Source organism: Bradyrhizobium australafricanum, from assembly GCF_020329495.1.
GTDB lineage: Bacteria > Pseudomonadota > Alphaproteobacteria > Rhizobiales > Xanthobacteraceae > Bradyrhizobium > Bradyrhizobium australafricanum.
This window is the reverse complement of the sequence record NZ_JAGKJL010000048.1, coordinates 1-56,182: the sequence shown is the minus strand read 5'-3', so window position 1 is coordinate 56,182 and position 56,182 is coordinate 1. Positions and strand designations below refer to the sequence as shown.

Annotated in this window: 52 protein-coding genes and 1 pseudogene (1 of these 53 cut by a window edge); 35 read left to right on the top strand and 18 right to left on the bottom strand. The window is 65.0% G+C overall.

Annotated elements, in window-relative coordinates; translation table 11 throughout:
• Both J6525_RS32945 and J6525_RS32940 read right to left on the bottom strand, forming a co-directional pair.
• Positions 1-651: the 5' portion of an SDR family NAD(P)-dependent oxidoreductase gene (locus J6525_RS32945; protein WP_057019459.1), read on the bottom strand. Its footprint begins 150 nt before the window's first position; only the first 651 of its 801 coding nucleotides appear in the window; its start codon is at positions 649-651; its stop codon lies off the left edge, out of view.
• A 170-nt stretch (positions 652-821) separates the two neighbouring features.
• The gene (locus tag J6525_RS32940) at positions 822-1,880 is read right to left on the bottom strand and encodes a polysaccharide deacetylase family protein (protein ID WP_225647814.1); all 1,059 of its coding nucleotides are present in this window, start codon (positions 1,878-1,880) and stop codon (positions 822-824) included.
• Between the two features lie 169 nt (positions 1,881-2,049).
• Between J6525_RS32940 and J6525_RS32935 the strand changes: the two genes are divergently transcribed.
• The 13 genes from J6525_RS32935 (at position 2,050) to phoB (ending at position 14,090) form a co-directional block, all read left to right on the top strand.
• The gene (locus J6525_RS32935; RefSeq protein WP_225647813.1) at positions 2,050-3,444 is read left to right on the top strand and encodes an OmpA family protein; all 1,395 of its coding nucleotides are present in this window, start codon (positions 2,050-2,052) and stop codon (positions 3,442-3,444) included.
• Between the two features lie 2 nt (positions 3,445-3,446).
• Complete coding sequence (locus tag J6525_RS32930) at positions 3,447-3,743, top strand: hypothetical protein (protein WP_225647812.1); 297 nt, start codon at positions 3,447-3,449, stop codon at positions 3,741-3,743.
• A gap of 109 nt (positions 3,744-3,852) precedes the next feature.
• Positions 3,853-4,443: a TetR/AcrR family transcriptional regulator gene (locus J6525_RS32925; RefSeq protein ID WP_092078500.1), complete on the top strand. Its 591-nt coding sequence runs from the start codon at positions 3,853-3,855 to the stop codon at positions 4,441-4,443.
• Positions 4,440-5,348, top strand: coding sequence for a haloalkane dehalogenase (locus tag J6525_RS32920; RefSeq protein WP_225647811.1), 909 nt, complete (start codon positions 4,440-4,442; stop codon positions 5,346-5,348). The genes J6525_RS32925 and J6525_RS32920 overlap by 4 nt, the downstream gene beginning before the upstream one ends.
• Before the next feature lie 18 nt (positions 5,349-5,366).
• Positions 5,367-5,594: an Rdx family protein gene (locus tag J6525_RS32915; protein ID WP_028340520.1), complete on the top strand. Its 228-nt coding sequence runs from the start codon at positions 5,367-5,369 to the stop codon at positions 5,592-5,594.
• A gap of 333 nt (positions 5,595-5,927) precedes the next feature.
• Positions 5,928-6,983, top strand: coding sequence for a putative bifunctional lysylphosphatidylglycerol flippase/synthetase (locus J6525_RS32910; protein ID WP_026192163.1), 1,056 nt, complete (start codon positions 5,928-5,930; stop codon positions 6,981-6,983).
• An 84-nt stretch (positions 6,984-7,067) separates the two neighbouring features.
• Positions 7,068-8,381 (top strand): ATP-binding protein, encoded by a 1,314-nt coding sequence (locus J6525_RS32905; protein ID WP_092079263.1) that lies wholly within the window; start codon positions 7,068-7,070, stop codon positions 8,379-8,381.
• 135 nt (positions 8,382-8,516) lie between these two features.
• Entirely contained in the window at positions 8,517-9,527 is a 1,011-nt protein-coding gene (pstS, locus tag J6525_RS32900) for a phosphate ABC transporter substrate-binding protein PstS (protein WP_092078490.1), read from the top strand.
• Positions 9,528-9,756: 229 nt separating this feature from the next.
• Positions 9,757-10,746, top strand: a complete 990-nt coding sequence (gene pstC / locus J6525_RS32895) for a phosphate ABC transporter permease subunit PstC (RefSeq protein WP_016844063.1) — start codon at positions 9,757-9,759, stop codon at positions 10,744-10,746.
• A 4-nt stretch (positions 10,747-10,750) separates the two neighbouring features.
• Entirely contained in the window at positions 10,751-11,596 is an 846-nt protein-coding gene (gene pstA / locus J6525_RS32890; protein ID WP_050386784.1) for a phosphate ABC transporter permease PstA, read from the top strand.
• On the top strand, positions 11,593-12,411 hold the full coding sequence (gene pstB / locus J6525_RS32885) for a phosphate ABC transporter ATP-binding protein PstB (RefSeq protein ID WP_074131128.1): 819 nt from the start codon (positions 11,593-11,595) through the stop codon (positions 12,409-12,411). Before pstA ends, pstB begins: the two co-directional genes overlap by 4 nt.
• 106 nt (positions 12,412-12,517) lie before the next feature.
• Complete coding sequence (gene phoU, locus J6525_RS32880) at positions 12,518-13,234, top strand: phosphate signaling complex protein PhoU (RefSeq protein WP_016844066.1); 717 nt, start codon at positions 12,518-12,520, stop codon at positions 13,232-13,234.
• 145 nt (positions 13,235-13,379) lie between these two features.
• On the top strand, positions 13,380-14,090 hold the full coding sequence (gene phoB, locus J6525_RS32875) for a phosphate regulon transcriptional regulator PhoB (RefSeq protein ID WP_016844067.1): 711 nt from the start codon (positions 13,380-13,382) through the stop codon (positions 14,088-14,090).
• A gap of 243 nt (positions 14,091-14,333) precedes the next feature.
• Here phoB and J6525_RS32870 read toward each other — a convergent pair whose 3' ends face one another.
• On the bottom strand, positions 14,334-14,846 hold the full coding sequence (locus J6525_RS32870; protein ID WP_018269585.1) for a GcrA family cell cycle regulator: 513 nt from the start codon (positions 14,844-14,846) through the stop codon (positions 14,334-14,336).
• Between the two features lie 488 nt (positions 14,847-15,334).
• Between J6525_RS32870 and J6525_RS32865 the strand changes: the two genes are divergently transcribed.
• From J6525_RS32865 to J6525_RS32855, 3 genes are all read left to right on the top strand, one after another.
• A complete protein-coding gene (locus J6525_RS32865) occupies positions 15,335-16,543 on the top strand; it encodes an aspartate aminotransferase family protein (protein ID WP_225647810.1) in 1,209 nt (402 codons plus the stop codon).
• Complete coding sequence (gene argF, locus J6525_RS32860; protein ID WP_028342316.1) at positions 16,543-17,469, top strand: ornithine carbamoyltransferase; 927 nt, start codon at positions 16,543-16,545, stop codon at positions 17,467-17,469. Before J6525_RS32865 ends, argF begins: the two co-directional genes overlap by 1 nt.
• A gap of 401 nt (positions 17,470-17,870) precedes the next feature.
• Positions 17,871-18,872 (top strand): Hsp33 family molecular chaperone, encoded by a 1,002-nt coding sequence (locus tag J6525_RS32855; RefSeq protein WP_092078484.1) that lies wholly within the window; start codon positions 17,871-17,873, stop codon positions 18,870-18,872.
• Between the two features lie 111 nt (positions 18,873-18,983).
• Here J6525_RS32855 and apaG read toward each other — a convergent pair whose 3' ends face one another.
• A complete protein-coding gene (apaG, locus tag J6525_RS32850) occupies positions 18,984-19,382 on the bottom strand; it encodes a Co2+/Mg2+ efflux facilitator ApaG/CorD (RefSeq protein ID WP_225647809.1) in 399 nt (132 codons plus the stop codon).
• Between the two features lie 273 nt (positions 19,383-19,655).
• Between apaG and J6525_RS32845 the strand changes: the two genes are divergently transcribed.
• The 12 genes from J6525_RS32845 to J6525_RS32790 all read left to right on the top strand — a co-directional run bounded on the left by J6525_RS32845 (position 19,656) and on the right by J6525_RS32790 (position 34,518).
• Entirely contained in the window at positions 19,656-20,915 is a 1,260-nt protein-coding gene (locus J6525_RS32845) for an OpgC domain-containing protein (RefSeq protein ID WP_225647808.1), read from the top strand.
• Positions 20,912-21,694: an SGNH/GDSL hydrolase family protein gene (locus tag J6525_RS32840; RefSeq protein WP_225647807.1), complete on the top strand. Its 783-nt coding sequence runs from the start codon at positions 20,912-20,914 to the stop codon at positions 21,692-21,694. Before J6525_RS32845 ends, J6525_RS32840 begins: the two co-directional genes overlap by 4 nt.
• Positions 21,695-21,707: 13 nt before the next feature.
• On the top strand, positions 21,708-22,706 hold the full coding sequence (locus J6525_RS32835) for an SGNH/GDSL hydrolase family protein (RefSeq protein ID WP_225647806.1): 999 nt from the start codon (positions 21,708-21,710) through the stop codon (positions 22,704-22,706).
• Between the two features lie 379 nt (positions 22,707-23,085).
• Positions 23,086-24,588 carry a glycerol kinase GlpK gene (gene glpK, locus J6525_RS32830; RefSeq protein WP_076830963.1) on the top strand — a complete coding sequence of 501 codons (1,503 nt, stop codon included), beginning with the start codon at positions 23,086-23,088 and terminating at the stop codon, positions 24,586-24,588.
• 185 nt (positions 24,589-24,773) lie between these two features.
• On the top strand, positions 24,774-27,218 hold the full coding sequence (locus J6525_RS32825) for a penicillin acylase family protein (RefSeq protein ID WP_225647805.1): 2,445 nt from the start codon (positions 24,774-24,776) through the stop codon (positions 27,216-27,218).
• Positions 27,219-27,828: 610 nt separating this feature from the next.
• Positions 27,829-28,086 carry a hypothetical protein gene (locus J6525_RS32820; RefSeq protein ID WP_168858992.1) on the top strand — a complete coding sequence of 86 codons (258 nt, stop codon included), beginning with the start codon at positions 27,829-27,831 and terminating at the stop codon, positions 28,084-28,086.
• Positions 28,087-28,287: 201 nt separating this feature from the next.
• Positions 28,288-28,881: a GNAT family N-acetyltransferase gene (locus tag J6525_RS32815; protein WP_225647804.1), complete on the top strand. Its 594-nt coding sequence runs from the start codon at positions 28,288-28,290 to the stop codon at positions 28,879-28,881.
• A gap of 154 nt (positions 28,882-29,035) precedes the next feature.
• Positions 29,036-29,662 carry a glutathione S-transferase family protein gene (locus tag J6525_RS32810; protein WP_225647803.1) on the top strand — a complete coding sequence of 209 codons (627 nt, stop codon included), beginning with the start codon at positions 29,036-29,038 and terminating at the stop codon, positions 29,660-29,662.
• A gap of 584 nt (positions 29,663-30,246) precedes the next feature.
• The gene (gene thrC, locus J6525_RS32805; protein WP_225647802.1) at positions 30,247-31,662 is read left to right on the top strand and encodes a threonine synthase; all 1,416 of its coding nucleotides are present in this window, start codon (positions 30,247-30,249) and stop codon (positions 31,660-31,662) included.
• The gene (locus J6525_RS32800) at positions 31,662-32,951 is read left to right on the top strand and encodes a M16 family metallopeptidase (RefSeq protein ID WP_225647801.1); all 1,290 of its coding nucleotides are present in this window, start codon (positions 31,662-31,664) and stop codon (positions 32,949-32,951) included. The genes thrC and J6525_RS32800 overlap by 1 nt, the downstream gene beginning before the upstream one ends.
• Before the next feature lie 213 nt (positions 32,952-33,164).
• Complete coding sequence (locus J6525_RS32795; protein ID WP_026191927.1) at positions 33,165-33,752, top strand: GNAT family N-acetyltransferase; 588 nt, start codon at positions 33,165-33,167, stop codon at positions 33,750-33,752.
• A 115-nt stretch (positions 33,753-33,867) separates the two neighbouring features.
• Positions 33,868-34,518, top strand: coding sequence for a hypothetical protein (locus J6525_RS32790; protein WP_057019442.1), 651 nt, complete (start codon positions 33,868-33,870; stop codon positions 34,516-34,518).
• A 128-nt stretch (positions 34,519-34,646) separates the two neighbouring features.
• Here J6525_RS32790 and J6525_RS32785 read toward each other — a convergent pair whose 3' ends face one another.
• The 5 genes from J6525_RS32785 to J6525_RS32765 all read right to left on the bottom strand — a co-directional run bounded on the left by J6525_RS32785 (position 34,647) and on the right by J6525_RS32765 (position 37,273).
• Positions 34,647-35,132: a F0F1 ATP synthase subunit B family protein gene (locus tag J6525_RS32785; protein ID WP_057019441.1), complete on the bottom strand. Its 486-nt coding sequence runs from the start codon at positions 35,130-35,132 to the stop codon at positions 34,647-34,649.
• A 3-nt stretch (positions 35,133-35,135) separates the two neighbouring features.
• On the bottom strand, positions 35,136-35,702 hold the full coding sequence (locus J6525_RS32780; protein ID WP_076830944.1) for a F0F1 ATP synthase subunit B: 567 nt from the start codon (positions 35,700-35,702) through the stop codon (positions 35,136-35,138).
• A gap of 91 nt (positions 35,703-35,793) precedes the next feature.
• Entirely contained in the window at positions 35,794-36,024 is a 231-nt protein-coding gene (locus tag J6525_RS32775) for a F0F1 ATP synthase subunit C (protein ID WP_016847054.1), read from the bottom strand.
• A 55-nt stretch (positions 36,025-36,079) separates the two neighbouring features.
• Positions 36,080-36,829 (bottom strand): F0F1 ATP synthase subunit A, encoded by a 750-nt coding sequence (locus tag J6525_RS32770; RefSeq protein WP_016847053.1) that lies wholly within the window; start codon positions 36,827-36,829, stop codon positions 36,080-36,082.
• Between the two features lie 72 nt (positions 36,830-36,901).
• Positions 36,902-37,273, bottom strand: coding sequence for an AtpZ/AtpI family protein (locus J6525_RS32765; protein WP_028338953.1), 372 nt, complete (start codon positions 37,271-37,273; stop codon positions 36,902-36,904).
• Between the two features lie 274 nt (positions 37,274-37,547).
• Here J6525_RS32765 and J6525_RS32760 point away from each other — a divergent pair.
• The 3 genes and pseudogenes from J6525_RS32760 to J6525_RS32750 all read left to right on the top strand — a co-directional run bounded on the left by J6525_RS32760 (position 37,548) and on the right by J6525_RS32750 (position 39,379).
• Positions 37,548-38,167: pseudogene (locus J6525_RS32760) on the top strand (2-hydroxychromene-2-carboxylate isomerase).
• 30 nt (positions 38,168-38,197) lie between these two features.
• Positions 38,198-38,722, top strand: a complete 525-nt coding sequence (locus J6525_RS32755; protein WP_092080175.1) for a hypothetical protein — start codon at positions 38,198-38,200, stop codon at positions 38,720-38,722.
• Between the two features lie 183 nt (positions 38,723-38,905).
• A complete protein-coding gene (locus J6525_RS32750; RefSeq protein WP_225647800.1) occupies positions 38,906-39,379 on the top strand; it encodes a secondary thiamine-phosphate synthase enzyme YjbQ in 474 nt (157 codons plus the stop codon).
• Positions 39,380-39,471: 92 nt separating this feature from the next.
• Here the strand turns inward: J6525_RS32750 and J6525_RS32745 are convergent, their stop codons facing one another.
• Positions 39,472-41,136, bottom strand: a complete 1,665-nt coding sequence (locus J6525_RS32745; RefSeq protein ID WP_035631004.1) for an MFS transporter — start codon at positions 41,134-41,136, stop codon at positions 39,472-39,474.
• A gap of 316 nt (positions 41,137-41,452) precedes the next feature.
• Here J6525_RS32745 and J6525_RS32740 point away from each other — a divergent pair, with 316 nt between their 5' ends.
• Positions 41,453-42,127 (top strand): response regulator, encoded by a 675-nt coding sequence (locus J6525_RS32740; RefSeq protein ID WP_028338948.1) that lies wholly within the window; start codon positions 41,453-41,455, stop codon positions 42,125-42,127.
• 193 nt (positions 42,128-42,320) lie between these two features.
• Positions 42,321-43,499 carry a YncE family protein gene (locus J6525_RS32735; RefSeq protein WP_225647799.1) on the top strand — a complete coding sequence of 393 codons (1,179 nt, stop codon included), beginning with the start codon at positions 42,321-42,323 and terminating at the stop codon, positions 43,497-43,499.
• 185 nt (positions 43,500-43,684) lie between these two features.
• On the opposite strand, the gene J6525_RS32730 is transcribed toward J6525_RS32735, so the two are convergent.
• The 6 genes from J6525_RS32730 to J6525_RS32705 form a co-directional block, all read right to left on the bottom strand.
• Positions 43,685-47,194, bottom strand: coding sequence for a PAS domain-containing hybrid sensor histidine kinase/response regulator (locus tag J6525_RS32730; protein ID WP_225647798.1), 3,510 nt, complete (start codon positions 47,192-47,194; stop codon positions 43,685-43,687).
• Positions 47,195-47,310: 116 nt separating this feature from the next.
• Positions 47,311-48,540 carry a 5-aminolevulinate synthase gene (hemA, locus tag J6525_RS32725; protein WP_225647797.1) on the bottom strand — a complete coding sequence of 410 codons (1,230 nt, stop codon included), beginning with the start codon at positions 48,538-48,540 and terminating at the stop codon, positions 47,311-47,313.
• Between the two features lie 184 nt (positions 48,541-48,724).
• Positions 48,725-49,789, bottom strand: a complete 1,065-nt coding sequence (locus tag J6525_RS32720; RefSeq protein WP_225647796.1) for an MBL fold metallo-hydrolase — start codon at positions 49,787-49,789, stop codon at positions 48,725-48,727.
• Between the two features lie 309 nt (positions 49,790-50,098).
• Entirely contained in the window at positions 50,099-52,243 is a 2,145-nt protein-coding gene (locus tag J6525_RS32715; protein WP_225647795.1) for a methyl-accepting chemotaxis protein, read from the bottom strand.
• A gap of 250 nt (positions 52,244-52,493) precedes the next feature.
• Positions 52,494-53,237: an outer membrane protein gene (locus J6525_RS32710; protein ID WP_225647794.1), complete on the bottom strand. Its 744-nt coding sequence runs from the start codon at positions 53,235-53,237 to the stop codon at positions 52,494-52,496.
• A 329-nt stretch (positions 53,238-53,566) separates the two neighbouring features.
• The gene (locus J6525_RS32705; protein WP_225647793.1) at positions 53,567-53,887 is read right to left on the bottom strand and encodes a hypothetical protein; all 321 of its coding nucleotides are present in this window, start codon (positions 53,885-53,887) and stop codon (positions 53,567-53,569) included.
• A gap of 302 nt (positions 53,888-54,189) precedes the next feature.
• Between J6525_RS32705 and J6525_RS47030 the strand changes: the two genes are divergently transcribed.
• Positions 54,190-54,315 (top strand): hypothetical protein, encoded by a 126-nt coding sequence (locus J6525_RS47030; RefSeq protein ID WP_256527829.1) that lies wholly within the window; start codon positions 54,190-54,192, stop codon positions 54,313-54,315.
• A 43-nt stretch (positions 54,316-54,358) separates the two neighbouring features.
• Here the strand turns inward: J6525_RS47030 and J6525_RS32700 are convergent, their stop codons facing one another.
• On the bottom strand, positions 54,359-54,700 hold the full coding sequence (locus J6525_RS32700) for a winged helix-turn-helix transcriptional regulator (protein ID WP_376708587.1): 342 nt from the start codon (positions 54,698-54,700) through the stop codon (positions 54,359-54,361).
• Positions 54,701-54,868: 168 nt separating this feature from the next.
• Here J6525_RS32700 and J6525_RS32695 point away from each other — a divergent pair, with 168 nt between their 5' ends.
• Entirely contained in the window at positions 54,869-55,858 is a 990-nt protein-coding gene (locus J6525_RS32695; protein ID WP_225647791.1) for a zinc-dependent alcohol dehydrogenase family protein, read from the top strand.
• 44 nt (positions 55,859-55,902) lie between these two features.
• Here the strand turns inward: J6525_RS32695 and J6525_RS32690 are convergent.
• On the bottom strand, positions 55,903-56,182 hold a 280-nt coding region (locus J6525_RS32690), incomplete at its 5' end, for a transposase (protein ID WP_225645391.1).

Here is a 56,182-nt window from a genome sequence, read left to right as displayed (position 1 = left end):
GCGCTTGGCGACTTCGTCGGCGTGGTCGCGCGCGGCGCGGTTCATGTCCGACTTGAAGGCGCCCGGTGCGATCGCGGTGACGTTGATGTTGTCCTTGATCAGGCGGGTCGCCATGCGGCGCGTCAGATGGATCACCGCCGCCTTGCTGGCGGCATAGGAATAGGTCTCCATCGGGTTGACGAAAATGCCGTCGATCGAGGCGATGTTGATCACCTTGCCCGGCTTGTCGTGCGTCGCCGCCGCACGCAGCGGCTTGGCCAGCGCCTTGGTCAGGAAGAAGATCGACTTGACGTTGAGGTTCATCACCTTGTCCCAGCCGCTCTCCGGAAATTCGTCGAAATCCGCGCCCCAGGCCGCGCCGGCATTGTTGACGAGGATGTCGAGTTTCGGCTCGCGCTTGATGATCTCGCCCGCGAGCTTCTCGCAGCCCTCGACGGTCGAGATGTCGATCGGCAGCGCGATGCATTCGCCGTCATAGGCGGCGGACAGCTCCTGGGCGGTCGCCTCGCAGGGACCTGCCTTGCGCGCGGTGATATAGACCCTGGCGGCACCCTGCGCGAGGAAGCCGGCCGCGATCATCTTGCCGATGCCGCGCGATCCCCCGGTCACCAATGCGACGCGGCCCTTCAGCGAGAACAGATCCTTGAACATGCGCTCCTCCTTTGCGTTGCCAGTGGTTCTGGGCGCGCCCGGGGAACGAGTCAAGGAGAGGGAAGGGATCGGTAGCCCGGATGCAGCGGAGCGAAATCCGGGGAAAATGCTGTCCGCGGATGTGACTGTCCCGGATTACGCTTCGCTGCATCCGGGCTACGAAGAGTAGGTTACGCCGCGTCGATGCGGCGAAAGCCGTTCCACACCGCTGTAGCGGCGCCTGATGTCAGCACCGGCAGCAGGCGCGCGTCCTGGTAATTGCCGTTCAGCGAGACACGCTGCAAGGCGGTCAGATGGTCGGCGCTTTCGGGAAACAGCATGCCCGGCCGCGTCGTCACCGCGGTCCGAAAGCCGATCGACCGGGCGAGGGCGAATTCACGCTGCCCGGCGGCGATCCGGTCGCCATAGGGATAAGCGAGATGCAATGCCGGCCGCTGCAGCGCATCCTCGATCCGCGCCCGGCTGGTCGCGAGCTCGAACGATGCGATGGTCTCGCTCTGCTTGGCGAGATTGCAATGGGTGATGGTGTGCGCGCCGATCGTCACCAGCGGATCCTCGGCGAAGCCGCGCAACTCGTCCCAGGACATGCAAAGCTCGCGCGCGATGCCGGTCTCGTCGACGCCGTGACGGGCGCACAGCGCTGATATCTCGGCCTGCATTGCCTGCTCGCCGGGCAGCGAACGCAGCCAGTCGTGGATGCGGCCGAAGGCAGTACGCTTGGCCTGCGCGGTCGCGGTGTCGATCCGCGTCATGGTGCCGTCGATCGGCACCTCGATCGCGGACGCCGCCGCGATCACCCGCTCCAGCGCGATCCACCACAATCTGCCGCAGCCCTCGGCGAAATCGCTCGCGACATAGACCGTGAACGGGGCGCCGAACTCGCGCATCACAGGCAGCGCGAAATCGCGGTTGTCGCGATAGCCGTCGTCGAAGGTAAAGCAGGCGAAGCGCCGCGCGAAATTCCGTTCGGCGAGACGGCGATGCGCCTCGTCGATGCTGATCACGTCGACGTCGAGCGCGCGCAGATGCGTCAGCATCGCGCGCACGAAATCCGGCGTGACCTCGAGATGATGGTTCGGCTGGAACGCGTCGCCGCGCCGCGGACGGACGTGGTGCAGCATGAAGATGGCGCCGACACCGGCGAAGATCGGCCGCAGCAGGATATGCGCACCCGAGAAATACAACGCCTCCATGCCGGCACGGATCACGGTGTTGCGGAGTTGTTTCATGTGGGCGCGGGCCGGCCGATTTGCATTCCGCGGCAAACTTAGCGAAAGACCACTGAAGAAACTGTTATCCCGGTCCGACATGGCGCCCCCGCCATGGCGCGTCATTTGGGGTTTGACAGTCAGCCAAGGGTTTGTTTTCTCTCTGGTTCCCGACCCCGCAGGACGCTGAATGCACGGACTTTTCAAGTGGAGTAGCAAGTGGTGGCCGGGGGTGATTCCACTGGTCGTGCTTTGGGGTATTGCGGCCTGGACGAGCACCGCAACGGTCGAAGCGGACCTTGCCGCGCGCTCTAATGCCGCACTGAAGGACACCGTTCTCGACAAGCGCCGCATCAGCGTCGACGGCCGCGACGTGACGTTCGCGGCCAACGCCTTCTCCGAAGACGGCCGCCTCAGCGCGGTGGCGTCGGTCGAAGCCGTGCCCGGCGTGCGGCTGGTCAACGACGAGACCCGCCTTGTTCCCGAAGCCAAGCCCTTTGTCTGGTCCGCCGAACGCGACGTGGTGCGGGTCACGCTCGGCGGCAATGCGCCGCTGCCGTCAAGCAAGGGCAAGTTGACCGAGGCCGCGAAGGCCAGTCTCGGCGGCGTCGAGGTGGTGGATCAGATGGTGCTCGCCCGCGGCGCGCCGCTGCGGTTCGACGCGGCGGCGCTGCTGTTGCTCGACCAGATCGGCAAGCTGAAGGAAGGCAAGATCACGCTCACCGACAGCAAGGTTGCCCTCGCCGGCATGGCGCGCGAGCTCGGCGGACGCGAAGCGGTCGCCGCGGCGCTGAAGAACCTGCCGGAAGGCTATTCGATCGCCGCCAACGACATCAAGGCGCCGCCTTACGTGTTCCAGGCCTACAAGGACCCGGTTGCGGTGACGCTGACGCTGACCGGCTACGTGCCCGACAACAACGTGCATGCCGCGCTGGTCGCCGCCGCCGGCCGCAAGTTCTTCAGCGAGAAGGTGGTCGACAATCTCAAGGCCAGCATCGGCGCGCCGTCGGGTTTCGCGGCCGCGGTGGGGCCCGCGCTCGGCGCGCTGTCGCGGCTGTCGACCGGAACGCTGGTGGTATCGGACCGCGAGGTGAAGCTGTCGGGCGATGCGCTCTACGATGCCGCCGCCGGCCAGATCCGCGACGGGCTCGGCAAGGATTTTCCGCAGGGCTGGCAGTACAAGGCCGAGGTCACGGTCAAGCCGGCGGCGGCCCCCGTCGATCCCACGGTGTGCCAACAGCTGTTTTCCGAAATCCTCTCGAAGGGCAAGATCCGCTTCGAGTCCGGCAAGGCCGACATCGTGCCGGATTCCGCCGGCCTGCTCGACCGCCTGATCGAGACCGCGTTGCGCTGCCCCAATGCGACGATCGAGATCGCCGGCCATACCGACAGCGACGGCGAGGAGGCCGCCAACCAGGCGCTGTCGGAGCGCCGCGCGCAGGCCGTGGTGGATTACCTCGTGCGCGCCGGGCTGCCTGCCAGCCGCTTCACGCCGATCGGCTATGGCAGCACGCAGCCGCTGGCCGGCAACGAGAGTGAAGACGGCAAGGCGCAGAACCGCCGCATCGAATTCGTGGTGAAGTAGCGATGACCGTGCTCGCGACATTCTTCTGGGGTTGGCTGCTCGGCGCGGCGCTGCTCGGCTTTTGCATGGGCTGGATCGCGGTGGTGCATCGGGCGCAGGGCGTCTCGAAGGTCTGGATGCGCTGGCTCGCGCTGCTTGCCGCCGCGCTGGTGGCGACGTCGTTCGCGCGGATCGTGCCCGGCCGGTTCGGCTACTGGCTCGATCTCTTCCTGGTCATGTTCGCGCTCTATCTCATCGGCTGCGCGATCGGCTCCTGGCTGCGCGACTGGGTGGTTTCGCGCAGCAAGCCCGCGAGCTGACCTCAACCTCCTGATCCGACAGGCCTGAGCGGCGTCGCCAAGCGCAAGGGCGAGCCGCATTCATTTTAGCGCTTGACATCAATACGTACGTACGTATTAAATCCTGTCCATGCCAAAACCCTCTCTCCGCGATGCCATCCTCGACGCCGGCCTGAAGGAAATGTTCCGGACCGGCTATCACGGCACCAGCGTGCGCGACGTCACCGCCGCCGCCGGCGCGCCGCAGGGCTCCTTCACCAACCATTTCCGCTCGAAGGAGCTGTTCGCGTCCGAGGTGCTTGACCGCTACTTCCTCTATGTCCGCGGCCTCGTCGCCGAAGCGCTGGGCGACACCACGCTGACGCCGCGCGAAAGGCTGAGAAGCTATCTCGATCTGATCACCGGCAAGCTCGCGCATGACGGTTTCACCCGCGGTTGCCTGATCGGCGATTTCAGCCTCGAGGCGTCGGGCTCGAGCGAGATGCTGCGCGAGCAGCTCGACGACATCTTCCGGGAATGGCGCGCGCCGTTTGCGGCCTGCATCGCCGAGGCTCAGGCCACCGGCGAGATCGCCTCCGACTTCGATCCCGATCAGCTGGCCGATTTCCTGCTCGCATCCTGGCAGGGCGCGATGCTGCGCATGAAGGTCGAACGCAGCGAAGCGGCGCTGACGCGTTTCAAGACGATCGCATTCCAAACCGTGTTCAAGGAGTTGCCATGACCATATCCGCCGATATCAGCCTGCATCATCGCGCCGTGCTCGGGAGCACGATGGCCTATCGCGAGACCGGCCGCAGCGACGCGCCGCACGTGCTGTTCCTGCACGGCAATCCGACGTCATCCTACATCTGGCGTAACATCATGCCGCTGGTCGCCCCCGTCGGGCACTGCATCGCGCCCGACCTGATCGGCTACGGCCAGTCCGGCAAGCCCGACATCGGCTATCGCTTCCTCGACCAGGCGGACTATCTCGACGCGCTGATCGACGAGCTCGGCATCGCCTCGGCCTATCTCGTCGCCCAGGACTGGGGCACGGCGCTCGCCTTCCACCTCGCGGCACGCCGTCCGCAACTGGTGCGCGGGCTCGCCTTCATGGAGTTCATCCGCCCGATGCGCGATTGGTCGGACTTCCACCAGCACGACGCCGCGCGGGAGACGTTCCGGAAATTCCGTACCGCGGGCGTGGGCGAAGCGATGATCCTCGACAACAATGCGTTTGTCGAACGCGTGCTGCCCGGCTCGATCCTGCGCACGCTCGGCGAGGAGGAGATGGCCGCCTACCGCGCGCCGTTTGCGACGCGCGAGAGCCGCAAGCCGACCCTGATACTGCCGCGCGAGCTGCCGATCGCGGGCGAGCCGGCCGATGTCGCTGAGGCGCTCACGGTGGCGCATGCGGCGCTCGTGGCATCGACCTATCCGAAGCTGCTGTTCGCGGGAACGCCCGGGGCGCTGGTGTCACCGGCCTTTGCCGCCGAATTCGCCAAGACGCTCACGCATTGCGCGGTCATTCAACTCGGTGCGGGCGCGCACTATCTGCAGGAGGATCATCCGGAGGCGATCGGCCGTTCTGTGGCCGGCTGGATCGCCGGCGTCGAGGCTGCCTCCGCGCAGCGCGACGCCGCATGAGGGCACGGAGGGCGTGACATGAGGAATGTCTCGATCACCTATTGCCGGCCGTGCGGCTATGAGAAGCGTGCAAAAGAAGCCGCGGCGCTGTTGCGCGAGCGCCTTGGCGTCGATGCGACGCTGATCCCCGGCAAGGGCGGCATCTTCGAGGTCAAGCTTGGCGACGAGGTTGTCGCCAGGCGCGCCAAGGGACATTTTCCCGATGCCGCCGAGATCGTCGCCGCGGTCACGGCCGCGCGGGATTGATGATCAGCCGAGCGCGTGCCGGCCGGGTACGGAAGGATCATTCTCTATTCGGCCGTGCCGGTGCTTCACCGTAGTTTTCCGGATGGCCTTGCGGACCGTTCGGCGGCCTAACTGCCGCACGCGCATGTCAAGTCTTGTCGAAGGCGGCGGGAAACGCGCATATTTGTGCATCCGCTGTCATGAATCATCCGTAATATCTTGAAGATGCGCGTTTTATTGTCTTTTGACGAATTCCACTCCGGTTTAAAACGCGCTACACGGGCCAGGGCACAGCGAAGCGCCGGCGGAGTTCGCCCGGGAGCCGTCGTCGCGGGATCGCAATTCGAGGTCTAGATGCTGGAAGCAATACGCAGGGCGATGGCGTTTCTGCGCCAGAAGCAAATCCTGCATCGGCTGGGTGTTGTCATCAGCATCGCCGTCATCGGCATCGCCTGCTACGTCCTGTATCACATGCTGCGCGGCATCGACACCAACGAGGTGCTCGAGGCCATCAAGAGCACCGAGCCGCGGCAGATTGCCCTGGCGGGACTGTTCGTCGCGGCGGGCTACTTCACGTTGACCTTCTACGATCTGTTCGCGGTGCGCGCGATCGGCCACGCCCATGTGCCCTATCGCATCAACGCGCTCGCGGCCTTCACCTCCTATTCGATCGGCCACAATGTCGGCGCCAGCGTCTTCACCGGCGGCGCGGTGCGCTACCGGATCTATTCGGCGTGGGGGTTGAATGCGATCGACGTCGCCAAGATCTGCTTTCTTGCCGGGCTCACCTTCTGGCTCGGCAATGCCGCGGTGCTCGGGCTCGGCATCGCCTACCATCCGGAGGCGGCCGCCAACATCGACCAGCTGCCGCCCTGGCTCAACCGGGCGCTGGCATTCGCGATCATCACCGCGCTGGTCGCCTATGTGGTCTGGGTCTGGACCCAGCCGCGGGTGGTCGGCCGCGGCCCCTGGACGGTGACCCTGCCGGGCGGCCCGCTGACGCTGCTGCAGATCGCGATCGGTATCCTCGACCTCGGCTTCTGCGCGCTGGCGATGTACGTGCTGGTGCCGGACGAGCCAAATCTCGGCTTCGTCGTGGTCGCGGTCATCTTCGTGTCGGCGACCCTGCTCGGCTTCGCCAGCCACTCCCCCGGCGGCCTCGGGGTGTTCGACGCCGCCATGCTGGTCGGCCTCTGGCAGATGGACCGCGAGGACCTGCTCGGCGGTATGCTGCTGTTCCGGCTGCTCTACTATATTGCGCCGTTCGTCATATCTGTAATCTTGCTGACGTTTCGGGAGGTTATCGTCGGCGCCCGACTCAAACGGCTGCCGCAGGCTGATTCGGGTCCCCGCGCCGAGCCGCACCATGAGGCGGTTCTGGTTCGCAAGCGCGGTGACTCCGGGGTCTGATGGAGCGGCCCGATGCCTCCCGCGGGAAGGTCGCTATGACCGCGCCTGGGCGAGACATGAACCGACGGGATGAAAGCCGCCGCGATGGCAATTGACGATTCGCATTCCTCCATCTTCTCGCCCTGGCCCGACCGGTTGCGCCACTCCGCGCTGATCCTGCTTGCCGCAGCGCTGGCCTTGAGCGTGGTGGTCGCGCTCGGCGAATTGTCGCTGGTGCGCGCCTGCGCCGTGTTCGTCTGCATCGCGGCCGCGGCGCTGGTGCCATGGCGGCTGCATGATGCCGGAACCTCGCGCGAGGATGTCCGCGGCGTCAATCCGGTCGAGGCCGCCGCGGTCAGCGCGGTCGTCGCCGGCATGCCGGATCCGGCCGTGCTGCTCGATCGCGCCGGCCGCGTCATCCATCTCAACGCGGCCGCGGCGCAGCTCGCGCCCGCGCTGCGCAAGAACGAACTGGCGCAATTTGCCCTGCGCTCACCGGAGATCATCACCGCGCTGCGCGAGGCGATCGCGACCACCGAGCCGCGCCGCGCTACCTACACCGACCACGTTCCGGTCGATCGCTGGATGGAACTGGTGATCACGCCGGTGCCGGTGCCGACCCAGTTCGGCGGCACCGAGAAGTGCATGCTGATGACCTTCCACGACCTGACGCCGCTACGCCGGGTGGAGGAGATGCGCGCCGACTTCGTCGCCAATGCCAGCCACGAGCTGCGCACGCCGCTCGCCGCCTTGTCCGGCTTCATCGACACGCTGCAGGGGCCGGCGCGTGAGGACGCGCGGGCGCGCGAGCGCTTCCTCGGCATTATGCACACCCAGGCGACCCGCATGGCGCGGCTGATCGACGATTTGCTGTCGCTGTCGCGGGTCGAGCTGTCGGCCCATGTGCGGCCCGAGGCCTCGATCGATATCGTGCCGATCATCCGCCAGGTCGCCGACGGGCTCGAGGCACTGGCCAGCGAGCGCCAGGTCGAGATCGAGGTCGACCTGCCTCAGGCTCCGGTCATGATCGCCGGCGACCGCGAGGAACTGCTCCGCCTGTTCGAGAACCTGATCGAGAACGCCCTCAAATACGGCGCCTCCGGGGGCCGCGTCATAGTGTCGCTGAATCAGGCCGTTTCGGGCGCATCGGGCGAGGGGACCCCCGAAATCCGTGTCATGGTACGGGATTTCGGCCCCGGCATCGCGCCGGAGCACCTGCCACGGCTGACCGAGCGCTTCTACCGGGTCGACGTCGGCGACAGCCGCAACCAGGGCGGAACGGGCCTCGGATTATCGCTGGTGAAACATATTCTTAACCGTCATCGCGGGCGTCTTTTGATCGAGAGCGTGCCGAAGAACGGCGCCACTTTTACCGCCTGTTTTCCCCGGCCGAAGACCCCGTTGCCAACCCAAAGCTAAGCATTTTCAGCCACTTAGCGTTGTCATCCAACTGTCATCCAACCTTCGTAAAAGCAGCACCGACCGCTCCTAGATGGACCGGCGTGAGCGCGATCGGGCGCATTCGGCGCTTCGCTCACAGGATGGAGACCACCCATGAATTTCATCAAAGCAATCGTCGCAGCCGGCATGATCGCCGCTTCGACGTCGGCCTTCGCAGCCGATATTACCGGCGCGGGCGCGACGTTTCCGTTCCCGATCTATTCGAAGTGGGCTGACGCCTACAAAAAGGAGACCGGCAACGGTCTGAACTACCAGTCGATCGGCTCCGGCGCCGGCATCAAGCAGATCCAGGCCAAGACCGTGACCTTCGGCGCCACCGACGCGCCGCTCAAGCACGAGCAGCTCGAGAAGGACGGCCTCGTCCAGTGGCCGATGGTGATGGGCGCGATCGTCCCGGTCGTGAACCTCGAGGGCATCAAGCCGGGTGACCTGATCCTGTCGGGCGAAGTGCTCGGCGACATCTATCTCGGCAAGATCACCAAGTGGAATGACGCGGCGATCGCCAAGCTCAATCCGAAGCTGACCCTGCCGGGCGATGCCATCACCGTCGTGCGCCGTTCGGACGGTTCGGGCACCACCTTCAACTTCACCGACTATCTCTCCAAGTCGAATGCCGACTGGAAGTCCAAGGTCGGTTCCGGCACCGCGGTCGAGTGGCCGGTCGGCGTCGGCGCCAAGGGCAACGAAGGCGTTGCCGGCAACATCAGCCAGACCAAGAACGCGATCGGCTATGTCGAGTATGCCTACGCCAAGCAGAACAAGCTGACCTACACCGGGCTGGTCAACAAGGCCGGCAAGACCGTGCAGCCGACCATGGCTGCCTTCCAGGCTGCCGCCTCGAATGCCGACTGGGCCAAGGCTCCCGGCTACTACGTGATCCTGACCGACCAGCCGGGCGAAGCCTCCTGGCCGATCACCGCGGCGACCTTCATCCTGATGCACAAGGACTCGACCGACAAGGCGGCCTCGCAGGAAGCGCTCAAGTTCTTCAAATACGCCTTCGAGAAGGGCGACAAGGCGGCCGAAGAGCTCGACTACATCCCGATGCCGGACTCGGTCGTCAAGCTGATCGAGAAGACCTGGTCGTCGGACATCAAGAGCTAAGTCCGACGCTGCGACAGGGCCTGTGCCGACTCGATCGCGGCACAGGTCGAGCGACCAAGACCCGGTCTCCATCACCGCGGCTACAAGCGCGGGATCGAGGCCGGGGTTCGCGCCTCAAGGGGCGTGGCTGGAACGACGACGCCCGGCCAAATGCGTCAGTGAAGATCGCTTCGGGGCGTAGCGGTTTGCGTGGCTTTTGCATACTAAAGAGGGGATTGGCGTGGCAGACATGGCTGTTCAGAGCGATGTGATGGAAGCCGCGGGACCTTACGATCGCGCCAAGGCCCTCAGCGCCTTCAAGCTTGGTGACCTCACCTTCTATTGGATCACCCGTATCTCGGCGATCTCGGTTCTGTTGATCCTCGGCGGCATCATCCTGTCGCTGATCGTCGGCGCCTGGCCGGCGATGAAGGAATACGGCTTCGCCTTCCTGTGGACGCAGCGCTGGGCGCCCTCGGCCGATCCGCCGGTGCTCGGCGCGCTCGGCCCGATCTACGGCACGCTGATCACCTCGGTCATCGCGATGCTGATCGCCATTCCGGTCGGCATCGGCATCGCCGTGTTCCTCACCGAGCTCTGCCCGCAAGTGCTGCGCCGCCCGATCGGCATCGCGATCGAGCTGCTCGCCGGCATCCCGTCGATCATCTACGGCATGTGGGGCTTTTTCGTGCTCGGCCCGTTCCTGGCCAACACCTTTCAGCCTTTCATGATCCGGATCTTCGAGGGCGTCCCGGTGCTGGGCGCGGTGTTCGCAGGCCCGCCGTCCTATCTCAGCCTGTTCAACGCCGCGCTGATCCTTGCGATCATGGTGCTGCCCTTCATCACCGCGATCTCGGTCGACGTGTTCAAGACCGTGCCGCCGGTGCTGAAGGAGGCCGCCTACGGCATGGGCTGCACCACCTGGGAGGTCGTCCGCAGCGTCGTGATCCCCTACACCCGCGTCGGCGTGATCGGCGGCATCATGCTGGCGCTCGGCCGCGCGCTCGGCGAGACCATGGCGGTGACCTTCATCATCGGCAACTCGTTCCGTATCTCGTCGTCGATCTTCGCGCCGGGCACCACGATCTCGGCGGCGATCGCCAGCGAATTCGCCGAGAGCGACGGCCTGCACCAGTCCGGCCTGATCCTGCTCGGCCTGCTGCTGTTCGTGCTGACCTTCTTCGTGCTCGCCGGCGCGCGGCTGATGCTGATGCGGCTTGAAAAGAAGGCGGGGAAGTAACGCCATGAACCCGATCTACAAATCCCGCCGCCGCAGCGACATCGTCATCCGCGCACTCTGTGTCGGCGCCGCGCTGTTCGGCGTCACCTGGCTGGCGCTGATCCTGATCACGCTGCTCTATAACGGCCTTGCCGGCCTCAGCGTGCAGCTGTTCACCCAGAACACGCCGCCGCCCGGCTCGACCGAAGGCGGCCTGCTCAACGCCATCGTCGGCTCGGTCATCATGACCGTGATCGGCGTCGGCATCGGCGCGCCGCTTGGCCTGTTCGCCGGCACCTACCTCGCCGAATACGGCAAGCACGACAAGCTGACCTCGGTGATCCGCTTCATCAACGACATCCTGCTCAGCGCGCCCTCGATCATCATCGGCCTGTTCATCTATGGTGCGGTGGTGGTGCCGATGCGCGGCTTCTCGGCGATCGCAGGCAGTCTCGCGCTCGCGGTGATCGTGATCCCGGTCGTGCTGCGCACCACCGAAGACATGCTGCTCTTGGTGCCCAATCCGCTGCGCGAGGCCGCCTCCGCGCTCGGCCTGCCGCGTTCGCTGGTGATCAAGCGGATCGCTTATCGTGCGGCGCGATCGGGGCTGATCACCGGCGTGCTGCTGGCGACCGCCCGCGTCGCCGGCGAGACCGCGCCGCTGCTGTTCACCGCGCTGTCGAACCAGTTCTTCAGCCTGGATCTGACCAAGACGATGGCCAACCTGCCGGTGACCATCAATAACTTCGTGCAGAGCCCCTACGCCTACTGGAAAGAGCTGGCGTGGAGCGGTGCGCTGCTCATCACATTCACCGTGCTCGCGTTGAATATCGGCGCGCGTATCCTTGGTGCCGAAAGGGCCGCAAAATGACCGAGCTTTCCGTCTCCACGACTGCCGCAGGCCACATTCCGCAGGTTCCGCTGCCGGAAGCGCCGCCGAAAGTCACGGTGCGCAATCTCAACTTCTATTACGGCGAGCACCACGCGCTGAAGAACATCAACCTGACGCTCGGCACCAACCGCGTCACGGCGTTCATCGGCCCGTCCGGCTGCGGCAAGTCGACCCTGCTGCGCATCTTCAACCGGATGTACGACCTCTATCCGGGCCAGCGTGCGGTCGGCCAGCTGATGCTGGACCAGACCAACATTCTCGACCCCAAGCTCGACCTCAACTTGCTGCGCGCGCGGGTCGGCATGGTGTTCCAGAAGCCGACGCCGTTCCCGATGACGATCTACGAGAACATCGCCTTCGGCATCCGCCTCTATGAGAAGATATCGAAGTCCGAGATGGACGACCGGGTCGAGAAGGCGCTGCGCGGCGGCGCGCTGTGGAACGAGGTCAAGGACAAGCTGAACGCCTCCGGCCTGTCGCTCTCCGGCGGCCAGCAGCAGCGCCTGTGCATCGCGCGCACCGTGGCGGTGCGCCCCGAGGTGATCCTGTTCGACGAGCCGTGCTCGGCGCTCGACCCGATCTCGACCGCCAAGGTCGAGGAACTGATCCAGGAGCTCTCCGAGGACTACACGATCGCGATCGTCACCCACAACATGCAGCAGGCGGCGCGCGTCTCCGACAAGACCGCCTTCATGTATCTCGGCGAGCTGATCGAGTTCGACGACACCAACAAGATCTTCACCTCACCGAGCGATCGGCGCACCCAGGACTACATCACCGGCCGGTTCGGTTGACCGGCGCATGATCCGGAAAAGTGGAAACCGGTTTTCCGATCAGGTCATGCTAAAATTCAGGACACGAAGCCATGATCCCCGGGATCATGGTTGAGGGAGACAAGCGATGGCTTCTGAACATACCGCCAAGGCATTCGACAGCGACCTGCAGGAGTTGACCCGCCTGGTCGCCGAGATGGGCGGCCTGGTCGAACGGATGATTACCGAGTCGGTCGACGCGCTGATCCGTCGCGACGTCGCGCTCGGCAAGCGCGTGGTCGCCGCCGACATCGAGATCGACAATCTGCAGCGCAACATCGAAGAGCGGGCGGTGCTGACGATCGCCCGCCGCCAGCCGATGGCGATCGACCTGCGTGAGATCGTCAGCGCGATGCGCGTCGCCACCGACCTCGAGCGGATCGGCGACCTCGCCAAGAACATGGGCAAGCGCGTCGCGGCGCTGGAGAGCGATTTCCAGCCGCTGAAGTTGATCCGCGGCCTCGAGCACATGACCGACCTCGTGCTGTCGCAGGTCAAGTCGGTGCTCGACGCCTACGCCGCGCACGACCTGCCGGCGGCGATGAACGTCTGGAAGGGCGACGAGGAGGTCGATGCGATCTGCACCTCGCTGTTCCGCGAACTGCTCACCTACATGATGGAAGATCCGCGCAACATCTCGTTCTGCATCCATCTGATGTTCTGCGCCAAGAACATCGAGCGGATCGGCGATCACGCCACCAATATCGCCGAGACCGTGTTCTACATGATCGAGGGCCAGCAGATCACCGACAAGCGCCCGAAGGGCGACATGACCACTTTTGCCACCACGGTGCCGGGCAACTGAGGCATGATCGGCAAGCACGGAACCGGCAAGAGCGAAACTGGATGATCCTCGCGAAAAATCGTTTCCGCGGGGACTATGCTCAAGGAAGTAAGCGTTTCGGTTTGCGTCTGGGCAACGGATCACCACAGAGAAAGAACTTAAACCGATGAGCGCACGCATTCTGGTAGTCGAAGACGAGGAAGCGCTGACGACGCTGTTGCGCTACAATCTCGATGCGGAAGGCTACGATGTCGAGACGGTGGGGCGCGGCGACGATGCGGATACAAGGCTGAAGGAGCGCGTTCCCGACCTCGTGGTGCTGGACTGGATGCTGCCGGGCCTGTCCGGCATCGAACTGTGCCGCCGCCTGCGGGCGCGGCCCGAGACCAAGCAGCTTCCGATCATCATGCTGACCGCGCGCGGCGAGGAAAGCGAGCGCGTGCGCGGGCTTGCCACCGGCGCGGACGATTACATCGTCAAGCCGTTCTCGGTGCCGGAGTTGCTGGCGCGGGTGAAGGGCCTGTTGCGCCGCGCCAGCCCGGAGCGGCTTGCGACCGTGCTGACCTACGGCGACATCGAGCTCGACCGCGAGAAGCGCCGCGTGGCGCGCTCGGGCCGTCCGATCGATCTCGGGCCGACCGAGTATCGCCTGCTCGAATTCTTCCTCGAGCATCCCGGCCGCGTGTTCAGCCGCGAGCAACTGCTCGACAGCGTCTGGGGCCGCGACATCTACATCGATGAGCGCACCGTTGACGTGCATATCGGCCGCTTGCGCAAGCTGCTCAATCCGGGCCGCGAGCAGGATCCGATCCGCACCGTGCGCGGCGCCGGCTACGCGCTCGACGACCGCTTTGCCAAGGCCGAGCCGCAGCCGTAACGGCCATGCGGCATTCATAAACCGCAACACTACGTCGTCCCGGCGCAAGCCGGGACCCATACGCCGCGGCCAGCGCAATCGGCACGCGGCCAGACGGCTTTCTAACAACACCCATTCGTGGTTATGGGTCCCGGCCTGCGCCGGGACGACGCTGGTGATATAGCCGGGCTACGGATCACACAAAAAAAATCCCCGCTTTCGCGGGGATTTGTTTTTGAGGTTTTCCGTCGTTTTCCCGAGTGCTCACTTGATCTGCGGTTTCGCCGACGGCCGGCGGCGATCGGCGGCGGGCTGGTAGGCGACGCGCGAGTGATGCGCGCAATAGGGCAGGCCGGCGAGCGCCTTGCCGCCGCAGAAGAAGAATTCCGGGCTCGAGGGATCGCCGACCGGCCAATGACAGGTGGCCTCGTTGAGCTCGAGCAGCGAGAGCCGCTGGCTCATCGGCACCACATTGTCGTAGGAGATCGGATCGGGCTCCATCTCGACCTCGAAGGCGTGCGCCAGCGCGGTGTTGCCGCGCGAGACCGGACGCGCCACCCGCATCATGTGCTGGGCCGGGCGAGCCTTGCGCTGCCGCGGCGCGGCCGTGGAGGGTGCCTTGGCGCGGCCGGAGAGGCCGAGCCGATGCACTTTGCCGATCACGGCGTTTCGCGTCACATTGCCAAGTTCCGCCGCGATCTGGCTGGCCGACAGGCCGGACTCCCAGAGTTTCTTCAGCTGCTCGACGCGATCGTCGGACCAGGTCAATACAGTCATCGCATTCTTCCCTTCGCGCAGCGCCGGCCAATCATTGGAGCGGCGCTGCGAGCCAATCTGGACAAATATCCCTGCGGCCAGAATCCCTTAGCCCTCGCCGGGCACGGTGTTGCGCCCGAACGTTTACGCGAGACACGAAGGCTACTTAGAGGGTCCAGTACCGCCGCACGAGATGTCGTACCCGACAGGCCAAACGCTACAATATGGCGTGACTCTGGCGCAAGAGTCCGCGGCCGTGCGTCCACATGTTCCCACACAGTTAAGCATCGCGATGAGGCTTTTCCACCGCACCGGAATGCTCCGGATTGCGCTCGTTTCGCATTGCAGGAAGGCCACTTCGTGGCGATTGACACTTACCGACCGCAGCATAGAATGCCCGCCACGTGCCGCCCGCAAAGGCGGCCGTTTTGTTTTCCGAAGCTGGCCGTTGCTGCGCTGGCGTCAAGGCGCAGCGGCAATTGTCGGCTTAAAAACCGTCAGTGATCGCCATGACCAACGCTGCCACGTCGCATCTGCTCCCCGTCTTCGCCAGGGTCGATCTCGGCTTCGAGCGCGGTGAGGGCGCCTGGCTGATCGCAACCAACGGCGACCGCTATCTCGATTTCACCTCGGGCGTCGCGGTCAACGCGCTCGGGCACGCGCATCCGCATCTGGTCAAGGCGCTGCAGGAACAGGCGACCAAGCTCTGGCACATGTCGAACCTGTTCAAGAGCCCGGACGGCGAGGTGCTTGCCGCGCGGCTGTGCGAGCAGAGCTTTGCCGACTTCGTGTTCTTCTGCAATTCCGGCGCGGAGGCGATGGAGGGCGTGATCAAGCTGGTCCGCCACTATCACTTCTCCAAGGGCCATGGCGAGCGCTACCGCATCATCACCTTCGAGGGCGCCTTCCACGGCCGCACGCTGGGCACGCTGGCGGCGACCGGCTCGGCGAAATATCTCGAAGGCTTCGGCCCGCCGATGGACGGCTTCGATCAGGTGCCGCATGGCGACATCGAGGCGGTGAAGAAGGCGATCGGTCCGCACACCGCCGGCATCCTGATCGAGCCGGTGCAGGGCGAGGGCGGCGTGCGCTCGGCGCCGCAGGCATTCTTCAAGGCGCTGCGCGCGCTGTGCGACGAGCACGGCCTGCTGCTCGCCTTCGACGAGGTGCAGACCGGCATGGGCCGCACCGGCGAGCTGTTCGCCTACAAGCGCACCGGCGTCACGCCGGACGTGATGTCGCTGGCCAAGGCGCTCGGCGGCGGTTTTCCGATCGGCGCGGTGCTGGCGACCGCACAGGCTGCGGCCGGCATGGCGCCCGGCTCGCACGGCTCGACCTTCGGCGGCAATCCGCTCGCGGTCGCCGCCGCCAATGCCGTGCTCGACGTCATGCTGAAACCCAGCTTCTTCGAGCATGTGCAGAAGATGTCGCTGCTGCTCAAGCAGAAGCTCGCTTCCGTCGTCGACCGCTATCCCGGCGTGCTGTCGGAGGTGCGCGGCGAGGGGCTGTTGATCGGCGTCAAGGCGGTGGTGCCGTCGGGCGACCTGATCGCCGCCCTGCGCAACGAGAAGCTGCTCACCGTCGGCGCCGGCGACAATGTGGTGCGGTTCCTGGCGCCGCTGATCGTGACCGAGCCCGAGATCGACCAGTCGATCACCGCGCTCGAGCGCGCCTGCTCTGTGCTGTCGGCGGCGCAGCCGAAGAAGGTGGCTGGATAATGAGCAAGCCGGTCCGTCACTTCCTCGATATCAACGAGCTGCCGCTCGGCGAGCTGCGCAACATGCTGTCCGCCGGAGCCGCCATGAAGGCGAAGCTGAAGGCGCATGAGAAGGGCAGGAAGCCGCTCGAAGGCAAGACGCTGGCGATGATCTTCGAGCGCCCGTCGACCCGCACAAGGGTGTCGTTCGACGTCGGCATGCGCCAGCTCGGCGGTGAATCCATCATGCTGACCGGCGCCGAGATGCAGCTCGGCCGCGGCGAGACCATCGCTGACACCGCGCGCGTGCTGTCGCGCTATGTCGATGCGATCATGATCCGCATCCTCAACCATGACGCGCTGCTCGAGCTCGCGGCGCACGCCACCGTTCCCGTCATCAACGGCCTGACCCGGCGCTCGCACCCCTGCCAGGTGATGGCCGACCTCATGACCTATGAGGAAAATCGCGGCTCGATCGAGGGCAAGACCGTGGCCTGGACCGGCGACGACAACAACGTGCTGGCCTCCTGGGCACATGCCGCCGAGCGATTCAAGTTCCAGCTCAATGTCGCGACCCCGCCGGAGCTCTCGCCGAAAAAGCCGATGCGCGACTGGATCAAGGCGACCGGCGCGCCGATCATGCTCGGCACCGATCCGGAAGCCGCCGTGCGCGGCGCCGACTGCGTCGTCACCGACACCTGGGTGTCGATGGGCGACAAGGAGGGTGAGCACCGCCACAACGTGCTGCGGCCCTATCAGGTCAATGCCAAGCTGATGTCGCTCGCCAAGCCGGACGCACTGTTCATGCACTGCCTGCCCGCGCATCGCGGCGAGGAGGTCACCGACGAGGTGATCGACGGGCCGCAATCCGTGGTGTTCGACGAGGCGGAAAACCGCCTGCATGCGCAGAAGGGCATTCTGGCCTGGTGTTTCGACGCGGTCGCGTAGTCGTAGATCAGTAAGCGTTGTCGTCCCGGGCAAGCGAAGCGCGACCCGGGACCATAACCACCGCTGTCAATTGTTGCGAAGGCTGGGTCACCAGCTGAATGCAGCAACTCACATCGGTGGTTATGGGTCCCTGCTTTCGCACTAGGGCATTTACACATCTCTTCGAGGCTAGAAAACCGACTCATCATCAAGGGGTTAGCTACTAGGCGAGAGCCGAAATCGGCGGGCGCAACCCTAGTGCAGATGAGTAAGTTCTCTGCGGTTTTCGGCCAACTCTTTGAGAAGACTCCGGAAAGACTGCGGAGGATATGTATATACGCTAGTGCTTTCGCAGGGACGACGGAGATATCCGCGTTAGTGAACCCCTTTATTTCATGGTCCGAGACCCCAGATAGAGCGCCATGGTTTCACAATCCCCCGACATCAAAATCACGCCCGAGGCGCCGGTTCGCGCGCCCTCAGCGGTTCCGGTCGACGATGCCGTGCTGGCCTTCGAGGTCGGCGCGCTGGACCTGCGCGGCCGGCTGACCCGGCTCGGCCCCGCGCTCGACGAGATCCTGCACAAGCACGACTATCCGCCCGCGGTCGGCAAGCTGCTCGGCGAGGCGATCGTGCTCACCACGCTGCTCGGCTCGTCGGTCAAGTTCGAGGGCCGCTTCATTTTGCAGACCCGGACCGACGGTCCGGTCTCGCTCCTGATCGTCGATTTCCAGGCACCCGACCGGCTGCGCGCCTATGCGCGCTACGACGCATCGCGCCTCAAGAACGGCCAGAGCTCGGGCGAGCTGCTCGGCAAGGGCCACCTTGCGATGACCATCGATCAGGGCTCTAACACCAGCCGCTACCAGGGACTGGTCGCGCTCGACGGCGGCGGCCTGGAAGAGGCGGCCCACGAATATTTCCTTCGCTCGGAGCAAATCCCGACGCGGGTGCGGCTTGCGGTCGGCGAGGAGATGCGCGGCGGCGAAGGCGGCAAGCTGCGCTGGCGCGCCGGCGGCATCCTGCTGCAATTCCTGCCCAAGGCGCCCGAGCGCGCCAAGCAGGCCGATTTGCATCCCGGCGATGCGCCGGAAGGCACGGCCACGCATAGCGTGCCGGACGATGACGCCTGGGTCGAGGGCCAGTCGCTGATCTCGACCGTCGAGGACGTCGAGCTGATCGATCCCGATCTGTCCGGCGAGCGGCTGCTCTATCGCCTGTTCCACGAACGCGGCGTGCGCGTCTTCAATCCGCAAACGCTGCGCGCGCAGTGCTCCTGCTCGCGCGATGCGGTGTCGTCGATGCTGAAGAGCTTTGCGCCGAACGACCGCGCCGAGATGGTCAAGGACGGCAAGGTCGTCGTGACCTGCGAGTTCTGCTCGTCGGTGTATGAATTCACGCCGCAGGAAGCCGGCGTGGAGTAACAGGCGACCTTCGTTATGGCCGGGCTTGACCCGGCCATCCATCATGGCAAAAGCGTTCTTGAAGCGATGGATCGCCGGGTCAAGCCCGGCGATGACATGCATTGCTGCGCGTCAGTTCAGCACCCTTTTCCCGCCCGGGCTCGGGCTGTCCAGCGAGAACGTCGGTACGTCGATGTCGAAGCGCTCGCCGGCTTCGGTGACCATCTGATAGCTGCCGGTCATGAAGCCGGAGGCGGTCGGCAACGGCACGCCGCTCGTGTATTCAAAGCGCTCGCCGGGCGCGAGCACCGGCTGCTCGCCGACCACGCCCTCGCCGCGCACCTCCTGGCGGCGGCCGGTGGCGTCGGTGATGATCCAGTGCCGCGTCTGCAGCTGCACCGTTTCCGGGCCCGAATTGACGATCACGATCTTGTACGACCAGAAATATTCGCGCCGGTCGACCGACGAGCGCTCCGGCATGAAGTTCGGCTCGACGGTGACTTCGATCTGGCGGGTAACGGCGCGGTACATGCGGCTCAATCCGATGATCCTGGCGCATGGTCCGTTTTCGACCGGATCATGCTCAAACAGGGCGCTATCATAGCCAATTGAACCGCCGGAACCAATCGCCTGCCAGGCCGCGAAAAGGCGGTCCAAGGGCGGCTCGTTCATCGCGGTTTCAACATAGTTCCGCTCTAAAGCGCGGCCGCATGCCGCCGCACTCCGTGCTTTGTCGGCAACTCGCGGACCGATATTATCTTTTCAGCACGGCGTGCGGGGCGTCCGCGGCCGACACGGTGTTTGATGAGCTCGATTGCCGATCCCATAGCCGGTTCGCCGGTGGCTGACGCCAAGACCGAAGTAAAGGCTGAGGCCGAGGCGAAGGTTGCTGCGCCCGCGATCACGCTGCCGGCGACCGGCGAGCGCGAGCTCCGCCTCGATCTGTTCCGCGGGCTCGCGCTGTGGCTGATCTTCATCGATCATCTGCCGACCAATCTTCTGACCTGGCTGACGATCCGCAATTACGGCTTCTCCGACGCCACCGAGATCTTCATCTTCATCTCCGGCTACACCGCAGCCTTCGTCTACGGCCGCGCCATGCTGGAGGGCGGTTTCGTGATCGCGACGGCGCGCATCCTGCGCCGGGTCTGGCAGATCTACGTCGCGCACGTCTTCCTGTTCACGATCTTCCTCGCCGAGATCTCCTATGTCGCGACCTCGTTCGAGAACCCGCTCTACAGCGAGGAAATGGGGATCATGGACTTCCTCAAGCAGCCCGACGTCACCATCGTCCAGGCGCTGCTGCTGCGCTTCCGTCCCGTCAACATGGACGTGCTGCCGCTCTATATCGTGCTGATGCTGTTCCTGCCGCTGATCCTGTGGCTGATGAAGTGGAAGCCCGACGTCACGCTCGGCCTGTCGGTCGTGCTCTACGCGCTGACCTGGCAGTTCGATCTTTACCTCTCGGCTTATCCGAACGGCTTCTGGGCGTTCAATCCGTTCGCCTGGCAATTGCTGTTCGTGTTCGGCGCCTGGTGCGCGCTCGGCGGGGCGCGGCGGATGTCGCGCATCCTGTCGTCGAACATCACGATGTGGATCTGCATCGTCTATCTGGTCGCGGCGTTCTTCGTGACCCTGACCTGGTACGTGCCGCAGCTCGGCCACATCATGCCGAAGGTGATCGAGCAATGGATGTATCCGATCAACAAGACCGACCTGGACGTGTTGCGGTTCGCGCACTTCCTGGCGCTCGCCGCGCTCACCGTGCGCTTCCTGCCCAAGGACTGGCCGGGGCTGAAATCGCCCTGGCTGCGACCTTTGATCCTGTGTGGCCAGCATTCGCTTGAGATATTCTGCCTCGGGGTCTTCCTCGCCTTCGCCGGTCACTTCGTGCTTGCCGAAGTATCTGGCGGTGCCGCACTGCACGCCTTGATCAGCGTCTGCGGCATCCTCATCATGTGCGGCATGGCGTGGATCATTTCGTGGTACAAACACTCCGCCGACAAAGGCGCCTCGAAAAAAGGCGCCGCCGGCAACGCCGATCTGGCGGGAGGGGGAGCATGAAGTCCGCGCCGACGATGCTGGGCCTGACGCTGCTCGCAGCCTGCCTGACGGCCGGTTTGGCGGCGGCGCCCGCGCGCGCCGGCGACACCGCGGAGCCGCCCCCGCCGCCGCCCTGCGACGTGCCCGCCTATCTGCTTACGAGCGAGAGCTCGCTGCCCAAAGTCACCGACGCCATCAAGTCCAACCGGCCGCTCAACGTGCTGGTGGTCGGCAGCCGCTCCTCGACCATCCAGGGCAACGAGGCGAGCGCCTATCCGGCCACGCTGCAGGCGGCGCTGAAGGAAGCGTTGCCGTCGTCGACGATCGATCTATCCGTAGAATTACAGGGAAAGAGCACCGCCGAGGAGACCGCGGGAACTCTTGTTAAGCTTGTTGAGGCAAAAAAGCCTACTTTGGTTATCTGGCAGACCGGAACCGTCGATGCTATGCGAGCGGTCGATCCCGACGATTTCCGTACCGCCATCAACGAAGGCGTTGTTGCGTTGCGGGACGCCGGGACCGACGTGGTGCTGGTCAATCTGCAATACAGCCCGCGTACGGAGACGATGATCTCTGCGCCGCCCTATCTCGACAACATGAAGGTGGTGGCGCAGCAGCACGACGTTCCGCTGTTCGACCGGTTCGCGATTATGAAGCAGTGGAGCGACGCCGGATATTTTGACCTGTTCAGCACCTCGCATGGTGTCGATCTGGCCAAGAAGGTTCATGCCTGTCTCGGCCGCGCACTGGCGAAATTCGTGATCGATGCGGCCCATCTGGGCCCGGTGCAGCAGAATTAAGGAAGCAGAGTAAATGCGTTTTGCCTTCCCTTTTCGCGCTTCCGCAGGGCGGAGTCTGTGCGCCGTTGCGGCGCTGGCACTGCTCGCGCCGATCGCGGTCGTGCCGTCGCGCGCGCAGACCGACCAGCATGCAGCGCTTTCGTCCGACGGCAAGACCGAGGCTGCAAAGCCTGATGCAACGCAGCCCGCTGCGACGGCCGACGCGACCAATCCGCCGCAACCCGGCGTCGCCGCGAAGGCGTTCGACAGGGTGAAGCAGGCCGCGAAATCCGCCAGCGACATCTTCAACCGCGTGCCCTGTCATCAGCCCAAGGGTGTGCCGAACAGCACCGGCTCGCTGCCGCATGTCGCGGCCAAGCTCGCCGCCGGCAAGCCGGTCGTCATCATCGCGTTCGGCTCGTCCTCGACCCAGGGCTATGGTTCGTCGGCGCCGGAATTCACCTATCCGAACCGGCTCGCCGGACAGTTGCGCCGGCAGTATCCGTCCGCCGACATTACCGTGCTCAATCGCGGCAAGGGCGGCGAGGACGCGCCCGAGATGATGAAGCGGCTGCAGACCGAAGTGATCGACGTCCATCCCGACATGGTGATCTGGCAGGTCGGCACCAACGCGGTGCTGCGCAACCTCGATCCGACCGAGACCGCCAAGCAGGTCGAGGACGGCGTGGCGCGCCTTCAGGCGTCCGGCGCCGACGTCGTGCTGGTCGATCCGCAATATTCGCCGCGCGTCACCGAGCGCCCCGAAAGCGCGCGCGGCATGGTGAAGCTGCTCGGCCGCATCGCCGCCCTGCGTCATGTCGGCATCTTCCCGCGCTTCGAGGTGATGCGCGACTGGCACGAGAAACAGGCGATCCCGATCACCGATTTCGTCATCGCCGACGGCCTGCACATGAACGACTGGGGCTATGCCTGCTTCGCCCAGCTGCTCGGCGACGACATCATCCGCTCGGTCGGCGCGATCAAGATCGGCGTCAACGTCCCCGCCGATGTGCGGACCTACCGGCCGATGTGATCGGGCTGCCCGGCCGCTCCAACCGTCATTGCGAGCGAAGCGAAGCAATCCATTCGTCCGTTTGCGCTGATGGATGGATTGCTTCGTCGCTTCGCTCCTCGCAATGACGGTTGAGGCGGTGCGCTCATTTCCATCACCGTCACCCTGAGGTGGCCGCGGAGCGGCCGTCTCGAAGGGTCGACGGCCCGACTTGGGGGGCCGTGCATCCTTCGAGGCTCGCTCCGCTCGCACCTCAGGATGACGGGACTGATACCCTCGCGGACTCTTGCCTCGACCATCCGGCCACGCCCGCCTCCAATCTTGACCTCGCCGCGGTAATCCGCTCCCTTGACGCCTGCACCGATCCCTCTCGGGATGAAGCTGTTTAAGGGAAACGCTCATGTCTTTCGTGCTGGCCATCGATCAGGGCACCACATCGTCGCGCGCCATGGTGTTTCGCGGCGACATCTCCATCGCCGCCGTCGCGCAGCAGGAGTTTCCGCAGCATTTCCCCGCCTCCGGCTGGGTCGAGCACGAGCCGGAGGACATCTGGACCTCGACCGTGATGGTGTGCCGCGAGGCGCTGGAGAAGGCCGGCCTCAAGGCGAAAGATATCGCCGCGATCGGCATCACCAACCAGCGCGAGACCACCGTGGTGTGGGACCGCGCCACCGGACAGGCCGTGCACCGCGCCATCGTCTGGCAGGACCGCCGCACCGCCGACATCTGCGCAAAACTCAAGGCCGAGGGCCATGAGTCGGTGATTTCGGCCAAGACCGGTCTGATCATCGATCCCTATTTCTCTGGCACCAAAGTCGCCTGGATCCTCGATCACGTGCCGGGCGCGCGCGAGCGCGCCGAGCGCGGCGAACTCTTGTTCGGCACCGTCGACTGCTATCTGCTGTGGCGGCTCACCGGCGGGCGGGTCCACGCCACCGACGCCACCAACGCCTCGCGCACGCTGCTGTTCAACATCCATACCGGCGCCTGGGACGATGACCTCATCAGGCTGCTGCGCGTACCGCGCTCGATGCTTCCCGAGGTGAAGGATTCCTCCGCCCGGTTCGGCGAGAGCACGGCGGACTTGTTCGGCGGCCCGATCGCGATCTCTGGGATTGCCGGCGACCAGCAGGCCGCGACCATCGGCCAGGCCTGCTTCGAGCCCGGCATGATGAAGTCGACCTACGGCACCGGCTGCTTCGCGCTGCTCAACACCGGCACCACGCCGGTGGCCTCGAAGAACAAGCTGCTCACCACCATCGCCTACCAGCTCGGCGGCCAGCGCACCTACGCGCTCGAGGGCTCGATCTTCGTCGCCGGCAGCGCGGTGCAGTGGCTGCGCGACGGGCTCGGCATCATCAAGCACGCCGCGGAGACCGGGCCGCTTGCCGATAAATCGGACAGCATGCAGAGCGTCTATTTGGTGCCCGCCTTCGTCGGCATGGGCGCGCCGTACTGGAATCCGCGCGTGCGCGGCGCGCTGTTCGGGCTGACCCGCAACACCGGTCCGGCCGAGCTCGCGCATGCGACGCTGGAGAGCGTGTGCTACCAGACCTTCGATCTGTGGGCCGCGATGCGCACCGACTGGCCGGAGGCCAACGCCGCCAACACCGTGCTGCGCGTCGACGGCGGCATGACCGCCTCGGACTGGACCATGCAGCGGCTCGCCGATCTGCTCAACGCGCCGGTCGACCGCCCGATGATCCAGGAGACCACGGCGTTAGGGGCCGCCTATCTCGCCGGTCTCGATGCCGGCGTCTATCCGGAGCCCGCGAAATTCGCCGACAATTGGCGGCTCGAGCACCGCTTCAGGCCGGCGATGAGCCAGGCGACGCGCGAGCGCAAGCTCGCCGGCTGGGCCCGCGCGGTGAAGGGCGTGCTGGCGAGCGACGAGGGGGAATGATGAACTGATGCTGCGGCAAGCTCGCTGCACCTCTCCCGCTAGCGGGGGAGGTCGTAGCGCATCATCAGATGCGCTACGGGTGGGGGCTCTCTCCTCACCAAGAGTCTCGCAAGCGGCGCCGCTGCGGCTGCCGCTCAATCTCGCCAAGTGCGCGCAACAATCAATAACAACCATCGGAGAACAACATGAACACGGATCTCAACCGCGTCGCCAAGCTACTCGCCGCCGCACTCTGCGCCGCAATACTTGCCGCTCCCGCCACCGCGCGTGAGAAGCCGACCCCGCTCGTCGCGGCGCGCGAGGTCAAGACCGACGTCGCCGGGCTGAAGGCGCCGGGGCAGATCCTGGTCGATGTCTGGGGCATCCCGCACATCTATGCCGGCAACGAGCACGACCTGTTCTTCCTGCAGGGCTTCAACGCCGCGCGCGATCGGCTCTGGCAGATCGATCTCTGGCGCAAGCGCGGGCTCGGCCTCTTGGCGAAGGATTTTGGCCCTGCCTATGCCGAGCAGGACAAGGCGCTGCGCCTGTTCCTCTATCGCGGCGACATGAATGCGGAATGGGCCGCCTATGGCCCGAAGGCGAAATCCTATGCGGAGGCGTTCGTCGCCGGCGTCAACGCCTATGTCGCCGACGTCCAGGCGGGCAAGCGCGCGCTGCCGATCGAGTTCAGGATCGCAGGCACGATGCCGGATTTGTGGTCGGCAGAGGATGTCGTGCGCGTCCGCAGCCATGGCCTGACCCGCAATGTCGCCTCCGAGGTGAAGCGCTCGCGGGTCGCCTGCGCTGCAGGCCTCGATGCCGATCGCTTCCGCGTCAAGCTGGAGCCCACCTGGACCACCAGGATCCCCGATGGGCTCGATCCCTGCAGCGTGCCGAAGGCGGTACTCGCCGCCTACGATCTTGCCACGCGGCCGGTGAAGTTCGCCGCGCCGAAGGACCAGAAGGCGGCGCTGGCGCATGATCCCGACACCTACCTCGCCGAGGCCGACCAGCAGCGCGACACCATCGGCTCCAACAACTGGGTGATCGCGGCATCGCGCACCGCGACCGGACGTCCGATCCTCGCCAACGATCCGCATCGCGAGCACTCGGTGCCGTCGCTGCGCTACATCGTCGGCCTCAACGCGCCCGGCATCTCCGTGATCGGCGCCGGCGAGCCGGCGCTGCCGGGCATCTCGATCGGCCACAACGACACCATCGCATTCGGGCTGACCATCTTCAACGTCGATCAGGAAGACCTCTACGTCTACGAGCTCAACCCCGACAATCCGAACCAGTACCGCTACGGCAGCGGCTGGGAGGACATGCGGATCGTGCATGAGAAGGAGGCGGTGAAGGGTGAGGCCGACCGCGATCTCGAGCTGAAGTTCACTCGCCACGGCCCGGTGATCTTCGTCGACGCCGACAAGAAGCATGCGTTCGCCGTGCGCTCGATCTGGTTCGAGCCGGGCACCTCGGCCTATTTCGGCTCGTCCGACTACATGACGGCGAAGAATTGGAACGGCTTCCTCGGCGCGATGCGGCGCTGGGGCGCGCCGTCGGAGAACCAGGTCTATGCCGACACGTCAGGCAATATCGGCTGGGTCGCCGCCGGCAAGACGCCGCGCCGCGCCAGTTTCGACGGCCTGATGCCGGTGCCCGGCGACGGCCGCTACGAGTGGCAGGGCTTTCTGTCGCTCGACGAATTGCCGAAGCTGTACCAGCCGAAGCAGGGTTTCATCGCCACCGCCAACCAGATGAACCTGCCGGCGGATTATCCGGTGGGTGAGCGCAGGGTCGGATTCGAATGGGCCGACAGCGCGCGCTGGCAGCGCATCACCGAGGTGCTGCAGGCCAACAGCAAGGTGACGCTGGCGGACGCGATGGCGCTGCAGAACGACGACACCGGCATGCTCGCGCGGCGCCTCGTCGCGCTGCTGAAGCCGCTCACGTCGGATGATGCGAACGTCAGGAAGGGCCTCGATCTGCTCAAGGCGTGGGATGCGCGTGATGCGGCCGATAGCGCGGCCGCCGCGGTCTATGAGGTGTGGATCGCAAACCATCTCGGCCCGGTGCTGCTCAAGACCACCGCGCCGAAGGCGGCCGAACTGATCGCGCCGGAGGCCTCCAGCATCTCCGCCATTGTCGGCTATCTCGAAAAGCCGGACGCCGCCCTCGGCAGCGATCCCTCAGCCGAGCTCGACCGCGTGCTGCGCGACAGTCTTGGCGAGGCGGTCGCCGATGTTGCCGACAAGCTCGGCCCCGATGCGTCGACCTGGCGCTGGGGCCGGCTGCATGTCGCGCAATTCAATCACGCGCTGATGCCGCTCGCCGACAAGGCGACCGCGGCGCAGATGCAGGTCGGCCCGCTCGCCTTCGGTGGCGCCGCCAACGTGCCGCGCGCCGCCACCTATCGCCGCTCCGACTATCATCTGATCTCCGGCGCTTCATTCCGCATGGTGCTCGATGTCGGCAATTGGGATGCGAGCCGCGCCGTCAACACGCCGGGCCAATCCGGCGATCCCTTCAGCGGCCACTACCGCGACCTCGCGCCGCTATGGGCGACGGGCCAGTATGTGCCGCTGCTCTACAGCCGCGGCGCCGTGGAAGCTGCAACCGCTGACGCGATCACGCTGACGCCGAGGTGAGGGGCGAGTACGTCTCACCGGCTGCGCCACAAACTCCAACGTCGTCCCGGCGAAAGCCGGGACCTATAACCACCAATGCCGATTGCTTTGCGGTGCTGGGGCCACAGCGTGCCTTAACAACCCAACTCTGTGGTAATGGGTCCCGGCCTTCGCCGGGACGACACCGAGTGTTCGGCACACTGTAGCCGCAACCGCGGACGCGATCACGCTGACGCCGAGGTGAGGGAGCGAGTACGTCTCATCGGCTGCGCCACAAACTCCAATGTCGTCCCGGGTCATCGACTTGTCTCGCCGAAGTTCGAAGAGTGAAAGCGGAAGCGCGACCCGGGACTCATCGGTGCGAATGCCGACGCGGACTGCGGCGGTCAGCCACTATTCACTTTGTGCCATCAACGCGGCGGCGCATCTGGATCACTACAAGTTGACGTTTGCGATTTGCGCACGGACTTCCCGCAACGCTGTGCGCGGGCGTCCAAGAAGCGTTGGCTTCTGCCTGTTAGTCTGACCGATCGTGATCGCCGCCGGCCTGTGACGGTTCTCACATCCGGCGCGAGCACGCATTTTCTGGAAGCGATTGAAAGCTCAGCTGGTTACTTCACAGGAGCTGACCATGACGAAAACTATTCTTGTTTCGATCGCAGTTGTTTGTCTGTCCACGGCGGCACTCGCCGATGCACGCACGGCACAACACCGGACCCACCAGCGTCTCGTGATGGGTACCGCACTGAGTCCTGCCGTGCTCAATGCCAACGCCAGTCTCAATGGCGATGTCAGCGACCGCGCGATGCGCATGCGGAGTCTTCGCGAGTCCGGCTACAACCCGAAGAACGATTTCGACGCCAACGGCAACGTGTGGGTCGGCAACTAACCGAGTACGGGAGGGCCTGGGGAGCCCTCCCTCAAAGCGCGCTCAAACTGGTTTATCCCGCTCGTTGGACCTGGCCGCTCGAATGAGGAGCGGCGGATTACCTCGTCTGCTTCTCCTGACCAGGCATTGCACGCAGCGTTGCATTGCATCCGCGGCGACGTGCGGTTATGTCCCGCCGACAGCCTGCAAACAGAGGTCGCGATGCTGCTGCCCGACGGTTACTCCGACATCCCCCACGGCAAGATCGCTGCCGTCGTCACCCATCTGGAAATGACCGCGCGGCCGCCGCTGCGCGACGACCCGCCCGGCGCGTGGCGCCTGCGCAAGGTCGATCCGCCAGCGCTCGACTGGTATCGCGATATCTATCGCCGGGTCGGCGAGGAGTGGCTGTGGTTCACTCGCACCGGGCTCGATGATTCCGATCTCGCCTCGAGGATCCACGCCCCCGGCAACGAGCTCTACGGGCTGGCCGTCGACGGCCAGGATGAGGGCCTGCTCGAACTCGATTTCAGCGTGGCCGGCGAATGCCAGCTGCTCTATTTCGGCGTCACCGCAAAATTCATCGGCACCGGCGCCGCACGCTTCCTGATGAACCGCGCGCTCGAGATTGCCTGGTCACGCGACGTCAGCCGCGTCTGGGTGCACACCTGCACCTTCGACCATCCCTTGGCCGTCGCATTCTACCAGCGCTCCGGCTTCCATCCGTTCCTGCGGCAGATCGAGGTGGCCGATGATCCCAGGCTCGACGGCAAATCGCCGCGCGATGCGGCGAGGCACGTGCCGGTGATTGCATAGCTCGCCTAACGGACCGGATCAGGATCCGGTTGCAATGCGGCGCGGCCCATCTACGATGGTGCAAAGTGCAACCTTTGTCCCCGGCGTGGCCGCACACTTCGAAAGCTCTGTTTTCGAGGCGCGGCCTGCTGCGGCATGACCGACGAGATGACAGATGTTTTTGATCGGCCAGTACGACTCGCCCTTTGTCCGCCGCACCGCGATCGCGCTGCGGCTCTATGGATTGCCGTTCGAGCACAAGCCGTGGTCGACCTTCGGCGATGCGGAGAAGGTTGCGGCTTACAATCCGGTGCGGCGGGTGCCGACGCTGGTGCTCGATGACGGCGAGGCACTGATCGAGAGCGGTGCGATCCTGGATTATCTCGACGAGCTGGTCGGGCCGGACAGGGCGATGATCGCGCGCTCGGGGCCGGAGCGGCGCAAGCATCTGCGCATCACGGCACTGGCGACCGGGCTTGCCGACAAGGCGGTGAGCCTTGTCTATGAGCGCGTGCTGCGCAAGGAGCAGTTGAAGCTCTGGGTCGAGCGCTGCGAGGCGCAGATCGCGGGCGTGCTCGCGGTGCTGGAGCAGGAGCGCGCGGCGGTGCAGACGCCGTACTGGCTGGGCGATCGCATTGGTCATGCCGACGTCGCGGTGGCCTGCGCGCTGCGCTTCACCGGCGAGGCGCATCCGCATCTGTTCGACGCGCGCTATCCGGCGCTCAAGGCCCACGCCGCGCGCTGCGAGGCGCTGCCGCCGTTCCAGGAGATCGTGCAGCCGCTGGCGCCGCCGAGCGGTTAGTGGATAGCGCGACCCAGGCTGATTGACGTGCGCCCCTCGCGCGCGGATGTCGCGAGAGCGCGCGATTATGACTCACAAGCGGCACCACACATTTGCTGTCGTCCCTGCGAAAGACGCGGGGACGACACCGGTAGATGCGGGCGATCCAGTACGCCGCGGCCCATCGGCTCAAGCAACGACAGCCCCTGGAATACTGGATCACCCGCATGCGCGCATGATGACACCGCGGTGTTTGACGTCTTGAATCACGAACCATCCTCATCGTCGTCCTGGCGTAAGCCAGGACCCATTACCCCAAATGAGAACTGTTGTGCGATGCTGGGGCCACGATCCCGTTCATCATCAAGTGCGGTGGCTATGGGTCCTGGCTTTCGCCAGGACGACATTGGTGAATGCGGCGCAGCTGGCGGTCGGTCGCGAGCGATACCCCTTGTCACTCACCCCGCGACCCCGAAGCGCGCGCTTCGGGCTACCCATTGCTGGTCCGATCTTCTATGGTGAACCGTTCGGGTCGCATGGAGCGAACTCGATAATTCCATGATATCAAAGGCTTAAGGCTCGGATCGAAGCCTTTGGAGGGCGGTTTGACGCGGTATATTTCGACCAGGGGTGAGGCCCCGGTGCTTGGCTTCTGCGATGTGATGCTGACCGGGCTTGCCCGTGACGGCGGGCTCTACGTGCCCGAGACCTGGCCGCAACTGTCGCCCGAGACCATCGCCACCTTCTTCGGCCGTCCCTATTGGGAGGTCGCGGTCGAGATCATCCGTCCGTTTGTCGCCGGCGAGATTTCCGACGCCGAGCTCGGCCGCATGGCCAACGAGGCCTATGCCACGTTCCGCCATCCCGCGGTGGTGCCGCTCGACCAGGCCGGGCCGAACCAGTTCCTGCTCGAGCTGTTCCACGGGCCGACCCTGGCGTTCAAGGACGTCGCGATGCAGCTGATCTCGCGGCTGATGGATCACGTGCTGGCCAAGCGCGCGCAGCGCACCACCATCGTGGTCGCGACCTCGGGCGATACCGGTGGCGCCGCGGTCGAGGCTTTTGCCAATCTCGACCATGTCGACCTCGTCGTGCTGTTCCCGAACGGGCGCATCTCCGAGGTGCAGCGCCGCATGATGACGACGACCGGCGCCGCCAACGTCCACGCGCTCGCGATCGAAGGCACCTTCGACGATTGCCAGGCGCTGGTGAAGGCGATGTTCAACAACCATCGCTTCCGCGACCAGGTGGCGCTGTCGGGCGTCAACTCGATCAATTGGGCGCGCATCATCGCGCAGGTGGTCTATTACTTCACCTCGGCGGTCGCGCTCGGCTCGCCGCAGCGCACCGTCGACTTCACGGTGCCGACCGGCAATTTCGGCGACATCTTCGCCGGCTATGTCGCCAAGCGGATGGGGCTGCCGATCCGGAACTTGCGCATCGCCGCCAACGTCAACGATATCCTGGCGCGCACGCTGAAGACCGGCATCTACGAGGTCCGCGAGGTGCACGCCACGACGTCGCCGTCGATGGACATCCAGGTGTCCTCGAACTTCGAGCGGCTGCTGTTCGAGGCGAGCGGCCGCGATGCCGATCAGGTCCGCCGCCTGATGGCCTCGCTGAAACAGTCCGGCCGTTTCGTGCTGCCGGATGCGACGCTGGCCGCCGTGCGCCGTGATTTCGACGCCGGCCGCGCCGACGAGACCGAGACGGCGGCCGCGATCCGCGCCGCCTGGCGCGAGGCGAGCGATCTGGTCGATCCCCACACCGCGGTGGCGCTCGCGGTCGCCGACCGCGACACCTCGGATTCCAAGATCCCGAACATCGTGCTGTCGACCGCGCACGCGGCCAAATTCCCCGACGCGGTGGAAGCCGCCTGCGGGGTGCGTCCGCAGCTGCCGGTCTGGCTCGGAGGCCTGATGAGCAAATCCGAACACATCACGGTCATGAAGAATGATTCCGCCGAGGTCGAGCGCTTCGTGCTGTCGGTCAGCCGTGCTGCCAAGCAGGGAGTTGCCTGATGGGCGTTGAAATCACCAAGCTGCCGAGCGGACTGACAATCGTCACCGACACCATGCCGCATCTGGAAACCGCGGCGCTCGGGGTCTGGGCCGGCGTCGGCGGGCGCGACGAGAAGCCGAACGAGCACGGCATCTCGCATCTGCTCGAACACATGGCGTTCAAGGGCACGGCGCGGCGCTCCTCGCGCGAGATCGTCGAGGAGATCGAGGCGGTCGGCGGCGACCTCAATGCCGGGACCTCGACCGAGACCACGGCCTACTATGCGCGGGTGATGAAGGCCGACGTGCCGCTGGCGCTCGACGTGCTGTCCGACATCCTCGCCAACCCGTCCTTCGTGCCGGACGAGCTGGAGCGCGAGAAGAGCGTCATCGTGCAGGAGATCGGCGCGGCGCAGGATACGCCCGACGACGTCGTGTTCGAGCATCTCAACGAGCTCTGCTATCCGGAGCAGCCGATGGGGCGCTCGCTGCTCGGCACCGCCAAGACGCTGAAGGTCTTCGATCGCGACATGCTGCGCGGCTATCTCTCGACGCATTACCGCGCCCCCGACATGGTGGTCGCGGCCGCCGGCGCGGTCGATCACGCGCGGATCGTCGAGGACGTCACGCAGAAGTTTGCGAGCTTCGACGCCACCCCGGCGCCGAAGCCGCAGGTCGCGATGTTCGGCAAGGGCGGCTCGCGGGTGGTGCATCGCGATCTCGAGCAGGCGCATCTGACGCTGGCGCTCGAAGGCGTGCCGCAGACCGACCCGTCGCTGTTCTCGCTGCAGGTCTTCACCAACACGCTCGGCGGCGGGATGTCGTCGCGGCTGTTCCAGGAGGTGCGCGAGAAGCGCGGGCTGTGCTACTCGATCTATACCTTCCACGCGCCCTACACCGACACGGGCTTCTTCGGCCTCTACACCGGGACCGATCCGGCCGATGCGCCGGAAATGATGGAAGTCATCGTCGACGTCATCAACGACGCGGTCGAAACCCTGACCGAGGCCGAGGTCGCCCGCGCCAAGGCGCAGATGAAGGCCGGCCTGTTGATGGCGCTGGAGAGCTGTTCATCGCGGGCCGAACAATTGGCACGCCACGTGCTAGCCTATGGCCGGCCGCAGACGGTGGAAGAACTGGTGGCCCGGATCGACGCGGTCAGCGTTGAATCGAGCCGCAACGCCGCCCGTGCCCTGCTGGCGCGCAGCCGGCCCGCCGTTGTCGCGCTCGGCAGCGGCAGGGGTCTGGACACGGCGGTGGCTTTTGCGGAAGGATTGACGACGTCGAAGGCAAAGACGCTGCTGCATTAAGAATTCTGCTTACCTCGCCCCGCGCTTGCGGGGAGAGCATAGGCCGCCTACCGGCGGCCGTTGACGGACATACGCCGAGGCGGAGCCTCGGCTATGGCCGAAGGCTTCGGGTGAGGGGTAGAGCCGCAAGACCGAATCTGCGGTAAGACCCCTCACCCCGACCCTCTCCCCGCAAGGGCGGGGCGAGGGAGAAGTGGCGGGGAGTGTTGGGCCATGGCCCTGTTTCGTTTGCCGTCCAATGGACCCGCTGCACTGATGCCGCGCGGTCACGGGCTCTTGCTGCGCGCGCCGCAGATGTCGGATTTCCCGCAATGGGCGCAATTGCGCGAATTCAGCCGCGCCTACCTCACACCATGGGAGCCGATCTGGCCCTCCGATGACCTGACCCGCGCCGGCTTCCGCCGGAGGCTGCGCCGCTACACCGAGGATATCGCCGCCGACCGCTCCTATCCGTTCATCATCTTCCGCGAATCGGACGGGGTGATGATCGGCGGCATCACGCTCGCCAATGTGCGGCGCGGCATCGTGCAGGCCGGCACGATCGGCTATTGGGTCGGGCTGCCGCATGCCCATCGCGGCTACATGACGACGGCGCTGCGGGTGCTGCTGCCCTCGCTGTTCGGCGAGCTCAATCTGCACCGCATCGAGGCGGCCTGCATTCCCTCCAATGCCTCGTCGATCCGGGTGCTGGAGAAGTGCGGCTTCACCCGCGAGGGCCTGGCGCGGCGCTATCTCTGCATCAACGGGATCTGGCAGGACCACCTGCTGTTCGGCCTGCTGCACGAGGATTTCCGCGGCTGATCCGTAAGCCTTTTTGTGGATGGCGGTGCCACCCTCGATGCCTTGGGTTCGCCGCCATTGCCTTGCTATAACGGCCGCGAAACAGGGAACCCGGTTGGGAAATTTGAGGATATTGATGGGTGAAAGGGTGATCAGGTTCGCGCTCGCAGCGGCGGTATCGATCGGTCTCGGTGCCACTTTGTTGCCTTCGGCAGCTCCTGCGCAGTCGCTGAGCGACCGCTTCAAGAGCCTGTTCGGCGGCGGCTCGTCCGACCAGGACAAGCCGGCGACGCCCGCAGCGCCGCAGCAGCTCAACGATGCCGACGCCGAACTGACCTGCCCGCCGGTGCAGATCCGCTCCGGGGCCTCGACCTATTCGGTGGCCGCGAACGGCAAGGAAGCGGTCGGCAACGACGTCAAGTTCCTGGCCTCGATCACGCGCACGGCGCGGCAATGCAATCTGAACAGCGGCCAGATCACGGCCAAGATCGGTATTCAGGGGCGGATCATTGTCGGTCCCCAGGGCGCGCCACCGAGCATTCAGGTGCCGCTGCGCGTTGCCGTGGTGCAGGGCGGCGTCGGCGAGAAGACGATCATGACCAAGGCCTACACCACCACGGTGCAGATGGACGAAAGCGGCAGCGTGCCGTTCAGCCTGGTCGCCGAGGACGTCGTCTATCCGGCGCCGTCGCCGGCCGACAACGACAATTACATCTTCTATATTGGCTTCGACCCGCAGGCCCTGAAGCCGGAGCCCAAGGCCCGCGCGCCACACAAGAAGAAATAACAGAGCGTTTTCGAGCGAAGTGGACGCCGGTTCGCGTGAAGAAAACGCGTCAAACGGACGAATTTGGACAAAACAAAAGGCCGGCGCGATGAGCTCGCGCCGGCCCTTTTTTAGGAGTTCAGATCGCGTCAGTTCAGCTTGGAGCGGACTTCGGCGATGCCCTTGCCGACGAGGTCGTCGGCAACCGAGCCCTTGACCGACTGCGACAGGATGGTCGAGGCGGCGGTCACGGCGGCGTTGGCCGCGGCGGCGCGGACATCGGCCACGGCCTGGGCCTCGGCCTGGGCGATCTTGCTCTCGGCGGTCTTGGTCCGCCGCGCGACAAAATCTTCCATCTTGGTCTTGGCTTCGGCCGCGATCCGCTCGGCTTCGGCCTTGGCGTTGGAGATGATCTCCTCGGCCTCGCGCTCCGCGCTGGCGCGGCGCGCCTTGTACTCGCCGAGCAGCTTATTGGCCTCGTCCTTCAGACGGCGGGCGTCTTCCAGCTCGGCCTTGATGCGCTCGGCGCGGTGGTCGAGCGCCGTCAGCAGGGTGCGATGGACGCCGAGATAGCCGAACACGACCAGCAGAAGGACGAAGGCGATCGCAACCCAGGTTTCCGGTTCGTAAAACATCGTCTATCCCTTCAGCGACGCGTCGACGGCGCTGTTGACCGCATTGGCGTCCGGCGTGACGCCGGCAAGTTGCTGGACGATGGCGCCGGCCGCATCCGCCGCAATGCCGCGGACGTTGCTCATGGCGTTGGTCCTCGTCGTTGCAATCTGCTTCTCGGCGTCGGCGAGCTTTGCCGCCAGCTTCTCTTCCAGCGCCTTGCGCTCGGCTTCCGAGGCCGCGTTCAGCTTCTCGCGGGTCTCGTTGCCGATCGCCTGCGCGTTGGCGCGCGCATTCGCCAGCTCGGTCTCGTAGGCCTTCAGCGCCGCGTCGGACTCGTCCTTCAGCTTCTGCGCCTCGGCCAGATCGCCCTCGATCTTGTTCTGACGTGCATCGATCGTCCCGCCGACGCGCGGCAGGGCGATACGCGACACGATCAGGTAGAGCGCGACAAATGCAATCGCCAGCGACACCAGCTGCGAGGCGAAGTTGGACGAATCGAACGGCGGAAAGGCTCCGCCGTGATGTCCGCCGTCGGTCTCGGTGTGGGCGCCGGCTTTCTGGCCTTTTGCCTCGCCATGACTCTCAGCCATGGTGTTCTCCTGTTGCTGTCATGCGCGCCGCCCTTGGGACGACCCTTGGGCGGCGCGAAGGGGTTACCGCAAAGCGGAACCGGGGTGCCGCTCAGAGCGGAACGAACAGCAGGAGCAGCGCGATCAGCAGCGAGAAGATGCCGAGCGCTTCGGTCACGGCGAAGCCGAAGATCAGGTTGCCGAACTGGCCCTGAGCGGCCGACGGGTTACGCACCGCAGCGGCGAGGTAGTTGCCGAAGATGATGCCCACGCCGACGCCCGCGCCGCCCATGCCGATGCACGCGATGCCCGCGCCGATAAGTTTTGCTGCTGCCGGTTCCATATGTAGCTCCTTGAGAAAGATAGACAGATTGGTGGGTGGAGATTCCCCGGACCGCTTAGTGTCCCGGATGAATGGCGTCGTTGAGGTAGATGCAGGTCAGGATCGCGAACACGTAGGCCTGCAGGAACGCGACCAGCAGTTCGAGGGCATACAGCGCAATCGTGAGCGCCAGCGGCAGCACGCCGCCGACCCAGCCGAGCGCGCCCAGCGAGAAGCCGAGCATCGCGACGAAGCCCGCGAACACCTTCAATGCGATGTGGCCGGCCAGCATGTTGGCGAACAGACGAACGCTGTGCGAGACCGGCCGCAGGAAGAACGACAGGATCTCGATGAACATGACCAGCGGCAGGATGTAGATCGGAACGCCGTGGGGGACGAAGATGCTGAAGAATTTCAGGCCGTTCTTGTAGACGCCGTAGATCAGGACGGTGAAGAACACCAAGAGCGCGAGCGCCGCGGTGACGATCAGGTGGCTCGCGATCGTGAAGGTGTAGGGGATGACGCCGACCAGGTTCGAGACGCAGAGGAACATGAAGAGCGAGAAGATCAGCGGGAAGAACTTCATGCCTTCCGCGCCGGCCGTGCTGCGAATCGTGGTGGCGACGAACTCGTAGGAGATCTCGGCGACCGACTGCAGCCGTCCCGGAACCAGTTCCCGGCCGCTCGCCAGCATCAGCAGCGCAATCAGCAGCACCGCGATGAGCATGAAGAGCGAGGAATTGGTGAAGGCGATCGTATGATTGCCGATGTGGCCGAGCGTGAAGAGGGGCTCGATATTGAACTGGTGGATCGGGTCGATTTTCATCCGCGCGGCTCTTGGTCCACCGGCCATCGTGCCGGTAATCGAATTTCAAATGTCGTGACTTCCCGCCAGCGCTCAGCGCTTGCCCGAGGCCACGCCCGCGGACCTCACCACGTTGACCACCCCGGCGACGAAGCCGAGCAGCGTTAACACGATGAAGCCGAATGGCGACGTCGACAGCAAACGGTCGAACCCCCAGCCAATCGCCGCTCCGACGGCAACGCCCGCGATCAGCTCCGAGGAAAGACGAAAACCGAGCGCCATAGCCGAAGCTCTGGCCGCACTGTCCCCGCTTTCATTACCGGATTGATCAGTCTTGCTCCTGCGACTGTCGCGAATTTCTGACAACCGATGATCGAGACTTCCGAGCCTTGCGGAAAGCGCAGCTTCGTCAGGAGGCGATTGATCGCGACTTCCATTTGCGCCGTCGTTGGTGTTCTCAGCCATGCTGGAAACACTAACCGATGCCGCGGATGATGGAAATTGCGCCCGTCCCCGTCAAAAGCCGCGCGGACCATACTTACCGCGTCTAATCAAGTCAAGATTGCGTCGTAACCAGTTATTGCTTTGATTCTGCTGGATTTATTTGGAGATATTCAAGGTCAGAGTGACGCAGTGATCGCAGTGCAACAGCTTGCGTGGCATTGAGCGATATTGCGTGGCTGTTCCCGCTCTGCTGGGATCGCCGAAAGTCCCGTCCTCTCACGCAGTTAGGTTCCGCATGTCGCGCCAGATCGATTACTACTTCTCGCTGCAATCCCCCTGGGCCTATATCGGCCACCCTTCGTTCGACTCGTAAGCACTTACGATCTCAAGGTAAATTACCGACCCGTGCTGCTGGTCGATCTGTTCTCGGAGACCGGCGGACTGCCGCTCGCCAAGCGCCATCCGGTGCGGCAGCGTTATCGGATGATCGAGTTGCAGCGCTGGCGCGACAAGCGCGGGCTGAATTTTCATCTGCAGCCGGCCAACTGGCCGTTCAACGGGCGCCTTGCCGATGGCGTGGTGATCGCGATGCTCGAGGCCGGCCTCGACCCCGAGCCGTTCTTGCAACGGGCCTATCCCGCGGTGTGGGAGCAGCAGCTTAATCTTGCTGATCCTGCGACGCTGGTGAAGCTCGCCGACGATGCCGGTTTGCCCGGCCGGCAGCTGGTCGAGCGCTCGGGCACTGAAGCGATCAGCGCGGCCTATGAGCAGAATCGCCAGAATGCATTGGACGCCGACGTGTTCGGCTCGCCCGGATACGTGCTCGATGGCGAGGTGTTCTGGGGCCAGGACCGGATCGAATTGCTCGAAGACGCGTTGAAGTCGGGCCGCAAGCCCTATAGCTCTGTGGTCTAGGGCAGGAATCAGGTTGAGGCGGAGCAAGCCATGCCCATCGCGATGTCGCCGTCGAAATTGTCCATCGCAATTGCTGCTATCCTGATCGCAAGCGGCGGCGCGGCGATCGCGCAAACCGCGCCGGACACCGAAAACGGCCGCTACGCCTTATCACCCGCCGGCGATGGTTTCCTGCGGCTCGACACGCGCACCGGCGCGGTGTCGACCTGCACCAATTCCAGCGCCGGCTGGGCCTGTTACATGGTGCCGGACGAACGGGCGGCGCTGGACGCCGAGGTCGGGCGCCTGCAAGCCGACAATGACAAGCTCAAGGGTGAGCTCGCCGCGCGCGCACCGTCGGCCAAGACCGACGAGGCGTTGCCGAAATCGGATCAGCTGAAGAAGGCGGAGCCCAAGACCGAGCCGAAGGTCGCCGAGGGCGAGCGCAAGATCGAGATCCCGCTGCCGAGCGACCGCGACATGGATCGCATGATGTCGTTCCTGGAACGGGCCTGGCGGCGGCTGATCGAGATGGCCAACCGCGTGCAGCGCGACGTCAATGGCGGCAAGATTTGATGTTGTGCTGGCGCTGTCTCTCCAGCGTCGTCCCGGCCTAGTGCGCAATTGCGCACGGGAGCCGGGACCCATAACCACCGCTGGGAGTTGGGTGGCTAAGCTGGCAACTCCAAATCTTCGTAACTGAGGGGCCGCGGAGTATGGGTCCCGGCCTTCGCCGGGACGACATAGTGAGAGTTACAGATGAACTCATCGAGGACCATCACGCACTCGGCGCCATCCTCCGTCGCGGCAACCAGCATCGTGTCGTCGCGCCTGGCGGTCGAAACGTCGGGCGCCGGCTTTACCGACATCACGCGCGAGGTCACCAAATTCCTGCGCGAGGTGCGTGCCGGCGAGGGTGTGGTCACGCTGTTCATCCGCCACACCTCGGCCTCGCTGACGATCCAGGAGAATGCCGATCCGACCGTGCTGGTCGACCTGAAGACGGCGCTCGACCGTGCGGCGCCCGAAGACGGCGGCTGGCGTCACGACACCGAAGGCCCTGACGACATGCCGGCGCACATCAAGACCATGCTGACGGCGACCTCGCTGCAGGTCCCCGTGCTCGACGGCGAGATGGCGCTTGGCACCTGGCAGGGCATCTATCTGATCGAGCATCGTGCCCGGCCGCACCGGCGCGAGATCGTGCTGCAATTCATAGGCGCCACGCGCTGACGCGCGCGACCTGTCTTTTAAGACGCCGCCTCCAAATGACATCGGCCGCGGATCGCTCCGCGGCCGATGCATTCTGATCGCGATGTCGACGGTCAGGTCTTGGTGATGTCGACGTCCTTGGTTTCCGGAATGAACAGCGCGCCGACCACGACGGTGATTGCGGCGAAGATGACCGGATACCAGAGACCGGAGTAGATGTCGCCGGTCGAGGCGGTGATCGCGAACGCGGTCGCCGGGAGCAGGCCGCCGAACCAGCCGTTGCCGATATGATAGGGCAGCGACATCGAGGTGTAGCGGATGCGGGTCGGGAACAGTTCGACCAGCATGGCGGCGATCGGGCCGTAGACCATGGTGACGTAGAGCACCAGGATGAACAGCAGGCCGATGACCGCGGCCACCTGCGGACGGAAGACATCGAACGGGTGCGACATCTTCACGATGCCGGCGTCACCCGGCTTCGGATAGCCCGCCGCCTGCACCGCCGCGAGGATTGCGGGGTTCGACGTCTTGGCGTCCGTATACGGCACTTCCTTGTCGTTGATCAGGATCTTCACCGGCGAGCCGGCCGGGCCCGGCACCGTCGAATATTTCACCGACGATTGGGCAAGGAAGGCGCGGGCGGTGTCGCAAGGCGCGCTGAAGACGCGGGTGCCGACCGGGTTGAACAGATCGCCGCAGCCGGCTGGATCCGCAACCACCTGCACCTTGACCGTCTCATAGGCCTTCTCCAGCGCCGGATTGGCGTTGGTCGTGATCATCTTGAAGATCGGGAACAGCGTGAGTGCGCCGATCAGGCAGCCGGCCAGGATGATCGGCTTGCGGCCGATTTTGTCCGACAGCGCGCCGAACACCAGGAAGAACCCGGTGCCGAGCAACAGAGACCAGGCGATCAGCAGGTTGGCGGTGTAGCCGTCGACCTTCAGAATCGATTGCAGGAAGAACAGCGCGTAGAACTGGCCCGTGTACCAGATCACCGCCTGGCCCATGGTCAGGCCGAGCAGCGCGAGGATCACGATCTTGGCGTTGCTCCAGGTCGCGAAGGCCTCGGTCAGCGGCGCCTTGGAGGTCTTGCCCTCCTCCTTCATCCGCTGGAACACCGGCGATTCGTTCAGCCGCAGCCGGATCCAGACCGAGATGCCGAGCAGCAGCACCGACACTAGGAACGGAATGCGCCAGCCCCAGTCGGCGAAGTCCTTTTCGCCGGTGAGGGTTCGCGTGAACAGGATCACCAGCAGCGACAGGAACAGTCCAAGCGTTGCCGTGGTCTGGATGAACGAGGTGTAGTAGCCGCGCTTGCCGGGCGGGGCATGCTCAGCGACATAGGTCGCGGCACCGCCATATTCGCCGCCGAGCGCGAGGCCCTGCAGCAGGCGCAGCGAGATCAGGATGATCGGCGCCGCGATGCCGATGGTCTTGGCGTTGGGCAACAGGCCGACGATGAAGGTCGACAGACCCATGATCAGGATGGTGACGAGGAAGGTGTATTTGCGGCCGACGATGTCGCCGACCCGGCCGAACACGATCGCGCCGAACGGGCGCACCAGGAAGCCCGCGGCGAATGCCAGCAACGCGAAGATGTCGCGGGTCGCCGGCGGATAGTCCGAGAAGAACTGCGCGCCGATGATGCCGGCCAGCGAACCGTAGAGATAGAAGTCGTACCACTCGAACACGGTACCGAGCGACGACGCGAGGATGACGAAACGCTCATCCTTTGTCATGCCGGCGGGCCGCGCCGAAGTTGCAGTCATAGTGGACATCTGGATTGCTCCCCCCGAAATATTGCTGCCATGCTCGCCCCCGGCTGGCGGGTGAGGCCCGAATAGGCCCTCGGCTTGAGATGAAGGTAACATCGCAGTGAAACCCGCCCCAATAAGACTTTTGGCCTTTTCAGGATCGAACCTATCTTCTGAAGGAAGAGCAGGATGGAACGCCTCCGCAGGCGTCTATTGCGGCGCACAAGCTGCGCGGGTTAACCGCGTTGGCATCTGGTATTATCAAGCGCTTGCGTGATACTGCCGCGCGGGCGAAAACCGAGCGACGCGGGTTTGCCTAAAGCCCGCTTGTGGGACTGAGATGACTGCTGCTGCCAATACTCATCTTGTCATCGCCGACGACCATCCGCTGTTCCGCGATGCGTTGCGTCAGGCGGTGTCGAGCGTCGTGAGATCGGCCACGATCAGCGAGGCCGGATCGTTCGAGGACCTGACCGCGCTGTTGGAGCGGGACTCCGAGGTCGACCTGATCCTGCTCGATCTGAGCATGCCGGGGATCAGCGGCTTCTCCGGCCTGATCTATCTGCGGGCGCAGTACCCTGCGATCCCCGTCGTCATCGTCTCCGCCAGTGACGATGCCGGAACCATCCGCCGCTCGCTCGACTTCGGCGCCTCCGGCTTCATCCCCAAGCGCTTCGGCGTCGAGACGTTGCGGGATGCCATCATGAAGGTGATGGAGGGTGACGTCTGGGTGCCGCCGGACACCGATCTGTCGGCGGCCGGCGATCCCGACATGACGCGGCTGCGCGACCGGCTGGTGACGCTGACCCCGCAGCAGGTGCGGGTGCTGATGATGCTGTCCGAGGGGCTGCTCAACAAGCAGATCGCCTATGAGCTCGGCGTCTCCGAAGCGACCATCAAGGCCCATGTCTCGGCGATCCTGCAGAAGCTCGGCGTCGAAAGCCGCACCCAAGCCGTGATCGCCGCCGCCAAGATCGCCGGCGGCCAATGGCGCCAGGGCACGCCGCCGACGTAGTCCCGAGCAACTCCAGCTGTGATTGCCGGGCTCGGGCCACGGCATTGCGAGCCGGCGGGTGGCGCGAAAGCGCGCCCGATGGCACGCTTTCGCGAAGCCATCCAGATCCCATTCAAACTGCGCATCGGTCGAAAACCGAGTATCCTGTCCGGCATCGGCCCGTGAGAGGCCGCGTGCTTTTGGGGAGAACGCCATGAATTCCGTCACTCGCGTCGCCGGACTATCTCTGGCTGCGGCAATCCTTCTCGGTACCAGCTCTTTCAATTGCGCTCAGGCCAAGCCCCTGATGATCGTCGGCCTGGACGAGAAGCTGTTGTGGGACGACGACGGCAAGCCGGTGCTGTCCGCGCCCGGCAAGGATCAAGTGCTGATCATCGATCTCGCCGATCCCGAGAACCCGAAGATTGCGGCTTCTCTCCCATTGAAGAACTCGGTAGTCGGCCCCCCGGTCAACGTCGCTATCGATCCGACCGGAACCGTGGCGCTGGTCGCGGATTCGGTCGACGTGGTGAAGGAAGGCGACGCTCTGAAGCAGGTGCCGGATAACAAGATTTATGTGATCGATCTCAAGGCGACCCCGCCCAAGCTGGCAGCGACCATTGCCGGCGGAAAGCAGCCATCAGGCTTGAGCTTCAGTCCCGATGGCAAGATGGCGTTGGTTGCCAACCGCGGGGACAATTCGATCAGCGTACTTTCGGTCAGCGGCACTGACGTCAAGATCACCGACACGATATCGATGCCTGACAGTGTCGCACATGTCGCGTTCGCGCCAGACGGCAAGCACGCGCTGGTCGCGCGTTTTCCCGGGCACAAGATATCGGTGCTCGATATCGCCGGCGACAAAGTCACCTACACCAAGATAGACCTGCCGGCCGGCCAATGGCCTTACAATGTTGCAGTGACCCCGAACAGCAAGATCGCGTTGACGTCGGACAATGGCAACTCAGGCGCGTCGGACGGCAGCGTCGACACGGCCAGCGTCATCGATCTCGAAGCGAAGCCGCCGCGCATCATCGATCGCGTGGTGGTCGGCGATGGACCGGAGGGGCTTGGCGTCAGTCCGAAGGGGGATCTCGCAGTCTCGGTGATCCTGCGCGGCTCGAACATGAGGAATGCATTCTTCCATGAGAAGAACGGCAGCGTCTCGGTCCTGAAGATCGACGGCAAGAAAGTGACCAAGACCGGAGATATCGAAGTCGGCGGACTGCCTGAGGCCGCGGTCTTCACGCCTGACGGAAAATACATCCTGGTCGGGAACTACCTCAGCCAGGATTTCTCGATCCTCAAGGTCGACGGAACCAACGTCACCGACACAGGCAAGCGCTTTCAGGTGCCGGGGCACCCGGCGTCGGCCGGAATGGGACCGAACTGAACCGACGCTTGGCGATCTTGCTGGAGCATGTGATTTTCGGTTGAGCCGGCCACTGCGCAGGCTCGCTTCACCTCTCGCGCTTGCGGGAGGGAGCGCCGTGTCTTTGCCGTGCCTTCATGATGCGATTCGATCCAGTCGCATCATGATCCAATGCGAGATGCGCGCCCGGATTGCGCCGCCGCGCGCTACTCCGCCGCCACCATCTGCTGGGTGCGCCATTGTCCGAGTAGGGCGCGGAGCGAGGCGGGTTTCACCGGCTTGTTCAGCACCGCGATGTTTTCCTCGCGCGCGGCGGCGCGCACCGCAGGGCTGCGGTCGGCGGTGATCAGGATCGCCGGAATGCCGTCGCCGAAGCGGCGGCGGATCTCGCGGATCGCGGCGACGCCGTTGCCGCGGTCGAGATGGTAGTCGACCAGGACGCCGGTGACGCGGCCACCGGCGGCCTCGATCGCGCTGATCGCGCCGTCGGCGTCGAGCACCGCGATCACCTCGGCGTCCCATGCCGTCAGCAGCGTCTTCATGCCGTCGAGGATGGCGGGATCGTTCTCGATGCAGACAATCAGCGAGCCGCTCATCGGCGTCTTCGACAGGGGCGTGGCGGTGGTGACGGCCGCAGTATGGTTGACCGCGGTCGCGACCGGCACGGTGACCGAGAACGCCGAGCCGCCGCTGACATTGGCCGAGATCGCGATGCGGTGGTTGAGCACCCGCGCCAGCCGCTCGACGATCGACAGGCCGAGGCCGAGGCCGCGGGCGATCCGGGCGCCCTGCTCGAGGCGGTGGAACTCCTTGAAGATCTCGCCGCGCTTCTGCACGGGAATGCCGACGCCGGTGTCGAAGATGCTGATCTGGAGCGTGGTGCCGCGGCGGCGGCAGCCGATCAAGACGCGGCCGCGCGGGGTATATTTGATCGCGTTGGAGATGAAGTTCTGCAGCAGCCGGCGCAGCAGCGAGCGGTCGGATTCGACCGGCAGCGAGCAGGCCACGAAGCGCAGGTCGAGGCCCTTGTCGCGGGCGATCGGCATGAACTCGATCTCCAGCGAGCGCATCAGGTCGGCCATCCGGAAGCTCGTGATCGCCGGCGTCATGGCGCCGGCATCGAGCCTGGAAATGTCGAGCAGCGCGCCCAGGATGTCCTCGATCGCCTCGAGCGAGTCGTCGATGTTCTCGACCAGGCGCGAATCCTCGCCGCCGTTCTGGCGCTCGACCAGGCTCGTGACGTAGAGGCGCGCCGCATTGAGCGGCTGCAGGATGTCGTGGCTGGCGGCCGCAAGGAAGCGTGTCTTCGAGGCGTTGGCGTCTTCCGCGATGCCCTTGGCGAGCGCGAGCTCCGAGTTTAGCCGCGTCAGCTCCTCGGTGCGGTCGCGCACCCGCTTTTCCAGCGTCGCGTTGGCGCGCTCCAGCGCCTCCGCCGCCTCGAAGCTCGGCGTGACGTCGGAGAAGGTGATGACGAGCCCGCCGCCCGGCATGCGGTTGGCACGCACCTCGATCACCAGATGGCGGTCGGTGAAGCGTTCCAGATAGGGCTCGCCCTCAGTGGTGTAGGCGCGCAGGCGGGCCTGCAGCAGGCTGTCGCCGTCGCCGGACGCAGGCGGACTGATCGCACCCATGAATTCGAGGATCTCGGGCAGCGGGATGCCGAGTTGCACCAGATGCGGCGGCAGCCCCAGCAATTCGGAGAACTGGCGGTTGGAACAGATCAGCTGCAGATCGGCGTCGAACACCGCGATGCCCTGGCGCACGTGATTGAGCGCGGTCTGCAGGATCTCGCGGTTGAAGTGCAGGGCGGCGTGGGAGTCGTCGAGCAGTTTCAGCGCGGCCTTGGCCGACACCGTGCGCCGTTGCAGCAGCAGCGACATCACAAGGCGCGAGGACGCGGCCCCGATCGAGGAGGCGATCAACCGCTCGGCATGCTGCAGCAACTCGAAATCGGCCGGAGCCGACGCCAGCAGCACGATGTTGCGGTCGACGGCGAAGGAGGCGAAGGCCTCGCGGGTGCGGTCGGGGCCGAGATATTGCGTCACCGTGCTCTGGATATCCTCCACCGTCACCGTGGTGCGCCAGCGCCGGAAGCTGGGCGCGATCGGGGCCAGCGCGTTGGGCACGAACACGTCGGCCTGCAACAACTCGATCGAGGACGGCGCGCGCGCCAGCGAGAACAGCACATAGGTGAGGATGTTGAGCGCAAGGCTCCACAGCACGCCGTGCAGCAGCGGCGGCAGGTCGGCGCCGAACAGCGCCTGCGGCCGCAACGCCTCGATCCCGAACGGCCCGTGCTGCAGCAGCATCAGGCCGGTGGTCGAGGTTTCCAGGAAGCTCGGGATGAACAGCGTGTAGAGCCACGTCGCGAAGCCGACCAGCATGCCCGCCATGGCGCCGCGTGCGGTGGCTCTGCGCCAGAACAGGCCGCCGAAGAACGCCGGCGCCAGCTGGGTGATCGCGGCAAACGACAGAAGGCCGATCGCGACCAGCTGGGTGTTGCCGAGCGCGCGATAGTAGAAATACGCCAACACCATGATGGCGAAGATCGAGAAGCGGCGCGCCTTCAGCAGGAAATCGCCAAAGTCCTTCTGGCCGGCGCTGGCGTCGTCGCTGCGCGGCAAGACCAGCGGCAGCACGATGTCGTTGGAGACCATGATCGACAGCGCGACGCATTCGACGATCACCATCGCGGTCGCCGCCGACAGCCCGCCGACGAACACGGCGAGGCTGAGCAATTGCGAATTGCCCTCGATCGGCAGCGCCAGCACGAACATGTCGGCATCGACCGCGCCGAACGGGAAGATGACGAGGCCTGCGATCGCGATCGGAATCACGAACAGGTTGATGGCGATGAGGTAGAGCGGGAACAGCCAGCGCGCCCGGGTGACTTCGGCGGGCGTCGAATTCTCCACCACGCTGACATGGAACTGGCGCGGCAGCAGCATGACCGCGCAGAACGACAGCAGCGTCATGATCAGGAAATTGCCGATCGACGGGACATATTCGATCGCGCGCACCGCCTCCGGCGTCTTCAGGGCGCGCTCGTAGAGCTCGACCGGCGAGAACATCCAGAAGGTGACGAAAGCGCCGGCGGCGATGAAGGCGACCAGCTTGACGATGGACTCGGCCGCGATCGCGAGGATCAGGCCGTGCTGGTGCTCGGTCGCGTCGGTGTGGCGGGTGCCGAACAGCACCGCGAACACCGCCATCGCCAGCGTGACCATCAGCGCGATGTCGCCGATCACGGGGATTTTCGAGAACGCCTGGTCCTCGCTCAGGATGGTCTCCAGCGACGCCGCCACCGCCTTGAGCTGCAGCGCGATGTAGGGCACCGATCCGATGATCGCGATCAGTGCCACGGTCGCCGCCACCGCCTGGCTCTTGCCGTAGCGCGCGGCGATGAAGTCGGCGATCGAGGTGATGTTCTGCGACTTGGCGAGCGCGATCACCCGGCGCAGCAGCGGCGTGCACAGTCCGACCATCACGATCGGGCCGACATAGATCGCCAGGAAGTCGATGCTGGTGCGGGTGGCAAAGCCGACCGAGCCGAAGAAGGTCCAGGAGGTGCAGTAGATTGCCATCGACAGCGGGTAGATCCACTGGCTGGCGCGGCCGCGCTCGCCCGGCGAGCTGCGGTCGCCGCGGCTGGCAATGAAGAACAACAATCCGATGTAGGCGAACGCCGTGGCGATTACGCCCCAGTCGTGCAGCATCGCTGCTCATCTCCTGTCCCGGCCGCTGGGGAAGGGCCGGTTGTCAGGATTATAACGCAAAGGACCGGCCGCGCGATGCACGGCCGGCCCAAATTCGGGGTCGGAAACGGATAGGGTTACTCGGCGGCCAGCGACTTCTGGTGCAGGGGCAGGCCGAGCCGGTCCCAGACCTGGAGCAGCGCCTCGGCCAGCGCGTCGATCAGGCCGTCGTCATGGTAGGGCGAGGGCGTGATGCGCAGCCGCTCGGTGCCCTTGGCGACCGTCGGATAGTTGATCGGCTGGATGTAGATGCCGTGGTCCTCGAGCAGCAGGTCGGAGGCCCGCTTGCACTTCTCGGGATCGCCGACGAACAGCGGCACGATATGGGTGTCGCTCGACATGACCGGCAGGCCGGCGGCGGTCAGGATCGCCTTGGTGCGGGCGGCCCGGTCCTGGTGGCGCTCCCGCTCCCAGTTCGAGGTCTTCAGGTGCCGGATCGCAGCCGTCGCGGCCGAGCAGATTGCCGGCGGTAGCGCGGTCGTGAAGATGAAGCCCGGCGCATAGGAGCGCACCGCGTCGATGACCTCGGCGCGGCCTGCAATGTAGCCGCCGAGGCAGCCGAAGGCTTTTGCCAGCGTGCCCTCGACGATATCGATCCGGTGCATCACGCCGTCGCGCTCGGCGATGCCGCCGCCGCGCGGGCCGTACATGCCGACCGCATGTACCTCGTCGAGATAGGTCATGGCGCCGTATTGCTCGGCGAGATCGCAGATCCTGCCGAGCGGCGCGACGTCGCCGTCCATCGAATAAAGGCTCTCGCAGACGATCAGCTTCGGCCGGTCGGGACCGGCGGCGATCAAGAGCTCCTCGAGATGCGCGACGTCGTTATGACGGAAGATCTGGCGTTCGCAGCCCGCCTGGCGCACGCCCTCGATCATCGAATTGTGGTTCAGCGCGTCCGACAGGATCAGGCAGTTCGGGATCAGCTTGGCGAGCGTCGAGATGCCGGTCTGGTTCGAGACATAGCCCGAGGTGAACAGCAGCGAGGCTTCCTTGCCGTGGAGGTCGGCAAGTTCCGCCTCGAGCTGCACCAGCGGGTGATGCGTGCCCGCGATGTTGCGGGTGCCGCCGGCGCCGGTGCCGACCCGGGTCGCGGTCTCGACCATGGCACCGACCACCTTGGGGTGCTGGCCCATGCCGAGATAGTCGTTGGAGCACCAGATCACGACGTTGCGGCTGCCCTTCGGCGAATGCCAGGTGGCGTGCGGGAAGCGTCCCGCGATCCGTTCGAGGTCGGCGAACACCCGGTATCGCCGCTCGTCGTGCAGGCGGTTGAGGGCGGCATTGAAGAACTGGCTGTAATCCATCGGCAAACCCAGAAAGCGGAACCTGACCGGAATGACTGCTTCTTCTTAGAGCTTTTCCAGCTCTAATGTCCATGCATTGACCCACATCTGGGCATGCGCCGCAGTTGGGCAAATTGCCCTAGCCGGGGCCGTTCGGCTCGACTTCGGTCAAATCGCCGGGCGATGCCTTGCCGCCCGGCCGGGTTCAGGTGGTCTTGAAGCGCAGCATGCCGTCGGCGTGCATCTCGGCCGTCAGGCGGCCCTCGACCAGCATGTAGTTGACATGGGCGACCAGCTCGCCGGCGGCAAAGCCCATCTGGTGCTCGTCCAGCACGTGCTTGTGGAACACCACGGGCACCAGCTCCTTGGAGGTCTGCGGCACCTCGCGGCAGGCTTCGGCGATCAGCCGGCAGCGCTCCTCATGGTGATCGGCGAGCTGCTTGATCCGGGTCTTCAGCCCGTAGAACGGCACGCCGTGGCCGGGCAGCACGATCACGTCGTAGGGCAGGGTGGTGGTCAGGCTCGCGAGCGAGGCCAGATATTCGCCGAGCGAGTTCTGCTCGGGCTCGACCGCCCAGACGCTGACATTGGGCGAGATCTTGCTCAGCACCTGATCGGCGGACAGGAACAGCTTGTCGGCGGCGCAATACAGCATCACCTGGTCGAGCGCGTGGCCGCCGCCGGTGATCACCTTGAAGCGCCGCGTGCCGATCACGACCTCGTCGCCATGGGTGAGGCGGTGATAGGACGGCGGCAGCACCGACACGCGCTTCAAATAGTCCTGGCCACGGCCGAGCAGCTTCTCGGTGAGGTCCTCGTCCATGCCGTGGCGGCGGAAGAACAGCCGCTGCGCGTTGCGCCGCTCCTCGGTGCCGCGGTTCTGGTGATAGACCGACTGCAGATATTCCACCTGCGACATGAACAGCGGACAGCCGAAGCGCTCGGTGATCCAGCCGGCGAGACCGACATGGTCGGGATGCGAATGCGTCACGATCAGGCGGGTGACCTTGACGTGCTTCAGCGGCCCCTCGAACAGCGTGGTCCAGGCCGCGATCGATTCCTCGTTGCCGAAGCCGGCATCCACCATGGTCCAGCCGTCGCCGTCGGCGAGCAGATAGATGTTCACATGGTTGAGGCGGAACGGCAGCTTCAGCCGCGCCCACAGCACGCCGGGAGCCACCTCCACGACCTGGTCGTGGCCAGGATGGTTTTCCCAGGGGTATCGCAGTGACTCCGCCGAGGAGTGCACGGGGTCGGTCTTCGTATGCATGCTACCGGCTTAGCGGCACACGGGCCGCCGCGCCAGCCGAAAAATCAGATAGTCGTCCGGAGAATTCGTTGGGAAGTCGCCGGAATTCCGTAGCCCGGATGAAGCGAAGCGCAATCCGGACAAACCTCCCCTTGAAAAGGGGAGGTCGCTTTGCTCGCAGAGCAAAGCGGGTGGGGATCTGCTCTCTCCACATAGAGCATCGCCTGCGGCTGAACCCCCATCCCGACCTTCCCCCTTTCAGGGGGAAGGGGAAGACAAATCGTGGTCCCGGATTTCGCTGCGCTTCATCCGGGCTACGGAATATCTGCCTTACGCCGCGCGGATGTTCGACAGGAAGCCGTCGATCTCCGAGCGCAGCACGTCGGCCTCGCGGCGCAGCGCGTCGGAGGCGCTCAGCACCTCGCCGGCGGCGGTGCCCGCCTCGGCCGACGCGGTGGACACGCCGACGATGTTGCTCGACACCTCGCTGGTGCCGCCCGCCGCATGCTGGATGTTGCGGGCGATCTCGCGGGTCGCCGCGCCCTGCTGCTCGACCGCGGCGGCGATCGCGGTGGTGACGTCGTTGATCTCGCCGATCGTGCTCGAGATGTTGCGGATCGCGGAGACGGCCGTGGTCGTCACCTCCTGCATGCTGACGATCTGCTGGCGGATTTCCTCGGTCGCCTTCGCGGTCTGGCTCGCGAGGTTCTTCACCTCGGAGGCGACCACGGCAAAGCCGCGGCCGGCCTCGCCGGCGCGCGCCGCCTCGATGGTGGCGTTGAGCGCGAGCAGATTGGTTTGCGAGGCGATGGTCTGGATCAGGTCGACCACGACGCTGATGCGTGCGGCATTGTCGGCAAGCCCCTGCATCGTGCTGTCGGTGGCGCTGGCTTCCTCCACCGCCTTGCGGGCGATCTCCGCCGAGGTGACGACCTGGCGGCCGATCTCCTGGATCGAGGACGACAGCTCCTCGGTGCCGGCCGACACCGTCTGCACGTTGACCGAGGTTTCCTCGGCGGCCGACGCGACGGCGTTGACCAACGCGCTCGACTGGTCCGCGGTCGCCGACATGCTCTGCGCGGTCGATTGCATCGAGTTCGCCGCGGTCTGCAGGCTGCCGAGCGCGCTGCGGACGTTGGATTCGAACGTGACGATCTGCGCTTCCATGCGCGAGGCGCGCTCCGCCTTGGCGCTGCGGTCCTTGTTCTGGTTTTCCGTGAGCTCGCGGCTCTCGACCATGCTCTCGCGGAACACCTGCAGCGCGTCGGCCATGACGGCGATCTCGTCGCGCTGGCGGCTCTGCGGGATCTCGGTGTCGAGGTCGCCGTCGGACAACAGCTGCATCGAGCGCTGCAGGCCGCGGATGCGGCGCAGGATGTTGCGTCCGACATAGAGCCAGACGAACAGGAACGAGCCGACCAGCGTCAACGCGCCGAGGCCGATCATCACCATGGTCGCGAGCGAGATCTGCTGCCGCGCCTGGAAGGTCGAACTGTCGGTCTCCTTCTGCACCGCGTCGACCAGCTGCTGGACGCTGATGCCGAGCCCGACATTGAGCTTGCGCGTCTCTTCCAGGATGGTCTGGCCGTAGTCGATCGCGTCGAGCTCCTTCTGGCGGATCTTGAACACGCCGGTCTTGCCTTCGCCGAGCACGAGCAGCCTCGAGGCGGTGTCGCGCACCGCCACGATCGCCGGATTGTTCGGCAGGTCCTCGAGGTTGGACTTGACGCGTTCACGCCCGGCCTTGAACTCGGCCTCGATCGCATCGAGGGTTTCGCTGGAATTGGCCGACAGCGCCGCGGTCATGTCGGCGGCCATCAGATTGCCGGCGGCGAGCACGTTGCTGATCTGGCCGACGGTGCGGGCCGCTTCAGTGGCGTCGTCCGCGGAGACCTCGGCCGCGGCGAGGATGGCGTTGAGGCGGGTCTGCGCGTCGAGCATCGCGGGACTTGCCGCGGAGACGAACGCCGCCTGCGCCTTGCGCAGCGCGTTGTACTGCTTGTCGCGCAGCGCGCCGACCTCGAGCCGCTCGCGCGCCGCCGAGATCAGGCTCTTGGTGGCCTCGTCGGTGTTCTTGACGTTCTCCTGCAACGCGCTGACCACGGATTTGTCGGCGCCGAGCTCGATGATCTCGCCAAGCTTGGCGTTGGTGAGCCGCGCGACGTCCTGCACCTTCTTGGTGCGATCGTTCAGCGCGTCGTCGCTCTGCACGGCGAGCAGGCCGGGGCCTTGCGCCGCCAGCGAAGCGCTTTGCGCGGCAAGTTGCAGGCTCGCGGCAAGCCGCGGAATGTCGCGGCCAGAGAGATCGGTCATGGTGCCGCCGAGCCGATGCAGCACGATGCCGGCGCCTGCGCTGATCACCAGCGCCATGCCTGCGATGACAGCGAATGCCGCGAACAGGCTGCCCCTGACGCCCATCTGCGGCAGATGGATACGCTTGAGATTTGGTTTGCCGAGCTTGAACCGAAACGCCATTGCCCCTGTGCCCCCTGGCCCACTACGCTTGGCCACTATCCTTGGCCACTACTCTTGGATGTTTCCCCGGCGCGGGAGTATCGGTGCGGCCGGTTAACAAAATCGGGAAAATTGCGACGATCTGCGGGATTTTTCAGGGCTGCCGCGCAGTGGCGACGTCCCGGTTCGCTGTGCGGAATCGATGCACGCGATCGGACGCAAAAAGGCCGGCGTGAGCCGGCCTTTTCTACGCCTGGTTGTAAGGGCGATCTCAGTAGCGACCGTAAGCCGGGCCGCCGAGGTTGCCGAGATTGAAGCGGTAGTTGAGGCCCGCCTTCACCGTGTGCTCGTCATTGTGGAAGTTGCCGACCGGCACCAGCGCGCCCGGCGCGGTGAAGCGGCTGTCGCCGAAGTCGTAGTACTGGTACTCGACCTTGGCCGACCAGTTCGGCGCGAACATGTATTCGGCGCCGCCGCCGATGGTCCAGCCGTTGCTGTGGTTGTCGCTGAGCCTGAAGCCGACCGGCGCGCCGCCGAGCGTCACCGTTTCGTTGTTGTCGGAATAAGCATAACCGCCCTTCACATAGATCAGACCCGGACCCCAGGTGTAGCCGACGCGGCCGGTGATCGAGCCGATGCCGCGCTGGTTGTTGTTGTAGACGTAGCCGCCCGGGAAGATCGCGTTGAGCTGATGGCCGCCGACCCAGGAGTACTGACCTTCGAGGCCGATCACCCACATCGGCGACAGCTGCCAATCGTAGCCGGCCTGCACGCCGCCCATGAAGCGGGCGTCGGAGTCGGACAGCGCGAGGCCGTTGAAGTTGTTGTTCTGGGAGAACACGCCGCCGAGATGGCCGCCGAGATAGAAGCCGGTCCAGTTGTAGAGCGGAGCGGCGTAAACAGGCGCGGGCGCCTTCTGATAGTAGCCACGGTTGAAATCGGCGGCGTTGGCGGTCGCGCCAAAGGCAGCGACGGCCGCCGCGACGGCGGCGGTTGCGAGCAGGAACTTCTTCATGGGGGCAGTCTCCGGACAAGTCTTGAGGCGCAGCGTGAATGACGCCATCCACGGCGATGGGTTAGACCGCATTTGAATAAAATGCAGTCACCGGAACGCTGCGCGGAGCGTTAAGTCGCAGCCTTTGCGGCGAAACGTTTTGTTGTGCCTAACGAACGCTTAAGGTGGAATGAAGCAAGGCTTAACGCGGTGCGCGTGACGCGCGTTTCCTGTTAACCAAGCCGTCGGCTAGAGCATGATCCGGAAAAGTGCGAAGCGGTTTTCCGAGAAGATCATGCTCAAACAAGGAGCTAAAGCGCGATGATGATTCAAGCTAATGTCATCGCGCTTTAGGCCAGTCGCTTGCGCACATCGTCGCGCATCTGCTCGCGGAACGCCTGGCGGCGCGCGGCGCGATCCCTGACCGGAACGTCGTGGCGATCGAACACGTCGAACTTCTCCAGGATCGGATAGTGCTCGCTCGCCATCGCCAGCACGCGCAGCACGGCGGCAACCTTCGGGGTCGGGCCGGTGACTTCCCATCTGCGCAGCTTTTCGGCGCCGCCGGCGGTCGATAGCCCGCACAGCTTTGCCATGTCAGCCGCCGTCAACTCGCGGCCCAGCGCCTCGCCGAGATGTTCGCGCAGTTTCTTCAGTTCTGGGCCGGTCACGCTTGGTCCGCTCCGCGATGGCAAAATGTGAAGTGAGTCACATGACGTGCTCGAGGCGCGGGTTATACGCCACGCAGGCGAGTTCTAAAGCATGATCCGGAAAAGTGCGAAGCGGTTTCCGAAAAGATCATGCTCAAACAAAGAGCTAAAGCGCGATGACGATTCAACCTAATCTCATCGCGCTTTAGAGCCTTTTCCGTTCCGATTGAATCGGAACGGGGCTCTGGATTCTTGTTTTGACGTGTTTTCTTCACGCGAAGGGGCCCCCACTTCGCTCGAAAACGCTTCTGAAGGAAACCATCATGCACGGCATCATCGAAAGCCTCAGCCCCGAACACGATCAGATCGATTGGAAATGGGTCGGCAGTGTGTTCGCGTTCTACGTCGTGCTGACGATCGGCGGGATGGGCGTGCTGCTGGCGCGTTGAATCCAGCGCACGGAGATCGCGAGCGGTTGGAATCCATCGTCCGCTAGTGAGACGCGCCGGATTGGTCGTGAACCCGATCGGCGAGCGTCTTGCGGCCGCGCCGGTTCAGCCAGCCCTGGCCCCAATCCCGAGGTTGCAGCAGCAGCGGACCAAGCGAACGGCCCTCGTCGGTCAGGCTGTACTCCACCTTCGGAGGAATCACCGGATACGCGATCCGCTGGATCAGCCCGTCCTCCTCCAGTTCGCGCAACTGCTTGGTCAGGAGACGCGGCGTGCAGCCGGTCAAATGGCGGTGCAGCTCGTTGAACCGCTGAGTCCCGTCGAGCAGGTGATAGAGGATCACCGACTTCCACTTGCCATTGATCAGGTTGACCGCCGCTTCCATCGAGCAGCCGGGAACCAGATCGTATCGTCTCTGCTTCTGCATATCGTTGACACTACGCTTTAGGATAGTACTGGCCAATTTTTACAGTATAGCGCATTCGGATACTGCCCTCCAGATGGATCAGGCCGCTGACCTCGGTCAGCCGCCTAAACATGAGGAGAGGACGGCGTGTCGAAGAGCGTGAGATTCCATCAGGTCGGCGGCCCGGAGGTGTTGAAGATCGAGACCGTCCCGATCCCTGTGCCGGGCGCGGGCGAGGTTCGCATCAAGACCCGGGCGATTGGGCTGAACCGGGCAGAGGTGATGTACCGGTCAGGCGCCTATGTGTCGGCGCCGGTGTTTCCCGCACAGCTCGGCTATGAGGCCGCCGGCATCGTCGACGCGGTGGGCGATGGCGTCGACGGCTTCGCGGTCGGCGACGCCGTCAGCGTGATCCCGGCGTTCAGCTTTGCCGACTATGGCATGTACGGCGAGGATGTGGTCGCGCCGGCCCGAGCGGTCGTGAAGCATCCGCCTTCGCTGAGCTGGGAGATGGCCGCGGCCGTCTGGATGCCCTTCGCCACCGTCTGGGGTGCGTTGATCGACATCGCGAGGCTCACCAAGGGCGATGTCGTGGTGATACCGGCCGCATCGAGCAGCGTCGGCCTGGCGGCCATTCAGGTCGCTCGCTACGTCGATGCGTTGCCGGTCGCGCTGTCCCGGACGTCGTCGAAGGCCGATGAGTTGAAAGCCGCAGGCGCCGCGCATGTCATCGCCACCGCCGAACAGGATGTGACCGCCGAATTGTTGCGTATCACCAACGGCAAGGGCGCGCGCGTCGTGTTCGATCCGGTCGGCGGTCCGGCGTTCGAGCAGCTGGCGCAAGCAACCGCGGTCGGCGGCATCATCTTCATCTACGGCGCGCTGAGCCCGGATGCGACGCCGCTGCCCTTGATGGCCGTGCTGGGGCGCCACCTGACCATCCGCGGCTACGAGCTGTTCGAGGTCACGTCGCGGGATGACAAGCTCGGGCAGGCGAAGGCGTTCGTGCTGCAGGGCCTCGCTGCCGGGCATTTCAGTCCCAGGATCGCGCGGACCTTCCCGTTCGAGCGCATCGTCGAAGCGCATCGCTTCCTGGAGGCGAATGCACAGGTCGGCAAGGTCGTGGTGACCGTCTGAGGCCGCGCACCGAGCGCGCGACGAGGCTCTAGGTGGTGTGGACATTAGCGCATCCATAGAACAATGGCAGCGAGAGTGACGACGGCGCGATAGTTCCGTGCCGTCTTTTCGAAGCGGGTTGCGACGCGTCGGAACTGCTTGAGCTTTGAGAAGCAGCATTCGACGAGATGACGCTGGGCATAGAGATGCTTATCGAGAGGGTATTTGAGCGCGCGCGACGGATTGTTGGGAATGACGGCGAGCGCGCCTTTGGCGGCGATGGCTTGGCGCAAGTGATCGGCGTCATAGGCGGCGTCGGCCATGACGACTTCGGCGGATAAGCCT

What these genes read in the sequence shown, in the direction of transcription:
- J6525_RS32870 (WP_018269585.1), bottom strand. Translation starts at nt 14,846, where the DNA reads ATGACTGTATTGACCTGGTCCGACGATCGCGTCGAGCAGCTGAAGAAA.
- J6525_RS32700 (WP_376708587.1), bottom strand. Translation starts at nt 54,700, where the DNA reads ATGGAAGCGGCGGTCAACCTGATCAATGGCAAGTGGAAGTCGGTGATC.
- J6525_RS32920 (WP_225647811.1), top strand. Translation starts at nt 4,440, where the DNA reads ATGACCATATCCGCCGATATCAGCCTGCATCATCGCGCCGTGCTCGGG.
- hemA (WP_225647797.1), bottom strand. Translation starts at nt 48,540, where the DNA reads ATGGATTACAGCCAGTTCTTCAATGCCGCCCTCAACCGCCTGCACGAC.
- phoU (WP_016844066.1), top strand. Translation starts at nt 12,518, where the DNA reads ATGGCTTCTGAACATACCGCCAAGGCATTCGACAGCGACCTGCAGGAG.
- J6525_RS32715 (WP_225647795.1), bottom strand. Translation starts at nt 52,243, where the DNA reads ATGGCGTTTCGGTTCAAGCTCGGCAAACCAAATCTCAAGCGTATCCAT.
- J6525_RS32770 (WP_016847053.1), bottom strand. Translation starts at nt 36,829, where the DNA reads ATGAAAATCGACCCGATCCACCAGTTCAATATCGAGCCCCTCTTCACG.
- apaG (WP_225647809.1), bottom strand. Translation starts at nt 19,382, where the DNA reads ATGTACCGCGCCGTTACCCGCCAGATCGAAGTCACCGTCGAGCCGAAC.
- J6525_RS32740 (WP_028338948.1), top strand. Translation starts at nt 41,453, where the DNA reads ATGACTGCTGCTGCCAATACTCATCTTGTCATCGCCGACGACCATCCG.
- J6525_RS32720 (WP_225647796.1), bottom strand. Translation starts at nt 49,789, where the DNA reads ATGCATACGAAGACCGACCCCGTGCACTCCTCGGCGGAGTCACTGCGA.
- pstC (WP_016844063.1), top strand. Translation starts at nt 9,757, where the DNA reads ATGGCTGTTCAGAGCGATGTGATGGAAGCCGCGGGACCTTACGATCGC.
- J6525_RS32765 (WP_028338953.1), bottom strand. Translation starts at nt 37,273, where the DNA reads ATGGCTGAGAACACCAACGACGGCGCAAATGGAAGTCGCGATCAATCG.
- J6525_RS32930 (WP_225647812.1), top strand. Translation starts at nt 3,447, where the DNA reads ATGACCGTGCTCGCGACATTCTTCTGGGGTTGGCTGCTCGGCGCGGCG.
- J6525_RS32745 (WP_035631004.1), bottom strand. Translation starts at nt 41,136, where the DNA reads ATGTCCACTATGACTGCAACTTCGGCGCGGCCCGCCGGCATGACAAAG.
- phoB (WP_016844067.1), top strand. Translation starts at nt 13,380, where the DNA reads ATGAGCGCACGCATTCTGGTAGTCGAAGACGAGGAAGCGCTGACGACG.
- J6525_RS32750 (WP_225647800.1), top strand. Translation starts at nt 38,906, where the DNA reads ATGAACTCATCGAGGACCATCACGCACTCGGCGCCATCCTCCGTCGCG.
- J6525_RS32925 (WP_092078500.1), top strand. Translation starts at nt 3,853, where the DNA reads ATGCCAAAACCCTCTCTCCGCGATGCCATCCTCGACGCCGGCCTGAAG.
- J6525_RS32755 (WP_092080175.1), top strand. Translation starts at nt 38,198, where the DNA reads ATGCCCATCGCGATGTCGCCGTCGAAATTGTCCATCGCAATTGCTGCT.
- J6525_RS32730 (WP_225647798.1), bottom strand. Translation starts at nt 47,194, where the DNA reads ATGCTGCACGACTGGGGCGTAATCGCCACGGCGTTCGCCTACATCGGA.
- J6525_RS32910 (WP_026192163.1), top strand. Translation starts at nt 5,928, where the DNA reads ATGCTGGAAGCAATACGCAGGGCGATGGCGTTTCTGCGCCAGAAGCAA.
- J6525_RS32825 (WP_225647805.1), top strand. Translation starts at nt 24,774, where the DNA reads ATGAACACGGATCTCAACCGCGTCGCCAAGCTACTCGCCGCCGCACTC.
- J6525_RS32790 (WP_057019442.1), top strand. Translation starts at nt 33,868, where the DNA reads ATGGGTGAAAGGGTGATCAGGTTCGCGCTCGCAGCGGCGGTATCGATC.
- J6525_RS32710 (WP_225647794.1), bottom strand. Translation starts at nt 53,237, where the DNA reads ATGAAGAAGTTCCTGCTCGCAACCGCCGCCGTCGCGGCGGCCGTCGCT.
- J6525_RS32940 (WP_225647814.1), bottom strand. Translation starts at nt 1,880, where the DNA reads ATGAAACAACTCCGCAACACCGTGATCCGTGCCGGCATGGAGGCGTTG.
- J6525_RS32840 (WP_225647807.1), top strand. Translation starts at nt 20,912, where the DNA reads ATGAAGTCCGCGCCGACGATGCTGGGCCTGACGCTGCTCGCAGCCTGC.
- pstB (WP_074131128.1), top strand. Translation starts at nt 11,593, where the DNA reads ATGACCGAGCTTTCCGTCTCCACGACTGCCGCAGGCCACATTCCGCAG.
- J6525_RS32795 (WP_026191927.1), top strand. Translation starts at nt 33,165, where the DNA reads ATGGCCCTGTTTCGTTTGCCGTCCAATGGACCCGCTGCACTGATGCCG.
- J6525_RS32855 (WP_092078484.1), top strand. Translation starts at nt 17,871, where the DNA reads ATGGTTTCACAATCCCCCGACATCAAAATCACGCCCGAGGCGCCGGTT.
- J6525_RS32810 (WP_225647803.1), top strand. Translation starts at nt 29,036, where the DNA reads ATGTTTTTGATCGGCCAGTACGACTCGCCCTTTGTCCGCCGCACCGCG.
- glpK (WP_076830963.1), top strand. Translation starts at nt 23,086, where the DNA reads ATGTCTTTCGTGCTGGCCATCGATCAGGGCACCACATCGTCGCGCGCC.
- J6525_RS47030 (WP_256527829.1), top strand. Translation starts at nt 54,190, where the DNA reads ATGCACGGCATCATCGAAAGCCTCAGCCCCGAACACGATCAGATCGAT.
- J6525_RS32785 (WP_057019441.1), bottom strand. Translation starts at nt 35,132, where the DNA reads ATGTTTTACGAACCGGAAACCTGGGTTGCGATCGCCTTCGTCCTTCTG.
- J6525_RS32835 (WP_225647806.1), top strand. Translation starts at nt 21,708, where the DNA reads ATGCGTTTTGCCTTCCCTTTTCGCGCTTCCGCAGGGCGGAGTCTGTGC.
- J6525_RS32905 (WP_092079263.1), top strand. Translation starts at nt 7,068, where the DNA reads ATGGCAATTGACGATTCGCATTCCTCCATCTTCTCGCCCTGGCCCGAC.
- J6525_RS32780 (WP_076830944.1), bottom strand. Translation starts at nt 35,702, where the DNA reads ATGGCTGAGAGTCATGGCGAGGCAAAAGGCCAGAAAGCCGGCGCCCAC.
- J6525_RS32800 (WP_225647801.1), top strand. Translation starts at nt 31,662, where the DNA reads ATGGGCGTTGAAATCACCAAGCTGCCGAGCGGACTGACAATCGTCACC.
- J6525_RS32845 (WP_225647808.1), top strand. Translation starts at nt 19,656, where the DNA reads ATGAGCTCGATTGCCGATCCCATAGCCGGTTCGCCGGTGGCTGACGCC.
- J6525_RS32935 (WP_225647813.1), top strand. Translation starts at nt 2,050, where the DNA reads ATGCACGGACTTTTCAAGTGGAGTAGCAAGTGGTGGCCGGGGGTGATT.
- J6525_RS32815 (WP_225647804.1), top strand. Translation starts at nt 28,288, where the DNA reads ATGCTGCTGCCCGACGGTTACTCCGACATCCCCCACGGCAAGATCGCT.
- pstS (WP_092078490.1), top strand. Translation starts at nt 8,517, where the DNA reads ATGAATTTCATCAAAGCAATCGTCGCAGCCGGCATGATCGCCGCTTCG.
- J6525_RS32865 (WP_225647810.1), top strand. Translation starts at nt 15,335, where the DNA reads ATGACCAACGCTGCCACGTCGCATCTGCTCCCCGTCTTCGCCAGGGTC.
- pstA (WP_050386784.1), top strand. Translation starts at nt 10,751, where the DNA reads ATGAACCCGATCTACAAATCCCGCCGCCGCAGCGACATCGTCATCCGC.
- J6525_RS32820 (WP_168858992.1), top strand. Translation starts at nt 27,829, where the DNA reads ATGACGAAAACTATTCTTGTTTCGATCGCAGTTGTTTGTCTGTCCACG.
- argF (WP_028342316.1), top strand. Translation starts at nt 16,543, where the DNA reads ATGAGCAAGCCGGTCCGTCACTTCCTCGATATCAACGAGCTGCCGCTC.
- J6525_RS32775 (WP_016847054.1), bottom strand. Translation starts at nt 36,024, where the DNA reads ATGGAACCGGCAGCAGCAAAACTTATCGGCGCGGGCATCGCGTGCATC.
- J6525_RS32735 (WP_225647799.1), top strand. Translation starts at nt 42,321, where the DNA reads ATGAATTCCGTCACTCGCGTCGCCGGACTATCTCTGGCTGCGGCAATC.
- J6525_RS32915 (WP_028340520.1), top strand. Translation starts at nt 5,367, where the DNA reads ATGAGGAATGTCTCGATCACCTATTGCCGGCCGTGCGGCTATGAGAAG.